Below are 57,671 nucleotides of genomic sequence, written 5' to 3' on the forward strand. Positions count from 1 at the left end.
AGGGAGGGAAGTTGAGAGGGATTGACATAGGGGGTCATGGACATCACGCTCCTGAATGAAGTTTGGGATCTTATTATATCAGCTTTCAGCCCGCTTCGCAAGCGCTTTTCGCGGGACGGAACTGTGTGGGAATCATCTCCAGTGAAATGGGATTTGGCACGATATTCGGTCTCTCTTTCGTTCTCTTTACCGGCGGGCATTTTCCTTGAGCCGGCCCTCTCCTCTGGCCCCTTTTCTCCCCTTTTCCACGCCGGCTCCCTCTCGCGACTTTCTCTACCGGCGGGCATTTTCCTTGGGCTGGCCCTCTTCTCTGACCCCTTTTCTCCCCCCTTCTCCACGCCGGATCCTCTTGTGACTCCCTCTACCGGCGGGCATTTTTCTTGGGCCGGCCCTCTCCTCTGACCCCTTTTCTCCCCTTCTCCACGCCGGGCCCTCTCGTGGCTCCCTCACCGGCGGGCATTTTCTTTGGCCTGGCCCTCTCCTCTGGCCCTCTTTTCTTCCCTTCTCCACGCCGGCTCCTCTCGTGACTCCCTCTACCGGCGGGCATTTTCCTTGGGCCAGCCCTCTTCTCTGACCCCTTTTCTCCTCTTTCTCCACGCCGGCTCCTCTTGTGACTACCCTCACCGGCGGGCATTTTCTTTGGCCTGGCCCTCTCCTCTGGCCCTCTTTCTCCCCTTTCTCCACGCCGCCCCCTCTCGTGACTCCCCTCACCGGCGGGCATTTTCCTTGGACTGGCCCTCTCCTTTGGCCTCTTTTCTTCCTTTCTCCACGCCGGCTCCTCTCGTGACTTTCTCTACCGGCGGGCATTTTCTTTGGCCGCCCCTAACCCCTTTTCTCCCCTTTCTCCACGCCGGCTCCTCTCGTGACTCCCTCACCGGCGGGCATTTTCTTTGGCCGCCCCTCTTCTCTGCCCCCTTTTCTCCCCTTTCTCCACGCCGGCTCCTCTTGTGGCTCCCTCACCGGCGGGCATTTTTCTTGGGCCAGCCCTCTCCTCTGACCCCTTTTCTCCCCTTTCTCCACGCCGGATCCTCTTGTGGCTCCCTCTACCGGCGGGCATTTTCTTTGGCCGCCCCTCTCCTCTGACCCCTTTTCTCCCCTTTCTCCACGCCGGATCCTCTCGTGACTCCCCTCACCGGCGGGCATTTTCTTTGGCCCAGCCCTCTCCTCTGACCCCTTTTCTCCCCTTTCTCCACGCCGGCTCCTCTTGTGGCTCCCTCACCGGCGGGCATTTTCTTTGGCCCAGCCCTCTCCTCTGACCCCTTTTCTCCCCTTTCTCCACGCCGGCTCCTCTCGTGACTTTCTCTACCGGCGGGCATTTTCTTTGGCCGCCCCTCTCCTCTGACCCCTTTTCTCCCCTTTCTCCACGCCGCCCCCTCTCGTGACTCCCTCACCGGCGGGCATTTTCCTTGGGCCAGCCCTCTTCTCTGACCCATTTTCTCCCCTTTCTCCACGCCGGGCCCTTCATCATAATGAAATCAAAAAAAGGATTGAGCCTTGCCCAATCCGTAATTCCCCTACATATAGAGTCAGTAAATCATCGTGGTTGCCAAACGCCCCCCGAACCTCAACTCAAAAGCCTGCATATTCATTGAGAGCCTCCCCTGCTATTCATATCGCAGCGCTTCGATAGGATTCAGATTCGCCGCCTTGACCGACGGTAGCAGACCAAACAAAATTCCAATCAACATGGAAAATACAACGGAAAAAACCATGGCGGGTACGCTGATGGAGACTGGTGATTCTGAAACTCTCGACACAATCTGCGCCAAGCCGATGCCGCCCGCAGCACCCAAAAGACCGCCTAGGCTCGTTAACACGGCCGCTTCCGTCAGAAACTGGGCCAGAATTTTTCTCTTTCGCGCTCCAATCGCTTTCTTCAATCCAATTTCTCTTGTCCTCTCTGTGACAGACACCAACATGATGTTCATAACTCCGATACCACCCACTAATAGAGATATACTGGCAATCCAAATTAGCTGCTGATTGGTGGAGGCACTGAGCTCTTGCAGTTCTTTAGCCCTTTGCAGCAAATCCTGCCCTTTATAGCGGATGGTATCCTCCTCATTATTGGTATCAATGCCGGCATTGGCATTGAGAAGATCCGCCGTCTTCTTGCCCGCCGCCGTCATATCATCTGTGCTGGCAGCTCTTGCCACAACCATCTGAGGCTCATCATAGCGGTACAAAATCGGCCAAACAGACGAAGGCAGGAATACCTTGCCCGATTGATTCTGCACATACATGTAATAGTCTTCCTGACTGTTAATGACAGGCTGAAACTCCTGCAACTGCTCCACAAGACCGACGACGACGAAAGGCTCTCCTTTAATCTCTACCGTTTTGCCAAGAGGATTTCCCTCTGGGAACAGAGTCTCTGACGCTGTCGTATCTAAGATTGCAACCTTGCGGAACGAATCATAGTCTCGATCAACGAAAAGCCGGCCCTTTGCAACCTTATATCCATAGACAGAAAGATAATGCGTATCGATTCCCAGAACCTCTCCCCCTGCCAGACTGGTTCCCACATTGTACACCGTGTCATATTCCTGCCGGCGGTAAACCAAAGACGCTTCCTCCACCTCGGGAAATGCCTCGATCTGCTGCCGAACCTCTTCTGTAATGACCGGAATCTTGCTCGGGATCTCCGTATAGGCTGGCTCAATCTCGTAGTCTCCCTGATAAAGCTGGATCTGAACTGCGTTATTCCCTGCCCCGATGACGTTCTGCTTGATCTGCTCATTGGTGCCTTTGATAGTGGACACGATGGCGATGATGGAGGCGATTCCAATGATGATTCCCAGCATCGTCAGGAAAGAACGCATTTTGTGAGCCCATATTCCTTGGAATGAAAGTCGAATATTTTCTAACACTGATATCCCCCTTATCTGAACCCATAGTTCATATCACAGTCCTTCACACGAACGTTCTCTTTAGCCGTGGAGCCATATGGAAATGCAAAGCGATCGGACTCGGAGATCCCCTCCAACACTTCAATCTGGGATCCGTACAAGACTCTTCCCGTCTTAATGTAACGTTTTTCCAGGCGATCATCGTCGCCAGCGACTAGAACATACTTCTGCCCATTTTCCTCTCGCACATAGGATTTGTCTAAAAACATGATGTCAGAGGCGCCCGGTGCTTGACCCGTCATGGAGACCTCGACAGTCTCCCATTCCGTCAACCCTTCTGATTCCTCAATATACGCCTGAAAGGGATAATACGAAACATTGGGATTTCCTCCATAGTACTCATTTCCGGAGGTGGGATAGTCCTGTATCTCGGTGATTGTCCCTATATAGACCATACCGGATGTCCAAGATTGGATGCTGATCTCCTGCCCCACACCTACAGATTCCAATTGGAGCTCGCTGATGGTTCCTGCCAGGTAGAAGCCTTCCTCTCCCGCTAGCACCACCAGCGGAGAACCGTCATGAATCTCAGGATCACCTACGGACTTGACCGTTCCTTTGACTTTGCTGACCACCGTGCAGTCCGATTGTCTCTTCTCCATCTTGGCAAGCTCTAACTCCTGCAACTTTTTCTCTAAGGCTAGATCCCGAATCTCATCTTCTTTCTCCCGAATCAGCGTCGCCAATTCATCTTTGGTAGGTCCGATGGGCCCTGGTTCCGGCTCGGGAAGCGGCTCTGGCTCTGGCATCGCTGAATCCTGCAATCGATACACACCCCCCGCCTTTGCCTGAAAGGTGATGTAAGTATCGCCTGTCGCCACGATCTGTTGACTCTCGCCACCCCCTACCATTGTCAGAGCGCCGCTCCCGAAATACGGGCCGATATTCAGCTGCACTGTTCCCGCACATGGAAGCACTTCCTGTGCAATCGCAATCTCGACAACTCCATTCTCCAAAGCTCTGACCGAGATGGACAGATTTACGTTTGATGCCGGATCCACGGCGGATTCCAGATCCTTTCCCGAAAATGTCCAGGCATAGAGAAGCGTGCCCTCTGGATCGTCCGCCTCATAATGCTCATAGCGGCAAAAACCTAGAGCCTCCGTCAACTCTCCATCCTGCCCGTAACCCCAGAAGTCGAGGATATGACGGCCCGTAATCTGAGCAGTATCGGGTATCAAAAACCGGTAGGGTGACTCTTCTGAGCCATCCCCATCCAGAGGCTGGGCATTTTCGTCAAGCACCGTTGCCGGATCCATAGCGCCGCTATCCTGGGGTTCCTCTGAACCGACCGGCACACTCTGCGAAGGTGTCCCGCCGGTCAATGATAGTGCCTTATCTCCATTCTCCACATAGGCCGCCGCCGCGGCCACAGGTTTTGTATTGTTCAGCTCTTGTAACTCTTTTTCCAGCTTTTGCAGCTGAAGCTCCATGGTAGAGATCTGCAATCTCTTACTCTCCAATTCCAATTCCACCAGCGTTGCATCATAGGACAGGATCGGCGTGCCCACATCCACCGCATCGCCTGGCTGAACCAGAATCTCATTCAAAAGTTTCTGCGAGTCCAGATATATATCCTGGGTCATGCTGCTTTGTACCACACCATAGGTTGTTTCACCTGACTCATACCAGCTTCCGATGTACCCGATATACGAAAATGGCATGACTTCCGCTACAAGATGACTGTCCTTATTGTACCGGTACGCCCAGATTCCGCCTCCCACGGCGCCGACGACCAGTACCGCGACAACAATCGAGACAATGATTTTTTTCATGCTGCGCCGCCTCCTGCTCTCTCCTGCACGATCTCGCCATCTCGAATCGACAGAATTCTCCGCGCATGATCCGCAATCGCGGATTCATGGGTGATCATCACGATGGTGACACCTTCTTCATTCAGTTTGTGGAAAAGCTCCATAACCTGCTCCCCCGACTTGGTATCCAGGGCGCCTGTGGGCTCATCCGCCAGTAGCACTTTAGGATGATTGGCGATAGCCCTCGCAATCGCCACGCGCTGCTGCTGTCCCCCTGACAATTGTGTCGGCTGAAAGTTGATTCTCTCCTCCAGGCCAACGCGGACCAGCGCCTCCCTCGCAATCCGCCGCCTTTCCCTCTTCGAAACCCCCGCATACACTAATGGGAGCTCCACATTCTCTAGAGCGGTTTGCCTCGGAAGCAAATTAAAATTCTGAAAGACAAATCCAATCAGCTGATTCCTCGTCCGTGCCATCTCTCGATCATTCTGGCGCAGAATATCTTTCTCCGCCAGAGTATAGGTCCCGGAAGTGGGCTTATCCAGGCAGCCAATAATATTCATCAGCGTCGTCTTCCCAGAGCCGGAAGGCCCCATGATCGCCACATATTCCCCCTCCTGGACCTGTAAGGATACATCCTTTAAGACCGAGACTTCCAGCTTGCCCTGGGAATAATTCTTATAAATGTTTTGTAAGTTTAAAATCATTCGGGTACGCCCCCTATCTCAGCGCCGGGTTCCCCCGCCTCCTCCATGGTTTTGGTTATGGACATCCCCTCTTCAATCCAATCCTCGGGGAACGCAATCCAATCGTCCAGACTCAGCCCGTCCACAATCTGGTGCAGACCCAACATTTCGTCATAGTCTCCAAAGGTGACAGCTCGCTTCTCAATCCTGTCCTTCTTTCCGGCCACCCATACATAAAACTGCTCCCCTTCGGTAAATGCGTACCAATCCCCGATCCAGACGCCTTCCTTCGTCTCTAGCTGTCCCTGATCCAATTCGATGGTGACATGCTGCCCTAGCATTAAGCCGTCAAAGGAATCCAGCGCAATGTAAAAGGGATAACTGGAGGATTGTTGCATTCCTCCGTCCATACCGACAGCGACTCCCATAGAGTTGGAGCCACTGTTCTGAGGATTGCCCATATCAATCTCCGTGATGGTTCCTGTCCAGGTCACACCCGCCTGCACGCGCGACCGAATGAGTACCGGCTGCCCAACGGCGATGTCATACATGTTTTGTTCATTGATTGTCCCTTTAATGCGATACTCTCCAGTCGCAAGAATGGTGATATAGGCCTGGGAAGATTCATCGGTATAATATCCCCCATTCTGTCCAGGATTCTCGTTAATCTTCTGGATCACGCCCGCCATTTCCGCCGTAACTTGCGCATTGTCAATGTCCTTTTGAATATTTACCAGCTCAAGCTCTTTAACCTTTTTGTTGTATTCTTCCTGCTTAATACTCATCTGCCGGTTTTGGATCTCCGTGGTGTAGAAGAGCTGTGCATCCTTATCCGCGTTTTTCTTCTCCTTTTCCAGGTCTTCGACTTCCTTTTGAAGAGACGCGATGCTGTTGACAATCCTCTCCAGTTCAAGATTTCCCTGTTCTAGAGACATCCTCTGATCCTCCACGTCATAGATAAACAGTGGGGTTCCGACTTCTACCTCCTGCCCCTCCTGGACCAGAAGTTCCTTCACCGTCTTAGAGGAATCCAACTGAACCGCCAGTGTCTTCTGCGGTTCCACCACCCCAGCATACCGATTCTGCATTCCCGCGCTCGTATTGAGTCCCATGACTGAGGAAATCGACTCGACATAGACTTTGGAACTGCTACTCGCCGGCGCCGCACCCGGACCTAAGGCAAACCAGATTCCGGTACCCGCTCCCCCCACTAGCAGAACCACTAGAATGACAATCATGATACACTTTTTTTTCATACTTCCCCTCCTACCTTTTAAGATCGATTAGCTCTCTTCCTCTTATAACACATACGCTCTTCCTTTCGTAACGTCCTTAGGAATTTTCTTTTACTCCATACAAAAAGGACCGCCCCCGCGATCCTTTCTTCTTTAATAGCAGCATTCCTTCAGGCACTTATTTGTATCAATATCCACTAGAATGATATCCGCTCCGATTTTACAAATCTGGCACCAGGCAATGACATATTCCATCTCCCGCCCTAGAATTCCAAATAGCTTTCCTTGCCCGGGAACGATAATATTTTTTATCATCCCATCCGTCAAATCGACCTCGATATCGCAAATAAAGCCAAGCCGGCATCCGTCCCGGATATTGACGACTTCCTTCTGCTTCATATCATAAATCCGGACCATCCGAAACACCTCCCCTAGTATGGTATGCAGGAAATGTTTTCAAAATGTTAAAATTCTCAGCTTGCCAAGTTCATTCTCTCATGCTAAAATTAAAACTTAAAATGAACGGCGGCGTCGCGTGCTCAGAATGCGGCGCGCTATGAAAGAGGGGGGCTCCCATGCTTACAATCTTAGGACTGCTTGCCATCTACCTGGATCCTATTGTGGGGACGGTGGACATCGTTCCCGACGCGGTGGGATATGGTTTAATCAGTATCAGTCTTTTGGTTTACAACCGCAAATGTTCAGGTGGGATTCGAACGGTTTGCCTATCCGCGGTTGGACTTTTTTTGAGCTGTCTCTCCTACTTTCCCGCGTCCAGTCCTGGGATCGCTCTCCTGCTCTATATTCTGCTTCCAGTAGCCGAATTGCTGGTCGTCTTTTCTCTGCTGGCCGTCCTTATGAAGCAGCTTCCGGATGAAATCCGCAGTGGTTGGTTAATCCGCGCGAAGCTCGTTCAGCTCTGTCAAGCGCTTCTATTTCTATTCTCCATTTTTTCCGTTTTATTTTCAGCGATACTCGTTTTTCAGATTGGAACGATTCTCCTGCAAGTCGCCTGTTCCATTTATATCCTTCTGACCATGTATGCCCTTATGCATGTGGAGGCTACATAATAGAAGAGCGCTCCCCAAATCTGGCTTTGATGGAGCGCTCCTCTATTATAAATATTTTCGCATTTGCTTAAGAGCTGTTTTCTCGATTCGGGAGACTTGAGCTTGGCTGATTCCAACCTCCGCCGATACCTCCATCTGAGTCTTGCCCTGAAAGAATCGAAGGTTCAGAATCTTTTTCTCCCTAGTTCCAAGCTTCTTCATGGCCTCCCCCAGGGCGATATTCTCCAGCCACGTGTCGTTGCCGCTTTTCTCATCCTTAATCTGGTCCATTACGTAGAGGGCATCCCCATCTTCATGGAACACGGGCTCATACAGAGAAATCGGGTCCTGGATGGCATCCATGGCAAAGACCACATCCTCCTTTGCCATATCCATCTCCTTTGCAATTTCTTGAATCGTCGGCTCTTTTCCGTTCTCCCTCGTCATACGCTCTCGAACCTGCAAAGCTCTATAGGCCGTATCTCGAAGCGAACGGCTGACTCGGATTGCATTATTGTCCCGCAGATACCTCCGGATCTCTCCGATGATCATGGGAACCGCATACGTGGAAAAGCGGACATTCTGGGTTACATCAAAATTGTCAATGGCCTTGATCAGCCCTACACATCCGACTTGGAAAAGGTCATCCGCGTACTCGCCCCTATTGTGAAAGCGCTGAATGATGCTCAACACCAGCCGTAAATTACCATTGATATATTCATCGCGCGCGGCCTTGTCACCCTGCTGAATTCTTTCAAACAGTTTTTCCTTTTCTTCATGGGTCAACACTGGCAATTTCGCCGTATTGACGCCGCAAATCTCAACCTTGTTCATGGCCATTTTCATTCCTCCCGCGTTACATCCTTCACTAAAGAGGATTGCCCGCCAAAAGGATTTTATACACAGGCTACCGCTTTCTAGCCAGCGGTAACTTATGGAAAATCAAAGCATTCGGATGATTTCTTTCTGTAGCCGCTTCATAATCTTTTTTTCCAATCGCGAGATATAGGACTGGGAAATCCCCAACAGATCTGCGACTTCTTTTTGTGTCTTTTCGCGGCCACCCGATTTGAGGCCAAACCGAAGCTCCACAATGGCGCGCTCTCGCTGATTCAAGATTTCCAGAGATTTCAATAAAAGTTCTTTATCGATTTCATCTTCCATTCTTCTGGAAATCACATCCTGGTCGCTGCCCAGAATGTCGGAGAGCAAAAGTTCATTGCCATCCCAGTCCACATTCAGCGGCTCATCGATGGAGACCTCCGTCTTAATCCGATTGTTGCGCCGCAAGTACATCAGAATTTCATTTTCAATACAACGGGATGCATATGTCGCCAGCTTTATTTTTTTGTCAGGATTGAAAGTATTGATTGCCTTGATCAACCCGATGGTTCCAATGGAAATCAGGTCCTCCACGTTGATGCCCGTATTCTCAAATTTTTTTGCAATGTACACGACGAGACGAAGGTTCCGCTCAATCAGAACCTGCTTCGCTTCTTCCTTTTCCTCTCCCTCTCCGGCCAGCTTGCCAAGCCATTCCCGCTCTTCCTCCGGTTCCAGCGGTGTCGGGAGAATGTCACTCCCTCCGATATAAAAAATTCCCCGCGGCTGAGCATTGCTGCCCCACATATGTTTGATCCATTCCACAAACCATGACATCATCGCTGCAACTCTCCTATCATTCCAAAATTATCCCTCACGTTTTATCCTCAAACGTCGTTGGTCAGATCTGGATGCAGCAGGACCTGATAGTCTTCCTCTGTATCGAATACCTGATCTGTCAGCGCCACAACCGTATTGACGTTTCGCCTGTTTCCAACCATTACATAATCTGGCCGGAACCCCAACAGCACACCGCTTTTTTTCCCGACTGCCTGATACGGAATTACACATAAACCGGCCGCCACCTCGCCGCCGGATGCCATCAAGAAGCTGTCAAGCCCCTCCGACTCCAGGATATCTTTCTGGACGACGATGACCGGTTCCCCGCTGCCCGGATTTCGCAGTGTGTTGCCGGTATCCACGATCCCTGTCAACTCCCAGCGCCTATCCCCCCATACGATGGTGACCTTCAGTTTCTGTGGACGAATCCGATATTCCCCATACAGCTTCATAAATAGGCGAAGCACACCATAACACCCAAATACCGCAGCCAGCCACACGGCCAAGGGTAAATACCCCGTATGGCGCTGGGCCGCCTCCTTCACAATCCCGTACGGCCACCGCGTCGCGATGGCGCCCAGAGCTCCGCCCAGCAACAGCCCAAATCCATATAAAACTAGCAGTTCTCGGAGAAAGGTTTTTCCATTCTTCCAGCCGAAGCTTACCCAGCACATCAGCATCGCCAGCAGCAGACAGCCAGCCATCTCCCAAAATTGATGGCCTCGGCAGAGCAACAGACAGCAAGCGCCTCCCCCTCCAACCGCAGCGCCGAGCAAAATCCAGCGATTTTTTCGCATCTGTCCCATACTTTTTTGGACCAATTTTAACAAGAGCGCATCCGCCAGGAAGTTGATAAAAAAATAGACATCCAAATAAATGACCATGGCCATCTCCTTTCCCAACGCTTTACCCTGATTCTAGGTTACAGTATACCATATTCCATTTTTATTTTTTGTCATTCCCTGTCCGAGGCAACAAAAAAAGATGTGACAAATTATCACATCTTTCTTTTTCATTAGCAATTCCTCTATCGCCGCTTTCGCCTCTGCAGAAATACCGGAATATCGATGGGGATATCGATGGCTTCCTTGGAATCCGCCTGGTTATTATGAGCGCGGTACTCCTCCTGCCGTGTATCCTCCCGCTGCGAATGAGTCGTCCCATAGGAGGCTCCACTGCTTGTCCCTCTGGATTCATGGGATTCCGTCACCGGTTCCTCCTCATCATAAGAGGTGTAACTCTGCTTCGCCTGCGGTTTAGGAGCCGCCTTCTCCGGCTGGCTCGACTTGGCAGCCGATTTCTCGACAGATTTTGCCTGATCCCGCAGCATCGCCGTCTCACTTTCAAAATCTGTCGCGATCACGGTTACGATCACTTCATCCTCAAGGGTATCGTCGATGGAGGTACCGAAAATAATCTCCGCGTCTGGATCGACGAACTCGCTGATCAGATCCGGGACTGTGGTTACCTCCAAAAGCCCCAGGTCCGGGCCGCCACACACATTGATCAGGACGCCGCGAGCGCCGTTGATTGTCGTGTCCAGCAGGGGAGAAGAAATCGCCATCTTCGCAGCCGTTTCCGCTTTGTCGTCGCCCTGAGCACGGCCGATTCCCATGTGGGCGATTCCTTTATTCTCCATAATGGTCTTGACATCGGCAAAGTCCAGGTTGATAACGCCGGGACGGTAGATCAGGTCGGAGATCCCTTGCACGCCTTGGCGAAGTACATTGTCCGCCATGCGGAAAGCGTCCTGCATCGTGGTGCGCTTGTCCGCCACATCCAACAGACGATCATTCGATATGGCGATCAGGGTGTCAACGTTCTGCCCCAGCTGCTCAATCCCAGCTTCAGCCGCCCGCATCTTCTTTGCGCCCTCAAACCGAAAGGGCTTTGTGACGACGCCCACTGTCAGAATCCCCAATTCCTTTGCGATTCTGGCGACCACCGGCGCGGCGCCCGTTCCGGTGCCACCGCCCATACCCGCGGTGATAAACACCATGTCGGCTCCGGCCACAGCCTTCTTAATCTCCTCCGCACTCTCCTCTGCGGCCTTTTGTCCAATTTCTGGGCGGGCTCCAGCTCCCAGCCCACGAGTCAATTTTTCTCCGATTAACAGTTTATTCGGCGCTTTGCTCCGAAACAGGACTTGTTTATCTGTATTAATAATCAGGAATTCTGCTCCCTGTAAGTTATCTTGGATCATTCGGTCGACCGCATTGTTGCCGCCGCCCCCGACACCGATGACTTTTATCTGTGCGTTGCCATCCCCCGTATCCATCGTGTCGTTCACATCAAACTCCAACATACAGTTCCTCCTTTTACGCTCCCTCGCGTTGTTTCTTATATAATAATATCTTTTGAGGAATAAATCAAGACGAATATAAAAATTTTCTGCTTTTTTAACAAAAATTTATAATTTATTCTCGATATAGACCTGTTTGGTAAGATCTTCAACATGCAGGATTCCCGCTATATTCTCATCATTTTCCAGCATCTTCCCCACCGCTACCATCTTTTGGTCAAAATTGTCAAAACTCCCACAGCTGATATCCAGGTTGGTGGTGTACAGCATGATCGCGTCCAAATTGCTGACATTGATCTCCACGATCTGTTTTGTAAGGGAGTATTTCTGGAGAATCGCGCAGATCTCCAACACCAACTCATACCGGTCCGAATCCTTTGTATTCAACACTTCCCCCAATCTGTAGCTCTCGATTCGCACGCCCTGCACGATGGGAAGCTCCTCCTCCAGATAATATGTGCTGTCAAGCACATACCCATTTTTATCCACGCAGAGATACGTGCCCATATGGGGAACATATCCAACCGTCGTTCTCTCCGTCACCTGGACAGTGATGGCGTTGGGCCAGTTCAAGTATACATCTGCCGTATCGATCTTTGGATCCATGGTATGGTCCGCCTTCCAGTTGTTGAGCAGATAGCGGAACATATTTGTCCCCTCGACGATGTTTAAATTATCCATAATTGTCTCTTTGGTGACCTGCTGGTTGCCCTCTACTGTCACCTGCGATATGGCAAAAAAGCTGCTGTTCAAAAAAAGTAATGCCAGCAGGAGCACCAGCAGTATACACAATAGTATTTTACCTGCCCGATGTCTACGTTTAGGTCCCTCGTATCCGATTCGCAATACTTTTGCCATTGGTTTTTACGCTCCTCTATCCTTCATCAATTTGTGCGCCCAGTGACCTCAAGTCTTCTACAATGTGTTCATAGCCCCGCTCGATATGCTCCGGCTGAAAAATCTGTGTCTCGCCCTCTGCGCAAAGGCCAGCCAAAACTAATGCCGCTCCCCCTCGCAAATCCATAGCGCTGACATTGGCGCCTTTCAGCGGCGTCTTGCCCCGAACCACGGCGATCTGTCCCTCCACCGCGATGTCGGCACCCATGCGAATCAACTCCGGCACATGCTTATATCGAGCCTCAAAAATCGTTTCCCGAACGATACTCGTTCCCGCCGCCTGAGTCATCATCGTCATCAAGGGCGCTTGCAAATCCGTTGGAAATCCCGGGTGGGGTAGCGTTTGGATATCTGTGGGCATCAGCGAGGCAGGCGCTATAAGGCTCACCTCTGTTCCGCAATCAAGAACCGTACAGTTCATCTCTTTAAGCTTTTCCAACAGCGCAACCAAATCCGCTGTCCGTACATTGGTAAGCTCGACGGAGCCGCCTGTGGCCGCTGCGGCGATTAAGTAGGTGCCCGCCACGATCCGATCCGGTATGATGGGATAGCGAACTCCGTGCAGCCGGCTGACCCCCTGGATCGTGATAATATCCGTTCCTGCCCCGCTCACCCGCGCTCCCATGGCGCCAAGCATATTGGCCAGGTCCACGATCTCCGGCTCTTTTGCCGCATTGCAGATATAGACAGTCCCCTCGGCGAATACCCCCGCTAACATAATATTCTCAGTGGCGCCTACGCTGGGAAAGTCTAGATTGATCACACCACCCTTTGCTTTTCCGCTACAGCGTATCTCTCCGTGCTCTTCTTCCACGGAATAGCCAAGACGGCGGAGTGCTTTCAGGTGGTAGTTGATGGGCCGGTTCCCTATGGAGCAGCCTCCCGGGTAGGAAATGAGCACCTCTCCCATACGGGCCAAAACCGCTCCCATCAGGATGATGGAGGATCGCATTTTGTGCACGAGGTCTGCTGGAATCCGGACGGTATCCATCGTGTTGGCCCTGACGCGGATCTGGGATCCGTCAATCATAACGTGACATCCCTGTGCTCTCAAGATCTCTACCATTGTCTCTACGTCTAAAATATGGGGACAGTTTTCCAGCATTACCTCATCGGCTGTCAGCACGGACGCCGCCAAAATCGGCAGCACCGAATTTTTGGATCCTTGCACTTTAACCTGCCCATGCAGACTATAGCCGCCCCGTACGCTTATCTTCTTCATAGTGCGCCTCCAAATACGTCTTCTACTATAGACTATTCGGAGGACGGGGGGTGGGTTACGGAGGACAAAATAAAAGAATGAAAATCTTTAAACAGACATCCAGCGAAAGACACAATCCAAATTTCTTATCCTGTGCCCTAACCTGCGCTGTTTCTGCGCGTGTACTGGGATATATTTAACAAAATCCCCATACTCGCCATGAGAAACAATAGAGAAGAGCCGCCGTAGCTGATAAAGGGAAGTGAGATTCCTGTCGCAGGTATGGTGTTGGTATTGACGGCCACATTCAGCACAACCTGAATCGCCACCTGCCCCACAAGGCCAGCTGCCACAAGAGAGGTAAACCGGTTCGGAGCATAGATGCAGATCTTGATGCCATGCCAGATCAAGAGAAAGAACAGCAACAACACGACGCCCGCGCCAAACAACCCCAATTCTTCACAGATGATGGAAAAGATAATATCATTGTGCGCTTCTGGTATAAAGCCGAGCTTCTGTATACTTTGCCCCAATCCTACGCCAAAAATACCTCCAGAGCCTACGGCGTACAGAGATTGAATAATCTGATAGCCTTCGTTCTGAGCGTAAGCCCATGGGTCCATCCACGCCCACACGCGGCCTGCGCGGTAGGCGTATGCCTCCGAGAATTTTTGCAGGATCTCCGGCAGATAATCCGATGGAATCTTTGGCAGAACCACTAGGAAAACACCGACAGCGATGATGGGGATGCCGATGCAGAACAGGTGCTTCAGCCGCACGCCGCCGACAAACATAATGATGACACCCATGGCAGCGATTATAATAGCGCTGGACAGATTCTCGATAAAGACCAGGATCGTTGGAATCATCAGGACGATCAGCAATTTACAAAATGTTTTCAGACTGGTGATATCCTCCCCGTGTTTTTCAACGAGATAGGCCATGTACAGGGCAACCGCAATTTTAGCCAGCTCCGCCGGCTGAAAGCTGAGACTGCCCACCCCCAGCCACCGCTGGGAGCCATTCTTTTCTGAGCCGACAAGCAAAACCAGAACCAAACAGATATTGGCCAAAATATAGGCAGGAAATGCCAATTTTTTGAAGGCGGCCAGAGGAAATTTGGACGCCACTACCATCGCGACGACGCCAATTCCTAGCCACATAATCTGACGGCGGAAGAAATGGAAGCTGTCGCCAAACTTGTTGTATGCGGAATAGTAGCTGGAGCTGGTGACCATGACGATTCCTATAAAGGACAGAAGGATAATGCTGGCGATCAGGGTAAAATCGCTCTCCTGCCGCTGCGGCAGCGTAAAGGCTACGGCACCCGCCTTCTCCTTTGGAACTCGCTTGTATCGCTTTCGCTTTTTCGGCGGGCGCTTTGCAGCGGTCGCGGCTGAGCGCTCGGCCTTCTGGGATGGTCTGGAGGGATCTGGCCCCGCTGGACGCCGGGTGGGCGTGCTGCGAGGTGCGCTCTCCTCCTCTCTTCGAAGGCGGCTTTGCTGCTCATAGCGCGGTCTATACCGCGAATCATATGCGCGCCCGGTTCCCTCATTTCTGCTTCTCTGTGTGGTGCCCCCCATATTTCCAGAGGAAGGCCGGCTCTGAAAATCTTCTGGGCGCAAAGGGCGCACATTGTCCCCCGCGGCGGCCTGGTTTCTCACTTCCTGCTCACGCATAGCCCGCCGCCGTTCCAGCTCTTTTGTTCTGACATACCGCTTTTTGCGCTTGACGGGCTGCCCTGCATTTCGGCTGTCCATAAGACCTTCCTCCTTTCCCTCAATGGTTGGCTTTGTCCAAACAAGTTACCATCTCCCGAAAGAGATCTCCCCGCTGTTCGTAACTCTCAAACATATCCCAGCTGGCACAGGCGGGCGACAACAGAACACTGTCCCCTGCCTCTGCAAGATCCGCAGCGCTGCGAACCGCTTCCTCCAGGGTGTTCACTCTCAGGATGTCCTCCGCCGGATACCCTGCGCTGACTGCACTTTGAAAAATCTGCTCCCTCGTTTCGCCCAGCAGAATCAGCTTCTTGACCCGGCCAGAAAATAGAGCCGTCCAGGGATCAAAGGAGATCGCTTTATCCATACCGCCTCCGATCAGCACCGTCGGCGTCTTCATGGCGCACAACCCTTTTATTGCCGCATCGGGGTTCGTCGCTTTTGAATCATTATAGTAGGACACGCCGTCTATACACCCAACGAACTCAATCCGGTGCTCGACGCCGGGAAACCGCATCAGCTCTTCGCGGATGATGGAGGCTGGCACTCCAGCGCACAGGGCACAGGCGATGGCCGCTAATGCGTTTTCCTCATTGTGCGCTCCAAAAATTTTCATCTCATCAATTCGGCATATGGGAATCACGTCCCCCTCAAGGGCCGAGACGAACTCCTCCCCCCTCACATATACGCCTCCGGGAATGGCGGCCTTTCGGCTGAAATAGATAACCCTCGGCCCCTTAATCCCGTCACCCATGTGCTGAAGGCATGGATCATCCCAGTTCAGAATGCAAAAATCCCCTACCCCCTGATTGCGGATAATATTTTGCTTGGCCGCAATATAGGCCTCCAAAGTTTTGTGCCGGTTCAGATGGTCCGGTGTAATATTGAGGATCGCGCTAATATGGGGATGGAACTGATCGATGGTCTCCAATTGAAAGCTGGAAAGCTCCATGACGACAATATCGTCAGGCCCCGTTTTTTCCACAATCTCAGTAAATGCGATGCCGATATTGCCCGCTACCAGGCTTCCAGGCTTCCAAGCTTTCACGATCTGGCCTGTCAAGGCTGTCGTCGTCGTCTTGCCGTTGGTGCCCGTTATGCCCAGGATGGGACTTGAGCACAGGCGGTACCCCAGCTCGACCTCACTCCACACCGGCACGCCCAATTCTCTTGCGCGCTGTATATAGGGCAGGTCCGTGGGAATGCCTGGACTCAGAACCATACAGTCCAGCCGCCGCAGAATCTCTTCCCCCGGCGCTTCCCCCAGAAGATACTGAATCTCCAAACCTTCCAGTGGAGAAAGGGTATCCTCCTTTAACTCCTCCTGCTTTTTCATATCATGAACCAGCACAGCGGCGCCTTTTTGTGCGCACAACCTTGCGGCTGCCACTCCGCTTCTAGCCAATCCGGCAACTAAGACGGTTTTATTCTGAAAATCCATCTCTGCCTTCAACCTTCCTCCTGTTTCCTTGCTCACGCTCTTCCCTCCCACATTACTAAACCAGCAGCAAACCCACTAGGCACAACATAGCCGTGATAATACTAAAGACGGCGACGACCTTGGTCTCGCTCCACCCGCACAGCTCAAAATGGTGGTGAAGCGGCGCCATTTTAAAAATACGCTTTCCCTTGGTCAGCTTGAAATAGCCCACTTGTAGTATCACGGAAAGTGCCTCTGCCACATAGATAAATCCCACGATCACAAGGAACAGCGGTATCTCCAACATAAACGCCAGCGCCGTGACAAAACCGCCCAGGGCCAGAGACCCGGTATCGCCCATAAAGACCTTGGCAGGGTAGGTATTAAATAGCAAAAATCCCAATAAGCTTCCCGCTGCTGCGGACGCGATTGGCAGGAGTCCGCTGCCCTTACCCCAGCTGACCACCGCGAAAAAGGTGGCGACCAGCACCGTCACCCCCGACGCAAGGCCATCCAGGCCATCGGTCATATTGACACCGTTGACGAATCCAACCATCATAAAGATAACGAAGGGGTAAAACCATACCTTTAGGTCCACGGCCTTTCCGCCTGTAAACGGGATCTCAACTCTCGTTGAAAAACCGCTCCGGTACAAATATAAAGCAAACAGGCCTGCCACGATGAGCTGCAGGGAAAACTTCTGCCAGGCTTTGAGGCCGAGATTGTGCTTCATGACGACCTTGATAAAGTCATCCAACAAACCGATCAGGCCAAACCCCCACGTAATCAGCAGAACTGGCCAAAACTCTTGATTTCCCTTCATAAAAAACAGGGAGGCTATGGTTAGACTCAAGAGAATGACGATTCCGCCCATGGTTGGGGTGCCTGCCTTCTTCAAATGTTCTTTCGGGCCTTCTGCCCTGATGTATTGCCCAAATTTCAATTTGGACAGCAATGGAATAAATAATGGACACAGTATCAATTCCAAAATGAATGCAATAATTGCAGGGTAAACAGCCTGTTCTATCATCCTAAGTCCACCTCTTTACTTTATCATCTGGCAAATTTCGTCAAAGGCCATGCCCCGAGATGCTTTAACCAATATTATATCACCTTTTTGTAAAATATCAAAAAGATTTTTCTTTAAATCTTCCAGGGTCTCAAAATGGTAACAGCATAGCCTGGGACTTTCTGCGGCTTCCTGGTAAATATAGGAAGCATTGCTCCCAGCGCAGAGCACAACATCCAGGTTTTTTATGGAAGCCGCGTGGTTTCCCACCTCTCGATGCCCTAATACAGCGTAATCCCCTAATTCAAACATGTCGCCCAAGATCGCGACCCTCCGCCCTGTGCCCGGCAAAGTGGCAAGGGTGTCCAGAGCCGCCTTCATGGAAACTGGGCTCGCGTTGTACGAGTCGTCTATAAGGGTATACTGGGGAGTCTTTACGACATTGAGCCGCATCTGGGTTGGCGCAAACCGCTCTAACCCGCACAGAATTTCGTCTCGGGTCAACCCTAAAGCTGTGGCTGCCATGATCGCGGGCATAACATTATACGCCATATGCCGTCCCGGTGTATTTAATATAAAATCATAGCGGTCCCCCTCCCACACAGCCTCGATGTGAAGTTTTCCGTCGGACGTCATATCGGCATTCAAAATTCGCGCGTCATTGTGGGCCTCAAAGCCGTAGAATCGAGTTTTCAAGGGATACCTGTCCCTTCGCCCGTATAGCATAGGATCGTCGCCGTTGAGCAGCAGGAGACCCGCAGGGTCCATATAATCCAGGATTTCCAGCTTCGCTTTTAAAATACCCTCACGGCTACCTAAATTTTCAATATGGGAAACGCCGATGTTGGTTATGACGCCGATGTAGGGGCGCGTAATCCTGGACAGCCGGTGGATCTCGCCAAAATGATCCATCCCCATCTCCAGGACCGCCGCCTGAGTCGTATCCTCGATTCCAAATACCGTTAACGGAAGTCCCACATTGTTGTTGTGGTTGCCTTGAGTCTTGAGTACCTGCATTCGGCCAGACAGCGCCGCGGCAATCAAATCTTTGCAAGAAGTTTTGCCAACGCTCCCCGTGACGCCGATGATGGGCAGTTCAAATTGACCGCGGTAGACCCGAGCCAGCTCTTCCAATGCGGCACCCGTATGCTCGACCTCCAGGATTGCTTTTTCAGCTGGACAGCACAGGGGGTGAGCTCCCAGATAGTCCGCCTGCGCCATGACAGCTGCCGCTCCCTGGGACAACGCCTGCTCAAGATATTCATGCCCATCGGTCCGTTCCCCTTTTAGGGCGATAAACAGACTTCCTGGCTCCACTTTTCTGGAGTCGGTTACCACAGAGTGGATCCTCTCCTTACCCTCGCCATCCCACAGCCTTGCCCCGGCTTTCTGACAAATCTCCTGTATCTCCATGGGTTTCATAGCTCGTTCACCTTTGCTCCCCTCTGCAACAATTAGGTATTTTTTCGCTGTTTAAAGGCATTTTGTACCTCCTCCACATCATCAAAATGAGTTTTATGCCGCCCTACGATCTGATAGTCCTCATGCCCTTTTCCAGCGACTAAGACCACATCCTCCGGGCATGCCATCCTAACGCCGCGTTCAATAGCGGCCCTTCGATCTTCCACGATCTCGTAGGGACAGGGCGTTTTCCGAATCCCGCCCTCGATCTCATCCAAGATTCGAAGGGGATCCTCGGTTCTCGGATTATCCGACGTAAGGATGCAATAGTCGCTATTTCGGCCGGCAATCTCTCCCATAACAGGCCGCTTACTCTTGTCTCGATCCCCTCCACAGCCGAATATGGTAATCACCCGCCCCTTAACAAATTCGTGGATGGCCGACAGTACGTTTTCCAATCCATCAGGGGCGTGGGCATAATCGACAATGACCGTCAAACCATCGTCAGCCGTCAGACGCTGAAATCGGCCCTTGACCATAACCTCCTCCATGCGGAGGGCCTCCATAATCTGTTCCTCTGGCACTCCCGCTAAATAGCAAGCGCTGGCAGCCGCCAAAACATTATATACATTAAAGCGGCCCGGCGCCGGATACGCCACGGTCCCCAACCGCGTATCTCCCTGGTACCAGGAAAATTGGAATCCCTGTGCCGACATCCGAATGTCTCTGGCCTGAAAATCTCCCCTGCCCTTCAACCCATAGGTGTACAGAAGGCAATCTGCCTTTTGCTCGATGACACAGCTGGCAGGATCATCCACATTTAACAGCCCGATGCGCGCTTTCTGAAAGAGCAGGCTTTTGGCCTCCAAATAGGCTTCCATCGTTTTGTGGAAGTCCAGATGGTCCAGGGTCAAATTGGTAAAAACTCCGATATCAAACTGTAGCGCGTCCACTCTGTGAAGAGCCAGGGCATGGGAGGATACTTCCATCACAGCCCATTTGACTCCCTCGTCCTGCATTCGGCGAAATAACCTCTGTAGGTCCAATGCCTGCGGCGTCGTATTGTACGCCGGCAATCGCAAGGCTCCAATTCGATTTTCAATGGTCCCAACAAGAGCCGTCTTCTCGCCCGCGTGACGAAATATATGGTACATGAGCGTCGTCGTCGTGGTCTTTCCGTTGGTTCCCGTCACGCCGGCCAGGTATAAAGCCTGGGACGGATTGTGATAGTATGTCGAGGCCATCACCGGCATAACCCGCATCACATCCTCCACCAGCAGGACACGAAGCCCTTCGGGTATCTCCGTGGGTTCCTCCTGTGTGACGGCCATAACCGCCCCATCGCTGGCCGCCTGCTTTAAAAAGTGAACGCCGGACTCAACCGTCCCTCTCAGGCAAACAAACACATATCCCCTGCGAATCCGCCTGGAATCGTATTCGATTCCCATAACGGTCCGGTGTGGATTTCCCTCCTGTAAAACCTCATAGTCAATCCCCTCCATCAGCTCTAAACAATCCATCGCGCCATACCCCCATCACTCCAGATAAATCACAACCTTGGCATCCTTGTTGATCTCTTCGCCTTCTCCCGGGTACTGCTCCATGACAATCTCCCCTTCTCCGAGTACATCCAGTTCAAACCCCATCTCGCTGGCTAATGTTTTAGCCTCGCTGTATGATTTGCCGAGGAGTCCTGGAACAGTAAACGTTCCGACGTCGTCCCCGCTGAGTTCCTCCTCTGTGTAGTTCGGCTCGATTCCAAGGTATGGCAGAATATTCTCAAAATACTCGCGCACGATGGGCGCGCAGACGGTTCCACCGTAATAGATGCCTTCCGGCTCATCCACAAGCAATAGTGCCATGACCTGCGGATCGCTGACGGGCGCAAAGCCTAAAAAAGAAGAAATATACTTTTTTGAGCTTCTGGGCAATTTCTGACTCGTTGCCGTTTTTCCTCCGATCTGATAACCGGGGATATATGCTTTTCTTCCTCCTCCCTCAGAGACGACGGTTCCTAGGACTTCCCGCATGGTCGCTGAGACATCCTCCGAGATAACCCCCTCTTCTGTTTCGAACTCCAATTTCTTCAGCACGGTTCCTTCGCTGTCTAAAATATTGACGCCAAAATGGGGTGTGATCAGATTCCCACCATTGACAGCCGCGGACGCTGCCCGCATAAGCTGCATGGGCGTGATGGCGATGGATTGGCCGAATCCCATGGTTGCCAGCTCCACAGGTCCTACATTCTCAAGCTTGTGCATGATTCCGATGGCCTCGCCGGGGACATCGATCCCCGTCTTTTGGTCGAATTGAAACAGCTTTAGGTATTGATAAAACCGGTCTGCTCCCAGCCGTGCCGCCAACGTCATAAAGACCGGATTGCAGGAGTTCTGTACGCCCTGTACAAAGGTTTGGGTTCCGTGGCCTGTGGTTTTGGCGCAGCGGATTCTTCGGTCCGCCACCGTCAGGCTCCCTGTGCAGGTAAAGGTATCATCTAAGCTGACGACCTTTTCCTGTAAAGCCGCGGATGCGGTTATAATCTTGAAGGTGGAACCGGGTTCATAGGTGTCATTGATACAAAAATTTCTCCACATCTGGTTCAGATAGTCCATCTGTGTTTCCTGGCTGAAGGTATCCCACTGTTCAGCCAGAGCTTCGTCGTTGATGGTAAAAGGATCATTCAGATCAAAATTGGGGTAGTTGGCCATGGCGTAGATCTCGCCGTTTTGCGGGTTCATGACAATGAATGCGCCCTTTTTGGCGTTTTTTTGCTTCAACACCCGCTCCAACAATTGCTCTGCATATTCCTGCATCGTCACATCCAGGGATAGCTGGAGTGTGTTGCCTTCCACCGGCGCAACTTTTTGCTCTCCAACGCCCTCCACCTCACGCCCCTTGGCGTCGGTCAGCGTTTGAATCTGCCCGTCGATCCCCTGCAAATACTGATCGTATTTGACTTCCAGCCCAATGATTCCCTGGCTGTCAGAGCCGACGAACCCTATGGTCTGCGCCGCTAAGCTGCCATACGGATAGTAGCGCTGAAAATTTTCATCAATCATGACGCCAGGCAGTTCATATGCGCGAATCCGGTTGGCTGTCTCCGTATCAACTTTATCTTGAATGACTTGCAGTGCCACCCGCTTCTGAATTTTTTCCAACACCTCATCATAATTCAGACCTAGCTCCTGGGCCAGAATCCTGGCCGTCCCCTCGGCATCGTCGATCTGATTGTGAATGACGCTGATCCGATTGATGGAAGCGCTGGTGGCCAATACCACGCCGTTTGCATCCACGATATCGCCTCGCTTAGCCTCCAGCGTGCGCTCCCTGTTATGAAGTTTATCCGCTTTATCCTGTAGATAATCGCCTCGCTTGATTTGTATGTATCCGATTCTGAAAAATAGCCCAACGATGATGGCGAGCAAAACCCCCATCATAACTAAAAGCCGGACCTTAGAACTCTTCGGCACGCGGTCCAATTCCAATGTAAACACCCGCCTATCCTATTTCGGTCTTTACTATTGTATTGTTCAATCGCGTTGGATATTCCATGCCCGGCTTTTCTTTACTCTTCTGTATTCGGATAGATATTCATATAAGGAAGGATTTTCTTCAGCATCTTACCGGCGCACTCTGCCGCCTGTTTGCTGGCGGTGTTGTCTGACTCGTCCAGGATGACCAGGAGCACGATCTCCGGGTCGTCGATGGGTGCGAACCCAATAAAGGACGCAATGTATTTCTTCTCCTCATACACGCCCTTCTGGGCCGTTCCTGTCTTACCGCCGATTTCGTAGCCAGCGATGGCGGCGGCTTCTCCGCTGCCATCCTCGACTACATCCTTCAAATACTCTTTCATTTTGCTGGATGTTTCCTTCGAGATCGGATAGCGAACGACCGTCTTGTCGTTCTGCAAGATGAGGTTGCCCGATGGATCTGTCACCTGCTTCACCACGTAGGGCTGTAGCAGCTCTCCCCCATTGATAACCGCTGAGAAAGCGGTTATCAGCTGGATCGGCGTCACGTTAAACCCCTGTCCGTAGGAGGTGGTGGCCAATTCCACCGGCCCCATGGTCTCCTCTGTATAAATGATACCCGCAGCTTCTCCAACCAGATCGATGCCGGTGTACTGTCCGATGCCAAAGGCATCCTGATATTTTAAATATGCCGTTTTTCCAAGCTTTTCGCTGATCTGTGTCATGCCGACGTTGCAGGAATTCTTGATAATTTCGCGGATCGTCTCGGTTCCATGAACCTTTGAGTAGGCGCAATGGATGGTCCGGTCATAGAAATTCATCCATCCGTTGCAGACAAAGCTGGTGCCCGTTCCGATAGACGCCTCCTCAAGCGCGATCGACGCAAAGATTGGCTTATAGGTTGATCCCGGCTGATACCCGTCATTGACAGCAAAATTCTTCCAGATCTCCTGATAGTACTCGTCTGCATTCGGGTCCGGATAATACGAAGTGTATTTGTCCGTGATGCCGATAACTTCCTGGCTGTTGTTTAGATTAAAACTTGGATAGTTCACTAACCCTAGAACCTCACCGGTTTTCGGATTCATGGCGATGGCGCTGGCGTGCAGGCAATTCAACTCCACCATCGTCTCCAACAGCGTTTCTTCCATATAATACTGGATGGTCTCATCCAAAGTCAGCGTCAGATTCGCCCCATCCTGGGCGGCAATGTATTCCTCCACATAGCTTCCGTCTTCGCTGGAAACAATCATCTGACGGCCGGGCGTTCCCACCATGTATTCGTTGTAGACCTGCTCCACACCATAATTCCCATTGAAGCCCAGCACGTGGGCAGCTAGCGAATCATTGGGATAGCTCCGCTGCTCCTCGTCTTCAAACCAATAGCCGATTGCCTTGCCATCGCTGATCGCCTTCTCCAATTTTTCTTTGACAGACGCAGAGATCTTTCTTCCCTCCGGAAGGCGCTTATACCGGCTATTGGCATACTCTTCTGTCAAATACTGGGTGACCGCTTCCTCCTCGATCTCCAGGTTGGTACAAAGCGCTTCCACCGTGGCGTTCATCTTTTCCTCGCCCGCCTCCCGAATGACCTTGCTGTCGAGAATGACGTTATATACCCGTGTACTTTCCGCTAAAATGTTTCCATTTCGATCCAGAATGCTTCCCCGCATGGCGGAGATAACGGAATCGCTCTGTGCTACCCGGTGCTGCTTCACTTTCTGGCTGTATTCTTCGCCGTGCACGGTCTTAATGTAGCCGATTCGAAAAAAAAGGCCGCCGAAGATTCCGGCAAATACAAACAGAATCAACAAAAGGCGGCCAAGCTTATTCGCTTTTTTCACAGACTTGCGGTTTGTACTTGTCTGTCGTTCTTTCATTCTAGTCCTCCTGACCTACCCGCAACAAAGCTTACCCAAACCAATGGAACGTGACTCTGGAGGCGGATTCTTTCTCCACCTCTCCCACCTGGTTCGTATAGCTCTTGCCATCCAATGGCAGGTAGACTGTACTCTGCTTGTCCGCTGGCACCATCCCCAGCTCATTGACAGCATACTGGTACAGTTCTTCCAACGTCATACCGGTCTGGTTCTCTTCGCGCATGATGACGGTATCTTGCTGTGTCTGCGCCAGATCCGATTGCAGCGCTTGGATCTGAGCTTTCCGGTTGAATACCTGGGTATACATCACGGCAATGCTCAGAGTTCCCAACATGACCAGACCTGCCATAATGAAAAAATTAATCTTGCTTCGAACGCGAACGGGATCCTGTTTCTGCCTCGGCCGTCTTTTCGGTTGTGGTTTTCTGGCCGGCTTTGTCTCGGGCACGCGCGGCGCAATCTGCGGCTCTTCCTCCGGCACCTGCGCCAGATTCCCTTGACTGTAGGGCGCCTGGCTCTTTATCGCTTCTTCAAAATAATCATAGACCTCTTCCTCGTACAATTCCCTCGGCATGGCGATCCCTCCTCGTTCCTTTACCAGCATACAATGTAAATATAACTCTATCTCTTCTCCCCAATGCGCAGCTTTGCGCTTCGCGCTCTTGGGTTTTCCTCCACCTCCTCATCCGATGGGATGATAGGCTTCGTCGTAATCAGTTTCAGCTTTGGTTTCTTTCCGCAGACGCAGATAGGAAATTCTTTTGGACATGTGCACGGATCCGCCAGCGCTTTATATGTCTGCTTTACGATCCGGTCCTCCAGAGAATGAAACGTGATGATGCAGATTCTTCCTCCTGGGGCTAAGAAATCCACCATATCCCGGATGGACTGCTCTAAAATCTCCAACTCCCCATTCACCTCAATGCGCAAGGCCTGAAATGTTCTCTTGGCCGGATGCGGCCCATCCGCCCTGGCGCTCCTGGGGACAGCTCTCTTGATGATTGCAACCAGCTGACCCGTTGAGCGGATCGGTTCCTGGAGTCTACTCTGTACAATGAACTGGCTAATCCGCCGGGCCCATCGCTCTTCCCCATAGTCCCAGATCACTTTGGCCAACTCATCCTCCGAGTAGGTGTTCACAATCTGCTCCGCCGTCTTCTCGCCCCGCTGGTCCATCCGCATGTCCAGCGGCGCATCCTGCATGTAAGAAAATCCTCTGCTCCTCTCATCCAATTGGCGGGAGGATACTCCCAGATCCAAAAGGATTCCGTTTACCTGTGTGACTTGAAGATCACTCATGATATGGCGGAAATTTGAAAAATTATCCCGCACTAGCGTCACCAGATTTCCAAAGGGCGCAAGGCGCGTCCTGGCATTCTGGATTGCCTCCTCATCCTGGTCGATCCCAATGAGGCGACCTTCCCCGTTTAAAAGGCCGCAGATCACACTGGCGTGTCCGGCGCCACCTAGTGTCCCGTCCACATAGACGCCGGCACTGTTAATGTTAAGCCCTTGAATGCTCGCCTCCCGCAAGACGGATATATGCTTGTATTCCACGATTCTCACCCTCGTTTTTTCTCTAAAGCCATTTCCGGCGAACAGAGACGTCGAGCGAATACTCTCAATCCGCTTCATGCTCTATGGTCGCAGGGGGGACTTCCCTGATTTGATTAGATCCCCAATTCTCCTAAACTCTCGGCCAGCTTATCCATCTCAAGGGTATCCGATGCATTGTAGGCTTCCCATTTATCCAAGTCCCATATCTCAATATGGGTGTCAACTCCCACGAGAACAACCTCGCGATTGATGCAGGCATGTTCCCGCAGCTCCGTTGTCAAAAGAACCCGTCCCTGTTTGTCTACGGCGGTATCCTGGACGCTGGAGAAAAAATAGCGGTTCAAAAAGCGTGCTTCCTTGCTGCTGTTGGACAGCTTATGGAGCTTTTGGCTCAGTTCGTTAAATTCACTCTGTGGATAGACGAAAAGACACCTTTCTTCTTCCTTGTTCCAAAGGTCTTTGGTTATGAAGAAAGATGCGCCCAGCTGTTCTCGATATTTGGCCGGCATGATCAGTCGGCCCTTTTCATCGATGGTATGATGAAACTCACCATAAAACACTCGTCTATCACCACCTTGTCTCCCTGATCCTCCACTTTGTCCCACTTGCCTCCATTATAATATATCTATCCTCCAAATTCAAGGTTTTTTTTACAGAAATAAAAAAAAAGAATCCCATCCATGGGATTCATCGTCAACTCGCCACGTCTATACTGTTTTGTAGCTCATACCATTTGGCGATCAGTGCGTCAAGCTTTTGGCTCTTTCGCACGATTTCCTCTGTGTTTCCCCGTGACATGTACATCTGCGTCAATTCTTCTCTCTCTCTCATGATCTCCTGCTGCAGTGCTTTTTGTTCATTCATCATCTGGCTCACCTCTTACCTGTGTCATACTCGATACAAGCAGTTAAAACAGTCATGATCTATTTTATACCAAATCGCGGGGAAATTCAACTCTTTTTACCAGTTTTCTTTCAAATAAGTCAATCTTTTACATTTTCAGATGAATTCTCAGGTTTCTCAGGCGCTGTGACCTCAGAATTGTCCGTTGATTCGACGCCTTCCCCTGTGTCCTGCTGTCTACTTTGCTCGAATCCCGGTGCGAAATGGAGATCTTTCATGGCATTCTCCTGCTTTTGCAATCTGTATGGCCGGTACTTGACATACATCAGAGCGATACCGCCAATCACGAGAAGCAGAGAAAGTAGCTGTGAGACGGGAATCTGTGTGTTCCAGAGAAGCAGCTGATCCGTCCTGAGCCCCTCGATCCAAACTCGACCCAGCCCATATCCGATGAGGTAAATGCTGAATATCTGTCCTCCAAATTTTCGTTTCTTCCATACAAGCAGCATGATGGCGAATACAATCAGGCACCAGACAGATTCATATAAAAAGGTGGGATGAACCTGGATATATGTCGTTCCCCCCGTCTCGATTGCCTTTTGCAGCAGTTCCGGGGTTGTATAGGCCGCTGTCTCCACATTCAAGCGCATGGCAAACAGCCCATCGCTGAACCCGCCAAATGCCTCCTGGTTGAAAAAATTCCCCCATCGCCCAATGGCCTGTCCTAATATAAGTCCTGGCACTGCCGTATCCGCCAGCAGCCAAAAGTCATATTTCTTTTTCTTACAGAACACCACCGCCGTGGCCACAGCTCCGATAACGCCGCCAAAAATTGCAAGGCCACCGTTTCGGAGATTGAAAATTTGTAGAAGATTGTCTTTATATTGATCCCACGAAAAAATGACATAGTAGAGACGAGCCCCTATGATCGCAAAAATGAGGGCGAAAATCAGGAAATCTAAATACATCTCTGGATTCTGCTTCGTCCTCCTCGCAATGCCGGCGGCCACCAAGTATCCCGCGATAACCCCTATGGCAATGATGATCCCATACCAAGCAATCTCCAGTCCAAAAATGGAGAAGGCCGATTTACTGAGATGTGCAATTTTAATTCCTAGATTGGGGAACCAAATATCTGGCATACCAAATCCTTCCTCTCTGAGTCTGTATTGTTTTTTGTATGTAGCTTGAAATTTTCCCAAAATATGATACAATAAGATTCGTTCTTCTAAGTATACATCAATTATAGGGATTTGCAAATACTTTTTTCAAATTCAGGGCACGGAGGATTATATGAAATTAGGCATCGTAGGACTCCCCAACGTGGGAAAAAGCACTTTATTCAACTGTCTGACCAAAGCGGGTTCCGCTGCGGCTGCGAATTATCCCTTTTGTACCATCGACCCCAACGTCGGTATCGCATCGGTTCCCGACCCACGGCTTGACGCGCTGACGTCGATGTATGCGTCCGCCAAAACGACGCCCGCCATCATTGAGTTTGTGGATATTGCCGGCCTGGTGCGGGGAGCCAGCAAGGGAGAGGGACTTGGAAATCAGTTTCTCTCTCATATCCGGGAGGTAGATGCCATCGTTCACGTCGTCCGCTGTTTTGAGGACGATGACATTATCCATGTGGACGGAAGCGTCAATCCGCTTCGCGATATCGAGACCATCAATCTGGAGCTGATCTTCTCCGATCTGGAAATGCTGGGACGGCGCTATGCCAAAGTCCAAAAATCGGCGAAGGCTGATAAAGCGTTTCTGCCCGAGCTCCAGCTGATTGAGCGCCTACAAAAGGCCCTGGAGGAGGGGCAGCGCGTCAAGAATTTGAGCTTCACCGAAGAGGAGCAGGAGCTTCTGGGCGGCTTTGGCCTTTTGACCTCTAAGCCCGTCATCTACGCCGCCAACGTTCTCGAGGAGGATTTGGCAGACGACGGTGCTTCCAATGAATATGTAGCTAAAGTTCGGGCCTTTGCGGCAGGCGAAGGGGAAGAGGTCTTTGTCGTCTGCGCAAAAATTGAGGAGGAGATCTCCTCTCTGGACGATGAGGAAAAGAAACTTTTTCTGGAAGAACTGGGGTTGCATGACTCTGGATTGGACCGCCTCATCGCCGCCAGCTATAAACTGCTGGGCTTAATCAGCTATTTAACGGCAGGCCCGACGGAAAGCCGAGCCTGGACCATCGAGCGCGGCACTCTGGCCCCCCAGGCTGCGGGCAAGATCCATTCTGATTTTGAGCGAGGCTTCATTCGCGCCGAGGTCGTCTCCTACGAGGACCTGATGGCCTGCGGCTCCTATACCGCTGCAAAGGAAAAGGGTCTCGTGCGCTCGGAGGGGAAAGAGTATGAGGTCAAGGACGGAGATGTGATCTTGTTCCGATTTAATGTGTAAAATACAGCATCCTACAGACAGCACCGAAAGTTGCTTTAGACCGCCGGTGCTGTTTTTATCACAAAAGTTGGAGGTGCAATATGGCATGTACCTTATGATATGTGATGACCAAAAGAGCGAACTTGAAACTATGAAACAAATCGTATCCGAGTATGCAGCGGTTCATTCGGAGCTTTCCCTTGAAATAGAATGTTTCTCCAATCCCTTTGCGATGTTGGAGGAAATCGGCAAAAGCGGCGTTCCCGATATTGCACTGCTTGATATCTGTATGCCCGGCGTTTTGGGAACCGAAATCGCACGGGAAATTTTGAGCAAAAGCGAAAACAGCACAGATATTGTCTTTTTGACTACGAGCCCCGATTTTGCGGTGGAGGCTTTTTCCCTGCATGTCAGCGACTATCTGACAAAGCCGTACACCAGAGAAAGACTGACTGACACGCTCGACAGGGTGATTGAAAAAAGACGGAACCGCTTGTATGTCCCCATTCCATGCGGAAAGGAGATTCACCGCATCGATTTGTATCAGGTTTTGTACGCTGAGGCGAAAAATCACAGCGTGGAAATACACTTAAAATCGGGAAATTGCCTGAAAACGCGCACAAGTCTTACAGAGTTTGGAAAGCTGGTTCAGAATGCCAGTGGCTTTGTGATGGTCGGCGCCTCGTACATAGTCAACCTCCGCTGTGTACAAAATCTGCTTGAGACCACGCTGGAAATGGCAAACGGCGAAACCGTACCCGTCCCCCGGCGGCTGCGGGGCGCGCTGAAAAAGCAGTATTTCGATTTTTATACAAGGGAGGCAACGGGGAAATGATACACGTGACTGTGGTTATGGCTTTGCTGGGCATGACGCATCTCACTTGCCTTGCGGCAATGAGCGAGCGAAAATATTCCGCCAAGAAAACCGCCTTCGTTTATTCACTGTTTTGTATCGTCTTTGTGTGTCTGACGTCGGTAGCCTTTCTTTTGTTTGATCACAGCTCGGCATACATGATTGCCGTCGCGTTTTTAGTCACCATCACGGTGGGATTTTTTGTTTTTATATTTACCTCGGCAGATCCCATCTGCAAAAAGATATTCCTGTTTGTCAGCTATGCCAATATGTTTTGCATTTTCCAATGTATTTCCATCATCCTATGCGGCATATGTTTTCCTAATCTGTCCGAAATTGGCGCCACGTATGCCAAAAACATACTCCGTACGCTGCTTTACATCCCGACGGTATGGGCCTATGTCCGGTATCTGCGTCCCACTGTGAGGGAGATATCGGGAGCAAAGAAGAAAACCTGGTATTCCATCTCTTTGGTTTCCATACTGTTTACATTTGTTTTTTTACTCTTTCTGACCGTCTGTCATGCAGGCTATGATCATGTTGCACAATACCTTCCTCTCTTCGCAATCGTCGTCATACTCTATTGCTCGGTGCTGTGGGTTATCTTCGGAACCATCCGATATATGCTCACTGAAAACAGAATGGAGCTGGTAAGCCAAAATATGGAGTATCTGCAAGGGCAGCTCAAAATTGCAAGGGAGAACGAATTGTTTGCCAAAACCATCCGGCACGACTTTCGGCACCACAACCAAAACATCGCCGCCATGCTCAAAAAGGGCGATATCCAGGATGCTCTGCACTATATAGAACAGTACAATGACAGCTTAGACGCGGCAAAGCCGAAAGATTTCTGCCCGCATGTTACGGTAAACGCCATCTTAAATGCCTTTTATACAAAAACGCAAAACGACGGGATTTCGGTTTCCATTTCTGCGGATACGCAGGAGGAGACAGCCATAGCCGACATGGATTTTGTCGCAATCCTCTCCAACCTTTTGGAAAATGCCACCAACGGCTGTAAGGAATGTGATTCCCCCGGCGAGATAACCGTCAATATCCGAACTGTTGCGGACAAAACCGTCATCGTGTGCAGCAACCCCTGTCAGTCGGGCCTTGCCATAGAAAACAATATGATCAAGCATAAGGGGATCGGGATCGACAGCATGATGACAGCGGCAAGGAAATACGACGGCGATATCAACTACAGCCGGGAAAACGGGATTTTGACCGTATGCGTCATATTAAAATCCTGAGTTTAAATGATGCAAAAAGAAGATAGCAAATCGTCTATGGGAGCTCATTGCCCGCCGCGCGGTAAATCTCATACCATTCTTCCCTTGTCAGCCATAGATCGGCAGCTTGACAGATCTCTTTCAGCCGCTCCGTCTTCGTCGTTCCTACAATTGGCTGCATGTGAGCTGGATGGCGCAAGATCCAAGCGATGGCGGCTGTCGCGGGGGATACTTCGTATCGGTCTCCGATAGCGAGCAATGTTTGATTCAGCTCCGAAAATTTCTCGTTGGTCAAAAAGACCCCCTCAAAATATCCGTGCTGAAAGGGCGACCAGGGCTGAATGGTAATATCGTGAAGCCTACAGAAATCTAAAACTCCACCATCCCGATTGATGCCGGCATCATTGATCATATTCACATTAATCCCGCTGGAGATCATCGTCGCGTGAGCGGCGCCAAACTGTAGCTGGTTGGCTACAATCGGCTGGCGCAGCCACTTCTGAAGCAACTGCATCTGTCCGGGATTCTCATTGGATACCCCAAAATACCGAACCTTTCCCGACGTGTACAACCGCTCAAACGCCTCCGCCACTTCCTCCGGCTCCATCAGCGCATCAGGGCGATGGAGCAGTAAAACATCCAGATAGTCCGTTTGAAGCCTGCGGAGAATCCCGTCGACAGAGGACAGGATATACTCCATTGAAAAGTCAAACCTCGGCGGATTGGAGCGAATTCCGCATTTCGACTGTAGGATAATCGATTCCCGCACGGACGGCTTCATGTGGACAGCTTTCGCGAAGATCTCCTCACAGGCGCCTCCTCCATAGATATCGGCATGGTCGAAAAAATTCACTCCCTGTTCCAATGCCGTTTGTACGAATTGTTCCGCCGACGCCAAATCCAGTTCCGTCAACCGCATACAGCCCACGCCCACGACAGGGACGTCCAGCCCGGTACCCCCTAATTTCATTGTTCTCATCGCCATCTCTCCTCTACATTCATATCCTAATCTAAATCAAATACCATCGCCTTTGGCTGTCCCACGGCTCTCCTTTTTCAGGATCCTCTCGCCCACACCATTTCGATTCACCTTGTCTCATGAAACGGGAGGACGACCGCGCACTCAAAGACTCTTGTCCCCTTGGGGAATGCTTTATAGTAGGCAGCAGAATGGATGTGTTTTTTTAATCTGCCAGCCTCCTCCTGATAGCATTCGGGTCTTCGCCTCGAGATTCGAAGAGCCGCAACGACAGTCCTGTGGGTATCAGAGTACGGCCTGGCCACCATGTGATATTCATTTTCCCGCTTCTGATACAGTAGCATAAAATGATACCGCTCGAGGCTGCATCCAGCATATCCAAGCATAAAAGTCTTGCAGAGCAATGTCAGATCATAGCCTTGCCGTATGTATAATTCCCGCCAAAATCGCCGGAATTGTGCCTCAAATCCCTGAATATTACCTGCGTGAATCGCCTGGCTCATCCCCGGAAACATCATGTTGGGAAGGCGGAAATATCCAGCGATCGCCGCAAGGGTAAGCCGCTGCAACAGGTCCCGGCATGCCTTGCCATCCACCTCCGTTGTCCCGCCCTCCTCTATACGTTTTCCCTTTTGCCCTGCCAGGATGACGCGAAGAAAATCCTGTTTTTCTTTCAGACCGCGCTCATCCATGCCGATATAGTCTCCTAGCTTAAAAGAAATGGGATCGCCGCTCAGCAGCGGCATAAGAAGATCGACCATGTCTGGCAATTTCCGTTGTATAAAGTCCCCCAAAAGGTACTGTATCTCTTGTTCCCACACTGTAGCCGGCCTCCGCAGCGGCCTCAAATATCGTACAGCCGCCCTAGTAAAGAAGATCCCCCTTCCCTGAAATGGATAGGTACATGCGACACAGCCCCCCTCAATATAGTGAGAATATTCATACCAGGCATTTAAGATGGAGGAGACGAATCCAATCGCCTCCCGGTGATACCCATATCGAATTCCTTCTAAAATAGGCAGGTCATAATCATCCACGAGTATCATCACTTTATGGCCACAGCAGGCGTACATCGCCTTAAGCAAAAAAGACGCTGCCCAGTACACCCAAAGCACGATATCGGAATCGGAGGTCAGCATCTTTTTGACAACTCTCAAATCTGCGGCGGAAATATACGGCTCGTCCATTACCGCTTGATAATCCACGTATAATTGGCGTATTATGCCCTTCCAGCATTCCTGCATTGCTTCCAGTGTAGTTCCACGCAATTCTCCCATGGATAGTAAAATTGTCGGCTTCTGGCCACGCTTTTCTCTGACACGCAATAGACATGTACTCTTTCCGCTCCCCCGCGGCCCAGTTATGAGAAAAATTGTAGATTCCTCATTCAGCGAACCCAACGGATACTCATTATCGTCATAGTCCCAGTCAGCGTTTTCTTTTTCTATTCTTCGCCCAGACGTATACATGACCTCTTATCCCCTCCACAATACATGCTATTTTCAAGTATTATATCACACTCAGGGAAGAATGAGAAGATGGTATTGTGAATTTTTGTCAAATATTTTTGAATATACGAAATTATTTTAGCTATACTACACATTCCGTTGTCCAGGAAACGAAATACCGGTTGCCCAGCTGCTCCTCCCCTTCTCACGGGCCGCCGCAGCCTGCCGCTATGGTGACACTGGCTCTTGGGACGCGCATGCGATTCCCCTCCACATATGAAATTGGAGTGAGCCCTGCGCTCTTTTCATCCGCTATGATCATCCACCGCTCCGGAAGTGTTTTCCCCTGCCAAGTCTCCAGCATGACCTCGCGTTCGCCGAGACTCGCGTTCAATATTACAGCAATCCACGGCCACGCATCCTGCGGCTTTCCCTCCAACGTATAAGCGACGACTTGATCCTGAGGTGCGGAAAAATATATCTGCTGAATACTCTCACCCGTTGGGTCTCGAAAAGCAGAAAACTGCTTTCGAATTTGAATTAAGCCTCGATAGTATTCCACTATTTCCCGGAAAATATTGGTACGGTTCCAATCTAGCGCGTTGACCCTACTTTCCGAGCAATAGCTATTGTGATCCCCCCATTTTGTTCGGGCAAATTCTTCTCCCGCCAGAAAAAATGGGATTCCCTGTGATGTCAAGATAAGGGCGGCCGCTAATTTGTTCGCAGCAATGCGGCTTAAATTGTAGTGGTCATAATCTAAAATTCCATCGTTGATCGTCGCTGTCAGCTTATCCCAAAGGGTATAATTATCATGGGCCGATGTATAGGAGATCGTCTGTGTCGGCAGGGACACCGTATCCGTTGTCCCTGCCCATGCCCGAATCGACCTGCGAATCTGCTCTTCCATTCCCCAGCCGCCATTGATAAACCCTACGGTATCGCTTGAAAAAGCATTTCCCTTAATGGCATCCCGGGTATCGTCATTAAAGATAGCGATTCGCTCGTTAAGCAACCGCGCATTGCCTTTCACCGCTGGCAGCAAACCTGGCCTTAGGGCAATCTGTCCCGCTGTCCAAGGCTCCCCATACATGAGAATGGACTTGCCGAGGGGGAGACGGTCTAGCTCCCCCCGTATCTGATTCATGAAATCCACATCGTGGATACCCATCAGATCGAAGCGAAACCCATCAATGTGGTATTCCGTTGTCCAATACAGGATCGAATCCAAAATAAAACGACGGCACATGGTGCGCTCACATGCAGTCTCATTTCCACACATAGAACCATTGGAAAAGCTTCCGTCTAAATTGGTCCGATGATAGTAATATGGCATCGTCTTGTGGAAGGCCGATTCCTCTGTGAAAAAGGTGTGATTAAAGACAACATCCAAGACAACGCCGATTCCCGCTCGGTGAAGGGCTTGAACCATCGCCTTAAATTCTTGAATCCGCACGGCCCCGTCAAAAGGATCCGACGCGTAGGACCCTTCTGGTACATTATATTGGAGAGGATCGTATCCCCAATTATATTGTTGCCCGTCGCGCTCATCCACAGTCGCATAATCAAAAACCGGCAGCAAATGAACATGGGTAATCCCAAGATAGTTAAGATATGAAATGCCGGTGGGCGCCATCCCCTCTCCATTGACTGTCGTATCCGTCTCCGTAAACGCTAAATATTGTCCTCGATGCACCATGCCCGATGAGGGGGACTCTGAAAAATCCCGTACATGTGTCTCCCAAATAATGGCGTCTGTGCTGTGCTCACAGGAGATACGGTGATCCTGCTCCCACCCTGGGGGGTTCGTTGCCTTAAGGTCAACCACCATGCTCCGCCACCCGTTTACGCCGGAGGCCTTTCCATAGAGATCCGCCGTTTCTGTTTTGTTTCCATTGATCACAATCCCATAGGTATAGTAAATCCCATGGTAATCGCCCTCCAAGCTCAGAGACCACACTCCCCGGCCCGCCGAGTCACAGGCATAAGCCCCGCGGAAAGAAGCCCCTTCCTCTGAATCGCTGCCTCTTGTGTACAGCCGCACCTCAACCGCATCCGCTAAAGGCGACCAAATTTTCCAGGTGGTTTTTTCGGGAGTATACGTGCTTCCCAGGTCGCTGCCATCATACGTATAGCGGCGTTCAAAGTCCATCGAATCATAGTATCTGGCCAGCTCTATGTTAGACAGGCGATTCATGTGCCATTGTTCCATCCATCTCTCTCCTTCGATTCCATCAATAGTCTGTACAGCGCAGGGCTCACTTGATACTCGTCTATAGCGGCCTCTGCCTGACGCAAAGCCTCCCTGCGTTTTCCATCACTGACAGTTCCCCGTATTCCCCGAATCAACACATTTTTCGGAGAATGCGCCATATCAATAAATTCCAAGAGTTGAACGTGGTATCCCTGCGACTCTAGCAGGCAACCGCGAATGGAATCCGTCATAAGAGCGGCGAAGCGCTCTTTTAACAACCCATATCGAGTAATCGCAGAGCTCCCTCCCCGCAGTTGTTGATTCACCTCGTGTTGACAGCAAGGAACAGAAAAGATCATGTCTGCCTTCCAGGCAATGGCGTTCCATATGGCATAATCCGTCGCCGTATCACACGCATGAAGGCTGATCACCATATTCACATGTTCTTCTGTCTTGTACCCTGCAATATCTCCAATCTCAAAGTGTAGACCATGGTATCCGTATTTTTCTGCTATCCTTTGGCAGTGCTCAATTACATCCCGCCTTCGATCAAGGCCTGTTATCCGAGCTTCTATTCCTCTCACCTCTGTGAGAAAATAATATAATATAAAGGTCAGGTAGGATTTCCCACAGCCAAAATCAACGACCGTCAGCGTTTTGCGATTCTCCGGTATGCTGTCATTTACCATTTCAACAAAACGATTAATCTGTTTAAACTTATCATATTTGGACTGGACAATCTTACCTTCCGGCGTAAAGATTCCGAGATCCACCAAAGGTGGAATCACATTGCCTTCGCGAAGAAGATACTGTTTCTCTCGATTGTGAGCCAAATTTGTCTCTTGATATGGCTGCTCCCTTGTTTTCTCATGATACAACTGCTTTCCTTTTTTTGATCGTTTCCACAGATGCGTCTGCACATCAGTCAGCGCCTCCATCTGCCGAAATTGCGTCTGCAAACAGTGCAATAGTGATTTCTTTGCCTCTTCAGCCGTCAGATTTTCATGGAATACCTGCGTTCTCGTGTACTTTTCGAATTGATATTGTAGTTCTCCTTTTATCTGAATCCGGCGGACTGCAATCTTCTGGTACCCCTGGTTGTTCTCTGGGTTGCTGAGGATAATGCGACTGACGGTTTGTGAAAATATGTGATCCAGTACCTCCTGTAACTCTCTCATAACCTAGTTTCCCCCATTTCCTGTATTTTTCTGCGAAATACCCCAGCGCTGCTTCACCGCACACCGCTGAGGCAACGTCATTCTTCCGCTATCGTCCTTCCTACGTCATCGGTCTCCCCCAATATCTCTGGAAATGCCCGATCTGCGATAGCCTGCACCAATTGATTGCTGCTCATATTTCGAAGGCAGTAGGTCACCAAATATGGGTTATCCGTCACAATTCCATCGACTCCCATAGCAATCAGTTTCCGCATGTTTTCTTCCGTATTGACTGTCCAGACAAATAATTCCTTTTTATGCCGGTGTAGGAGAGTCAGCAGATCCCGCGATACAAACGTTCTCTCCACACTATAGCAGTCCGCCTCCTGGATACTCATAATGTTCCCGTACACCGCGGATACAATGTACTGAGTTTTGATAAACGGATTGGTCCGCCTCACCGTCTCCAGTATGGATGGATTCATGGATGCGATCATACACTCCTGTTCCATCTCACACTCTTCCACAATTCGAACCGTCTCCTCCGCCAGGTTGGTCTCATGGCCCGTGGCCTTGAGCTCGATAATGAGCTTTAGCTTTCCCTTCGCGTATTCGAGCGCCTCCCGCAGCGTGGGAATTTGCTCTCCCTCAAATGCGCTGGAATAGTAGCTACCGGCATCGTACTCCCTTGTCTCCTGGAAATCCACCTCCCAGACATTCTTGTGAACGCCTGTTGTCCTTGCAAAATTGCTGTCATGCAGCAAGATCAGCTCCCCATCCCGGGTTTGCTGGACATCAATCTCCGCGTAGTCGGCGCCCCCCAGCACCGCTTCCCGAAGAGAGGCAATGGTATTCTCCGGCGCGAAGGCGGATCCGCCTCGATGGGCTGCGATGGAAACCCTGTCCTCATCACTGTCAAAAATCACCACGTGAACTGTAGTCGCATTGATATAGAGGAGGGCCAAGGTTACAATGAGGCCCCCTTTTGCCAAGCGGCGCCAGAGATGGCGATGCGTCTCCCGCTTCGTCTTTTTGAAGGTAAAGGCTTGATAAAACCGGGCATTATAATACAGCGCTGCGATGAAACTGAAGCTGGCGGCAAACCCAAATAAAGTAATCAACAGGGAGCTGAAGTCGTCCAGCTTTGCACAGTCTCGCTGAAACACAATGCGCGCGCTTGCCATGGGAACCCCCAAGCGCACCCGCAGATATACAATGCCGAGGGCCATCAGGTAGATCACAAGGGCAATTCCCCAAATAAACGCAAACCACAATATAAACATCCAAACGGTATGAAAAAATTGCCCTCTGACTAAGTCCACACTCTTCTTACAAGCCTTCCGAAAGCTGTCGCCTGCCAGCGTTACCTGATGGATGCTAAAAACCCATCGCACAATGAAGATGAGAACAAGTACAGACGCGATCTTATAGACGGCATTCAATACCGGGGTTTTTAATATATTGTCCAATATATACCCTGGAATGCTGATAGAGCCGAAGGGGCCAGTCGTCAGTGCCAACCCTGACATAGGGATCATCAGCAGAACGAAGACTACCATTAACAGATTTTGTGGTTTCAAAATGCGGAATGCGCGGCGCACCGCCGAGAAAAACAGCTGCCCCGCCCCTGTCCACTTTCCCTGAACGCCATTGTCAAAATACAGCACGATGGCCGTCATCTCAATAAAGATATAGACCGCGTACACGCAGATTGTCCCAACTGCCAGCAGAACTGCTATGGGATTCCGCATGAGAACCGGCAGGGTATCCATGGTTAGATACCGCAACCCCGCCTGCTGTATGGCATAATCCAGCAGCGCCTTTAGCGCAGGGATTGCGACTGCCAGGGCCGCTGATTTATAGATTAACTCAAAGAGAAGCAGGGTACTCCAGTCCCAGAATATTAATTTAAGTGCATTTTTGAATGTCCGAACCATATCTGGATCTCCCTCCGCCGCAGTGCGCGGTTGTTTGAAGCGGTGAACGCATACGGCCGCGCAGCAGATTGTTCGCTTTGCGATTAGTATACCACAAAACAATAAAGAAATCGACTGGTTTTCACACAGTCGATGATTAAATCTGACACGCTGTTCCATGTCCTGCTTGCCGCCTGACTCATTTTTTTGAATATGGCAGATGGGAAAGCCGCAAATCGGCCTACAGTCTTTTTCCGCTCTGTCCGGTCATAAATTCCCAGCGCATCCCAAATCGGTCGATTAACGAAACAAGAACCGACGATTGGTCTGTTCTTTGTAAAGGAATATGATATCACGGACAACAAAAGAAGTCAATCGCTCCGCAATTACGCGAAATTGATAGTGGTAGTCCACTACATATCAAAATCTGCTACCGTCTCCAGCGCAGCAGATACCGCTGTAACTTATTAAACAGAAACGAGATCCCGACGACAACGACTCCGATAACCAGCAGTCCCACAATGGTGCGCGTATAATCTCCGAAATCTGAATACTGTTTAACGTAGTAGCCCATCCCATCCCGCGCGCCGATCATCTCTGCCGAGGTCAGCAGAATGAAGGACACGCTCAATCCCTGATTACAGCCGATAAAAATTTGCGGGATAGCGGCCGGGAGGATCACAGAAAATAACATGGTAAACTTCTTGACATTCAGCACTTTCGCGGAATCGATTATCCTCTGTTCCACATTCAATACACCGCTCATGGTGCTGGCTAGAATGGGCCAGAAGGCAGCTAGAAAGATGACGAAGACCGAGACGGAACGAAAGGTGGGCAGCAAGGCGATTCCGTAGGGGATGTACACAATCGGCGGTATTGATCCGAGAAACTTCGATATATAGGTGGCCGCATTGCCGAGCCTCGCGCTCCACCCTAGAAATAGTCCAAGGGGGATGGCGATAATAGTCGCCAATACGTAACCTTGAAGGATGATCCCCACTGAGCTTTTGATGTTCACCACAATCTTATGGAAATCACGGACAAACTGCTCAAACACTCTTCCCGGTGGAGGAAACAGTACTTCACTGAGCAGATTAAACTTGGCAGTGGCCAAGATCCACAGAATCAAAAGGCCGTAAAGGAAACCTACAATATCAAGAAACAGGTTCAACCCCTCCTGCTTTTTGACCAGAGCGGAGACAAACAATACGAGGACTTCCACCCCCACCCCAAACCAGATGGCATATGCTGCGTAGGTCTCGTTCGCTACCTGATCCGGCAAAAGTTGGATTAGCAAAAACAGCAGAAATAGCAGATGGATCCACCGTAAGAATCTTTTCCTGGCCGTCATTACAAGACCACCTCACTCCCGCCAATTTTATCCATGATGTCGCCATAGAACAGGGACAGCAATTCATTTCGAAATTTGCTGTAGTCCCTTGTCTGCACGAGATCCGAGCGGTTTCGAGGGCGTTCAAAGGGAACGGAAATCTCTTTATAGACCCTGCCGGGGCTGGCCGACATCATGATGATGCGGTCGGACAGTAGGATGGCCTCGTCAATATCATGTGTGACAAAGACCACCGTTTTCTTTTCCTGTACGCCATCCCCCTCCCACAGTTTCAAAAGTAGCTCCTGAAGAATTGTGCGGTTTTTCGCGTCGATTGCGCCGAAGGGCTCATCCATCAACAGGATATCCGTATCCATCGCCAACGCCCGCGCAATCGCCACACGCTGCTGCATACCGCCGGATAGCTGGGAGGGGTATTGATTCTTAAATTCCCCAAGTCCGACCTTCTCAAGATACTCGTCCGCCAGTTTTAGCCGGTGGGCTTTGGAAATCTCTTTCTTAACCTGCTTGATTCCGAAGGCAATATTTTTGCGGGCTGTCATCCAAGGGAAAAGGGAATAATGCTGGAATACGACGCCACGGTCCGTGCCGGTGCCGGAGATCGGCTTACCATCGATTAAAATAGTACCCTCCGCCGGGGAATTGATTCCCTCAAGAATGCTCAACAGCGTACTTTTCCCACAACCGCTGGAGCCGATCACACTGACGAATTCACCAGATTCCACAGAAAACGATACATCCTTCAGCGCCGTAAAGCGGCGATTCTTGTCCGTGTACTCAACCGTTAAATTCTGTATCTCGATTTTACTCAAAGGATTCACCTCACATGTTTTCGTGCTCCAATAAAACCAGCAACCCTCCAATTTTATTCATACTGGTCGAAGTGCTCTTGCAAAGCCTTGTACACGGGATCATCAGGACTTTCTGTGATGAGACTTTCAAGGGCTTTCTGGTAGATCTGGGTGTTGTAATACTTCTCAATGTCATACTCGTCGGTGTATCCCAGGTCAACGATTGTCTCCTTAAGTGTAATGGTTCCCTGTTTATCTGGGTCAGGGCTGGAGAAGCTGTATCCTCCATACACCTCAGTCCTAATGTACTCCTCGTCAATGTCGATGTATGTCTTCACGTCCTGGATGGTCCCGTCCTGGTTTTCCTGAGAAAACTTATAGGCCTTGATCAAGGCCCTCTCAAATGCATGATAGGCATTGGGATTCTCACTGAGGGCCGACGTTAACGCAACCTGCCGGCAGCACGGCTGATTTTGTAGAGCCTCTTCGTCGGCGCAGTAATACACCACCTCGTATCCCTGTCCCTTCGCAAGGGATGCATAGGGCGAATAGACGGAGGCTGCATCAATCGAGTCATTCTGCAGGGCGGCATACGCATCCTTCTGGCTGTCAAAATAGACGATGTTGACCTGACCGGCGCCTTCCCCAATCTCAATATTAGCATTTCGCAAAAGAATTTGCAGCTCGGCATCCTGCACACTGTTTTTTACCGAGGCAACATTTCTATCCTTCAGGATGGATACGTCCCAGCTCGATAAGCCTTCTGTATATTCTGGTTTTATAACATAGCCGTGCCCGTTGGTCATGGCGCCGCCAAAAATCGTCAAATCATGGCCTTGGCTCTGGAAGGTAAGGGCCGGAACCGATCCAATAAATGCCACATCCAATTTGCCGGACTCAAGACCTGAGGCAAGCTCTGAGGCGCTGGAGAACTGGGTCAGAGTTACATTTAACCCCTCCTCCTTGAAGTACCCCTCCTCCTGGGCAACAAACGCGAGAAGATGCGCTGTGGAGTTCAAGTATCCGAGATTGAACTCTGTCTTTTCAAGACTCGCTGTCTGCAATGTTTCGCTGTTTGAATGATCCGAAGATCTGTCATTGTTGGAGCATGCTGTAACGGATAGCAGTAAGATTAACGCGAGTGCGCTCGCAATCACTATTTTTTTCATTTTTCTTTTCCTTTCGTATTTATGTCCGCCTCACGGTGGACTTTCCTATAGGATAAAATAAAAGCCCCTGTTGCTGGGCTTCCGAAGACTACCGATCATTTGAATCTGTCCAGTGAGACCGTAAGCATCACATTCGAGACATGCAACATCGCATGATACAGCAACCTTTGAACTGCCTCCTACACATACAGATAGTTTTTCCGTTATACGCGATTGTTGCCATGGTCTGATTCCTCCTTCTTTTCTTACCCTTATTATAGTGTATCTCCTTTCTTTTGTCCAATATCCTATAGGTATTATAGGCAATAGGACCGATCTATACCAACCTCCATGAATCCCTGGATAATCCCTTCGATGATATCCTTTCCTGTTTTTCCGGCAATGCCACGGGGATCAAATCGCAGGTTATACAGTACCCCTACCTGGCACGCCGCCTGATTCAAGTGGGAGACGGAATTCGCTGCCGCTGGAATCGCGGGTATGGTTGCGATTTGAGTGACCGCCAGGCCGGCACGAAATTATTCATACAGATGTTTGCTGAAATAGCGGTCTCCCCGGTCTGGCAGAAGGATCACAATGGTGCCGCGCGCTCCAGAAGCCACCAGCTTTTCCGCTGCAGCAAGGGCTGCTCCCGAAGAGGAGCCGGCAAATATGCCTTCCTTTCTGGCGAGCTTCCGCGCTCCGGCAAAAGCCTCGCCATCGCTGATCTTGACGACCTGGTCAACCAGCGACATATCCATGGTATCGGCAATAAAATCATTCCCGATCCCTTCGATATTGTAATCTCCGTGGGCGCCGCCTCCCATGGTGGACCCCACCGGGTCTGCAAGAACGCCCTTGATTTCCGGATTTTGTTCTTTTAAGTACCGCACAACACCGGTGAAGGTTCCACCGCTGCCGGCGCCAGCTACGAGATAATCAAGGTTTCCGTGGAGATCCTCATAAATCTCCGGGCCAGTTGTTTCATAATGGACTGATGGGTTCGCCTGATTCTTAAACTGTTCAAGGGAGATCGCTCCGGGGATGGCAGCGCGCAGCCCCTCTGCCTTCTCAGCCGCTCCTTTCATCCCGCCTTCCCGCGGCGTATTGATAATCTCGGCTCCCAGCGCCCGCATCAAAGTCTGCTTTTCCTCTGAAAACTTGGTTGGAACCACAAAGATAATGCGGTACCCGCGATTCAAGGCGGCAAAAGCAATGCCGAGGCCTGTGTTTCCTGCCGTTGCCTCCACAATGGTTCCTCCCGCCTTGAGCAGTCCTTTTCTCTCCGCATCGACAATCATCGACTGCCCGATGCGATCTTTCACACTCCCTGAAGGATTGTACAATTCCAGTTTTGCAAGCAACTGTACCCCCTCCGGCAGCGCCAAATGACTGAGCTTTACAGTAGGAGTCCGTCCAATCAGGTCCTGCATCGATGCATAATATGCCATTATCTCGCCTCGCTTTCTGCTATAGCCTGATCAAGATCCATCAGGAGATCGCTGATATTTTCAATCCCTATGGACAGGCGGATGAGGCCATCTGTAATGCCTACCTTCTGCCTGACTTCATAGGGAATCGAAGCGTGGGTCATGCTGGCAGGATGGCAGACAAGACTTTCCACGCCGCCGAGGCTCTCCGCAAGCGCAATCAGCTTCAATGACGAGAAAAACCTTTTGATATTGTACTTCTCATATAATTCAAAGGAAACCATTGCACCGCCGTTCTTAGCCTGTCTTTTATTGATTTCAAACCCCTGCGCGCCAGGCAGACCCGGATAATACACCTTCTTGACGGCCCTGTGATTCTGCAAATGCTCGGCTGCTTTTTCTGCGTTCTCCACATGACGGTCAAGGCGAACTCCCAGGGTCTTGATCCCGCGGATAAGCAGAAAGGAATCAAAGGGGCCCAGCACGCCGCCAGTGGCATTCTGGATAAAAGCAAGGCGCTGCGCCAATTCCTCATCGTTGACTACTGCCAGACCTGCCACAAGGTCACTGTGTCCGCCTAGGTATTTCGTTGCGCTGTGGAGGACGATATCCACGCCAAGCTCTATGGGGCGCTGAAGATAGGGTGTCATAAAGGTATTGTCCACAATGGAAAGAATGCCATATTTTTTCGCAATCCCTGCAATCGCCTTAAGATCAGTGACCGTCAGCAATGGGTTTGCTGGACTCTCCACAAGGATTGCCTTAACTTCTGGGGTGAGTTTTTGTTCCAGCGCTGCAAGATCGGTGGTATCCTCAATGGAATAGCTGATTCCAAAATTCTTAAAAATCTTATCCAGCACGCGAAAGGTTCCGCCGTAAACGTTGCTGGAGATGATCACTCGGTCCCCTGAATGGAATAGGCTGAGAACCGCAGCGATAGCCGCCATACCAGAGCTGAAGGCAAAGCCTGCCTTGCCGTGTTCCAGCTCTGCAATCAGCGCCTCCAAGGCCGCCCTTGTGGGATTGCCTGTGCGGGAATACTCCCAGCCAGTGTTCTGCCCCAGCCCACGCTGTTCAAAGGTTGAAGTCTGATAGATTGGCACATTCACCGCGCCGGTCTGTTGATCGCCATAAATTCCGCCATGGATCAAGGCTGATTCAATTTTATACTTGTTTAACATGAACTTTTCCTCCTGTTTTCTAGATAGAATGAACGGTCTCACTTAAGACGGATACTTTAGCTCCTCCTCTGACCAGTTCTCAAGCACCTGAAGCATTTCCTCTGCTGCTTTCTTTGCTCCCTTCAGGTCAAGCTTGTCATGGTTTACCGCAAAGCTTGCAATTCGCTTCATTTTCTTTTCTCCTCCACATAGGTCTTCAGCACTCTGGCTAGATCCGTTTTTTCCCACGGCAAATTCAGCTCCTCCCGGCCAAAGTGGCCATAAGCCGCAGTTTGCGCATAGATCGGGCGGCGCAGATTCAAATTATGAATAATCGCTCCAGGGCGGAGATCCACCACAGCCGATACCGCCTCCTGCAAAACTTCATCGGGAACTGTTCCGGTATTGAACGTATTGACTGAAATCGAAACAGGGGATGCTACGCCGATGGCATAGGCAATCTGAATTTCTACTTTCTTGGCAAGGCCTGCCGCCACTATATTTTTCGCAACATACCTTGCGGCGTAAGCGCCGCTTCGATCGACTTTGGTAGGATCTTTCCCTGAAAAGGCTCCTCCCCCATGCCGCGATGCCCCGCCATAGGTATCCACTATGATTTTACGGCCGGTTAGCCCGCTGTCACCGGCGGGCCCGCCGATGACAAACCGGCCAGTGGGATTGATCAGAATTTTCGTATTGCCATCAAGCCACTGCCCTGGGATCACCGGCGTGATGACCTCACGGACTATATCGTCTCGGATCCGTTCCTGCGTTACGTCCGGATCATGCTGCGTGGATACTACAATGGTATCCACGCCGGCAGGCCGTTCCCCCTCATATCTCACGGACACCTGTGTTTTGCCGTCAGGACGGAGATAGGGAAACACGCCATCTTCCCGCACCTGCGTCAATCTTTTTGCCAAGCGGTGGGCAAGGGAGACGGGAAGGGGCATCCGTTCCGGCGTCTCATCCACCGCATAGCCGAACACCATTCCCTGATCGCCAGCGCCGAGCTCCGCCTCCTTTTCCGTATTGCGGATTTCCATGGCCCGATCCACCCCCTGGGCAATATCCGGCGACTGACGGTCAAGGCGGAGAATTAGCTCCGCCGTATCGGCGTTGAATCCCAACTCTTCCCTGGTATACCCGATGTCCCTTATGGCCTGGCGGACGACTCTTTCACTGTCAATGGAGATGGCAGATGAAATTTCGCCCACTAGAATAATGGTATTGTTCTTCACCACCGTTTCCACCGCCACACGGGAGGTTGGGTCCTTCTCAAGGTATGCGTCCAGTATCGAATCCGAAATGATATCACTGACCTTATCGGGATGTCCCTTTGTAACGGACTCCGATGTAAAAATAAATGACTTCATTGCACTCTCTCCTTTTTCACTGCCAAAATAAAATGGATATTTTCAAAAGCCCTCTGCTCGTCGGCCCTGCCGGCAAAAAAATGTTGCTGTATCGTTTCTGGTGTCTCATGGCGATCCAAGATAAAGCCGTGCCGCAAAAGTGCCTGCCGGATTTCCTCAATGGAAAAGCCGTGCTGCATCGGTTCCCCCAACCGCGCCGTGATTTCTGTCAGCTGCCTTACGCGGTGGACGCCTCCGCCTCCTGCAGCGAATGTGGTTTCATCTGGGAAGTCAAAAACCATCTGATTTCCTTGACAGGATAGCTGGCTAATCTTTTCAATTGTCTGCTCAAAGATCGGGAGCGTCAGGTAATAGGTCACCCCCAGAATGGCAAAGTAGGCCGGACACTCTGGCGCAAACCCCGCATTCTTCAAAATATCAACCATATTGTCCTTTGCAAAATCGTTGGCCACATAGTGAACATTATGGGGTATAGTCCACTCAAGCTGCCGGATTCTCTCCAATTTATATCGCTGGGTATCTGGGTGATCTAGCTCGAAAATCTGGATATCCGGATTTTCATTGCGAAACGCGAAGGTATCCATACCGGCTCCGCAGATCACGTACTGGCAGCATCCTTTTGTCTCTGCAAAACGAGCGAGTTCTTCTTCCGCAAATGCAATTCGCGATAGTGGAATTGGTGATATATATCGGTTTAGCTCTGGATAGACCCGAGTCCCGTTAAACCCACGGTTGGGATCAACTCCTGCAGGATCAAAGTCATGCTCAATCAGCTGCCCGATCTCCTCATATTCCTCTTTGCCCATGAGATCGTAGGCAAGAAAATCGTCAAATATTTTTTGCTTTCCAAAGTTGGAATGATAAGCCCTGGCAAAGGAGCAAAGCTTTGCCGTCATGCTCTCCTGTGTATCGATCATCTCTTCACCCCTCTAGGTCAATTTAACATAAAAAGACCCCGCCTGTTTATCATACCGCTCTCTCCCGCGGACGATACAATGAAAACAGGCGGAGTCTTAACGCTGAGAATACCCTGTTATTTTACAAACAGTTGAAAGCCTTGCCGCCTGTACCGCAACAACAGCACAGACAACAAGACCGATTCCATACAAAAAAGTCATTGGATAGAGGGGAGATCCCCTCAATTTTCGCGACGTCGCTGTTCAAATCATTCTGCATTCGATGTTCCATCTTGTATCCCTCGTTTCATGTTTGCACCTAATACTTATAAAACCTATCATATTTATAAGTATTAGTATATCACGCATCTTTTCTCCTGTCAATACTTTTAAATAAATAAACATATATCGGATTGCTCTCCAGATCCGAGGAAAGTTGACAAGCATGGTTAATCAAAAGCTTTGCAGCGAAATTGTCTGTGCCATCGATGATAAAATCGTACTCCGCAATGAGATCCATAATATTGGAGGCAGAAACAAAAGTGGGATAGGTCCGTATGTCCACATGGGGATTTAACCGGTTCAAGGTTTCTCTCGCGGACTCGACCTTTGCTTTGCCCACATCCTCCGTGGAATGGATAATCTGTCGCTGCAAATTGGAGAGACCCACTTCACCCCCAACAACATGCAAAAACAAAATTCTCCTTGACAGATGAAAGAGAGATCGTTTATACTATAAACCTACTAAATGCATAGAATTTATGTCTTTTTGAATACAGGGAGCTGTGGAAACTTCTATGAATCTTTCGAAAGAGCATATAACGGCACTTGCGGCGGAGCGCGATCTCTCCACCTCGGAGCTTATGTCCTTACTGCAGGCTGAGGGGTTGGATTCCCTTCTGTTCTCTGCCGCCGATAAAGTCCGGCGTCAGATTTATGGGGATGCGGTGTATGTCCGCGGTCTGATCGAGTTCACAAATTGTTGCAAGAATAACTGCTATTACTGTGGGATTCGCAGGGACAATCAGAGTGCGACCCGATATCGCCTGGAGCAAGACGACATCCTTGCCTGCTGCGCCGAAGGATATGAACTCGGCTTTCGCACCTTTGTACTACAAGGAGGGGAGGACTCTTATTACACAGATGCGAAAATCTGTGGGATCGTCTCCGCCATTCGGAACCGGTTTCCGGACTGCGCGATCACACTCTCCATTGGGGAAAGGCCAAAGGACAGCTACCAGGCCTACTTTGATGCGGGAGCGAATCGCTATCTGCTGCGGCACGAGACTGCCGACCCGGCGCATTACCGTAAACTTCACCCGGAGGCTATGAGTCTGCAAAACAGGAAAGAGTGTCTATTTCATCTGAAAGAAATCGGTTATCAGGTAGGGTCTGGATTTATGGTGGGTTCCCCGTATCAGACATTGGACAATCTGGTTGCGGACCTGCGCTTTTTACAACAGCTCCAGCCGGATATGATCGGCATTGGGCCGTATATTCCCCACAATGAGACTCCGTTTTCCAAATTTGAACGGGGAAGTCTCTCTCTGACCCTCCGGCTTATCGCTGTGCTGCGCCTAATGTTTCCCTATGCGCTCATTCCAGCGACGACAGCTCTGGGAACGATTCATCCCCAGGGACGGGAGCTGGGACTGCAAGCGGGCGCCAATGTGGTGATGCCCAATCTCTCTCCTGTAAAGGTGCGCAAGTTATATGAACTCTATGAAAATAAAATCTGTACCGGAGAAGAAGCGGCGCAGTGCCGTGGCTGTCTGGAGCGCCGTGTGGAATCTGCGGGATACCAGATCGTCACTTCCATAGGAAATGTAAAGAAACCAAATTCGTAATATTCAATGATTCCCTTCAAAGAATACCCAATAACACAACTGTATACGCAAAGAACTCTGCCTCTGCAAAAGCGGAGTGCCAAAAAAAGTGGAATAAGGTGGGTCTATGCTTTTCTTTTATCTGAATCCAATCCTGATCGCGGCGGCAATCATTCCAGCAATTTTTTTACTGATCCAAGTCTATCGAGCTGACAGGCTTGAACGGGAACCTCCCGCGCTGCTCTTATCGCTTATCCTCTATGGCATACTTGCAACCGGGTTTGCCATGGTTACAGAACGGGCGGGCAGTGCCTTACTCAGCCGAATATTCGATACAGATTCCCTAATGTATAAGGCGATCCTGTATTTTGTGGTGGTTGCCTTCTCGGAAGAGGGCTTCAAATACTTGTTGCTCAAAAAGCGAACATGGTATTCCCCAGCGTTCAATTGTCAATTTGACGGTGTCGTCTATGCCGTCTTTGTCTCCCTTGGCTTTGCGCTGTGGGAAAATATTGGATATGTGATTCAATATGGCTTAAAAACAGCCATGCTTCGTGCCGTGACAGCGGTTCCCGGACACGCCTGTTTTGGTGTTTTTATGGGAACATGGTATGGACTTGCCAAACGCTATGATGGCATGGGCAAAAATGGAGTGTCCCGATTCTGCCGTATTATGGCATTTCTGATTCCTTCGTTCATGCACGGCTGCTATGACTTTATTGCGACAATGGAATCCCTTCATTTCAGCTGGATATTTGCTGCGTTTATTGCCGTGATGTTTGTAATCGCATTCTTACTGGTACGAAATATGTCAAAGCACGACCGCTATATTGCGCGTCATGATACCTATCTCGGCCTTTGACAAGCAAGGGGGCTAGCGCACTAGCGATTGAAGATCGCAGTGCGCTAGCCCCCTTTTCGTCGATTTGAATGTTGTCTCAGCATTGCGTATCGGAGGAATGGGAGGCGCTCTCACAAATACTTCTCTGTGTGGCGATGGTTGTAAGAGTATCGCCAAGCTGTGAGAAAACAGCGCCCAAAACATTTAGCTCATCATTTGTGAGGTCACTAGCCAATGCATTTGCCATTGCTGTAATTGATACCGTTAGCTCACATGGGTTCATCGTTTATCACCTCAGTACAGTATATGCTCGTTTCCCCTTGAGGTCTCCGTTAAAAAAAGACAAGGCGGCCGCCGTTGGACTCTACGCATCCTAGATATAATGCTTTACAAAATGGAGCTCGTCCACTTTTATGCATCAACCTTTATGCGCAAGGCATTCGCCAACTGATAACGATTTTGTGCCTGAACTTCACTATATACATCTAAAGTACCGCTAACATCTTCCATAGTGGCAACCAATGCTATGGAACATCTAAATTTTCCTCGTCCCAACGAGAGAAAAGTTCCAGCCATATTTGCCAGTCGCCAGAATTAAACGATGTGAATGTTTTAGTGAATTGACAACAGACATCCCACTTTCTTCGACCTTCAGAATAGTCTTGTGCTACTGGTAGCAAACGTCCATCTAGATGAGACTTTTTTAGTGAGGCTCGAATAAACGCTCCTAAATATTCGCTACCCTTTGTACGATCAACCGGTGGCAGCGTCAGGCAAGTAACGGTAACTCGAGCGACATTTCTACCTACCTGAGCGGCTAAAACTTCCGGCATATAGATTTTTACACGTTCCTTAGTTAGCCTATTAAGGCTTCCAGTTCTTAAGAAAGTTACCCGAGAAGGAGATGAGAATTTGCTATCTTCCACAGAAGCAACTCCTCTTCCATAAAGGTTATGCGCAAATGCCAATTCCTCATTTTCCATCTCATCGCTTTCCCATAGAGGTTTTGCATTATGATACAGTAAAGCTTTTGCGAGCAAAATATCATTATTAGGAGTATTATTTAATATTTCCGCTAAATCGCCAGCAACAGTGGGAGCTGTAAAACTAGTTCCTGCATCCGGCTTTACAGTTGCATTTTGAGTGAGAACTAACGAGGTTATGTCAGCGGGCACATGAGCGCCGGTTCCATCCAAAGATATAGTACCGCCATAAGCGCACATATCAGGCTTTGAAAAGCCAGCAAAACCGGGCCCTCGTCTACTATATGGAGCGATGATATTTTTCCCAGAAAGACTACCGACGTGATCCTCGCTTATAACTGCTCCCACTACGATACTGAGCATAGAATCAGCGGGGGGAGCAATTCGTGAATCAGAATCATCTAATATATCGTCAATGGAAGTTTCTGTCTTCCAAAGCTCGTGGTTTCCAGCCGAAACAACAAACTGGACTCCGTATTTCAACTGCAATGCGTCAAGCTCAAATCCTATAATACTCATTTCATCACCTTCAATGGGAAGGCTCGCATTTACAGATAGGTTGTAGTTCTCCAATCCGTGCAAATGATACCCTGCTTGCCACTCGTGTTCCGTGGTCGCTATCGCCCCCGTGGGAAAAGGGGGCCGTCCAATGTCCAATTACGAGTTGATCAAATGGAAAAGAAAAGTTTATCCCGGAGTCAAGAACAACGACAACAGGCAGATCTTCTAAATCAACTTCATCGGTCATTTGTGCAGAAGCTGGAATATTTACAAGAAAATCATCCACACCTACGCTAAAAAAACGAGTTTCCTCAATTCTATATATCGCAGAGTCATTCTCAAAGCGGCTTAAAGTGCTAGATGGAACAACCGCACGAATTACTGGCGTTCTATCTGAGAGGTAATAGAGGTCCTGCTGAATTTGTCCCTGTACAATATGAATTTTTTCTTTTACCTTTTCAATTGCTATTGAATAGTCCTTAGGTTGCAAATTAGGGATAAACATAAGTTGAATATCTACTGTTTCGGGAGGCCGATCAATATACACTTTTTTTCTTAACTCTCCGGAATTCTTCTCTGTTCCTATATACGGGGCAATACTTTCTATATAGTCAAACTGTGTTTTATTTGTACCGTTGGCCGTATATGCTTCCACTCGATTTCTTAATATCTGGAACTGATGTCCCGTTGTAGAAACTACTGCATGCCGCTCATCTTTAACTGCGTTTACGTGCATTCCGTTCTTGGAAAATATATCAGACTGATGCTGAATTTTTTCGCCCTCTGGCAGTTCAACTTTAAATACATATAATCCAGCATCGTACAGGGAGTCATCTTCTTTAAGCTCTTCGACGGCTTGCTTAACTAATTGAAGCCCATGGCTTAATTTAGCACCGTGCTCAGAATAAACAATATCACGAGGTGTGGTTCTACCAGTAGGCTTTTTTGATATACGTTCTACTTCCTCGTCAGGAATCCAAAAATGAGGCTTTCTGTCATTCATCTAATTTTCCCTCCTTGTTAAAACGATAGCTTAATGTTGAACGGGGAATGCCGGTGATCGCTTCTAATGTACGAATTGATACACCATTCTTTTGAATCTTCGATAATGCCTTCATAAAGTCGCCATCATCTTCACTAACGTATAGAGCCGTATGCTTCATCCAAATTTTACCAATTTCTTCTATGGAGATAGTTTCCCCCCTTTTTTTATTCATGACACAAAACTTACCTAATGACTGTAAGAATGTTTGCATCTGAGCACCACTCATACCATCTGAAAGAACAACCAATATTTGGGAATCCACTTTGTAATCCTTCAAAAAATCTTGTAATGAGTTTTCAATTATTTTCTGGCGCTGCATTTCATTAGGCTCTTCTAACAAAATAGAAATATCAAATCTTCTCCAAATCGCCGGATCAAGTAAATGGTGGTGATTAGTTGCAGCGACCAAAAAAATATTTGCAGGCATTTCATCCATGTTTTGTAGCAAGGTTGTTACAACTCGCTTCAATTCTCCAAGTTCATGTGAGTCATCTCTTTTTTTTGCTATAGCATCGAATTCATCGAGAAATAGCATAATTCGTTTTCCTTTTACAAATTCAAATATCTTCCGGATATTTGTTCCTGTTTGGCCTAGATACGATGATACTAGACCATCCAAACGAACATACGCTATGAGCAGTCCTAATTCTTTTGCTAAGGCATTTGCAGTCATTGTTTTTCCACAACCAGGAGGGCCACAGAATAATATTCTATTTGTAGGTGTGACTCCTATTCTCATAAGCTCTTGAACGTTATTTTGTTCTTCGACAATTTCCTGAATTGTATCCTGAGCCTTTTCCGATAGTGCTACATCTTTTAGCCGAACGGTAGGTTGTAATATTTCCACCAGATCCAAAGTGCTATCTTTGTCTTTAGGTAAATTTGTAACCGATTGTACTGAAAAAGACATTGTAGACATTGGGCTGATCACGGAACTCTTGGAATGTTTATCTGGCGAATAAGCATTTTTAAGCGATAACGCTAATTGAGCATTACCTTTTTTTTCTTCATCATGAATCAAATCAGAAAGTGCACTTTCAAATTGAGATTCATTTCCGCTACTGTGTGCGGTTACTAAATTGATTATTAAATTTGCTTTCATCTTGGCGCTCTCCTTGGACACAACTGTTCATCATGAAATTATAATAGCATATTCAAGCAATTTTGTCAATTAATTTTTGGACATCATTGGACAATTGAATTCTGATGCTCAGATGAAATCTGGCTGATCCTTGACGTGGAGATCCCCATCTCTGGTCAGGCTAGAAACCATTTGCAGAAACCATAAGCGATTCTTCCACAGACGAAGAGCCCGCTCAGCACATTCTGCGAATGATACCGGGCGGGCTTTCTCACGTGGCCTTCTTCTGTTTGCATTTGGCTGCGGCGGCGCTGCTTTTCCAGTTGCACTTGCGTGAACTGTTCAGCTATAATGATGCCTTTGGTGTAAGCTCATGAATACAAAACCCCAATAGGCCGACAGCATATGCAGCCGCCTCCTTTCGCAGGTTAGCAGGTAATCTCTATCTGCATCGATCATTTTTATTTGAGCTTCATCCCGTCCTTGAACGCATTGCCCACGCGGTTTCCCAGCTCGTAATACCCGTGATGCACGGTGTCGTAAGTAATGGGGTGGAATTTGCCAAGGTCTATTTCTCCGTCCTCACCGAGAATACTTTCATCTGCGCTGACATTCTTTATTTCACCGATAAACTTGCTGCCATCAATGACCTGCTTCAAAACACATTCCAGTACAAGCGGAAGTTCATTGATTACCGGTGCGTTTACAAATTCACTTTTTATGGTTGTAAAACCCGCTTTTGTCATTTTATCCGGCTCACTGTTTGCGGAAACAACGCCTACATAATCGCAGGAAACCATATGCGCTGTATCCGCCACGCTTACGGTAAAAGCTTTGGTTTTCATCATATTATCTGTGGTCTTATGGCTGCCAAGATCAATCATGATCTCATTCATTCCTACAATGCCGCCCCATGCGGCGTTCATGGCGTTTGCTTTTCCGTTTTCATCGTAAGTACCGATAATCATAACAGGCTGGGGATACAAAAACGGTTTGGCTCCGAAATTCTTTCTCATAGCTGTAAATCCTCCTAAGCAAAATAATGAAAGCCGTGGATGCGGTTTCAAGCACTGCCAATATCCTGCAGTATTTTCACGGCATTTCTACTCTTATTCATGTATCTTCATGCTGTGCAGCATCTTGACAAAGCTCGGATCAAAGTGGTTGACGATCTCGCTGTGTCCAATGTCCAGCTTAGCGATTTCTGCCATATCTGCATCCCTGAGCGCAAAGTCCCAAATATCCATGTTCTGCTCCATTCGGTTTTTGTGAACCGATTTCGGAATCACGACTACGCCGCGCTGCACATTCCAGCGCAGTGCAACCTGCGCGGCTGTTTTACCGTATTTCTCACCGATGGCCGTTAAGACGGGATGGGTGAAAATACCGTGATTGCCCTCAGCAAACGGGCCCCACGCCTCCGGTACGATTTCATATTCCTTCATCAGTTTCAGTGCATCTGCCTGCTGAAAGAAAGGATGCAATTCGATCTGATTGACAGCGGGTACAACTTCGACTGTTTCACAGATATCAGCCAGTACATGGGGATAGCAGTTGCAAACGCCGATAGCACGGATGACGCCTTCTTTATAGAGTTCCTCCATTGCACGCCATGCACTCATATAATCGCCCATCGGCTGATGAATCAGATACAGGTCGAGGTATTCAAGACCCAACTTTTTCATGGAAACTTCAAACGCTTTCTTTGCGCCCTCATAGCTTGCATCCTGAACCCACAGCTTGGTAGTGATGAATAAGTCACTTCTCTTTATACCGCTTTTTCGAATGGCATCTCCTACTGCTTCTTCGTTCATATAGGCCGCTGCGGTATCAAGCAAGCGATATCCGCTTTGAATTGCATCCAGAACAGCCTGTTCGCACTGTTTGGCATCGGGAACCTGAAAGACCCCGAAGCCTTCCAATGGCATTTTGATTCCGTTATTTAATGTAATATACTCCATGACAGTTCCTCCATTTTAAAGTTCTTGGCAATTATTTTAACCGATTTTTTCTTCAGGCAGAAGTCTCTGTTTGTTTATCAGTTTCAACCTCAAAGTGTGCACCGGATTGTTCCAATTTTATCAGCTTGTCCTCTGCGTCCGATAACGCCGTTTCCGCATTCCTGCCATAAGCAGTCATCGTTATGTAGGTATCCATAGCAAGATGACGATTTCTACATTTTCTCATAGCGTTTCTTTACTATTATCAAAATATGAGGCAATCGTCTCCATTCTGGAAACCTGATCCACATGGAATGGACAGCGGTGATTGCAATGACCGCATTTCAGGCAGTCAGAAGCTTTCTTTTCCAGCTTCTCATAATGATTGTAAGCCAGGCGGTCACCGGCTTTGGCGAGATCGTAATACTTATTGATCAGACCAATGTCCAGGCCCGCAGGACAGGGCTTGCAGTGATTGCAGTAAACACACTTGCCGCTCGCATCCTGGGGCGTAAAGCTGCCAATGACGGAATAATCCGTTTCTCCCGGTTCTGCCTCCAGAAAACCGAGAATCCGGTCTAAATCTGCCTTTCCACGAATCCCCGGCAAAACCGTCAACACACCCGGCTTATCCAGCGCATATTGCAGGCACTGATACTCCGTAAGTGCCTGACCGAAGGGGGAGGTTTTCGCATCCAGAAGCTGCCCTCCGCTGAATGCCTTCATTACAGAGATTCCGACCCCCTCTTTTTCACAGCGCCGGTACAGACTCATCCGTTCCTCCATATCTCCGATTCCATAATCGCCCTTACGGTAATCATAACCGGGATTGATGCTGAACATCAGCATATCCAGAATGTCCATATCCAGCACTTGATTTGCCAGAGACGGCGTATGGGAGGAGAGGCCGATATGCCGGACAACTCCCTGGTCTTTTAAATCTTCAATATATCGAATCACGCCTGCTTTTTCTACTTTGCGCAGATCTGCGGCATCGTCAATACAGTGGATAAAACCAAAGTCAATATAGTCCGTCTGCAAGGCATGAAGCTGCCAGTCAACAGACCGCTTGATGGTATCCAGATTTGTTGTCCAGCCGTAGGTACCGGTTTCATAATTTGCACCAAAATGAATCTGGAAATACGCCTTATCCCGGTTGCCTTTGAGCGCCCGTCCATAGGCCGCAAAGGGCTTTGCCTCAGCGGAGGCCATGTCAAAATAATTGATTCCCCGCTCCAGCGCATAACGAACGGTTTCTTCAATTTCCTGTTCACTGGCCGCCTGAATGGAACTTGTGCCAAGTCCTATGATACTGATCGGTTCCCCTCCGTGGGGCAATATTCGATATTCCATCGCTTTCATCCTGCTATGTCCTCCCTGCCATTTATCTTTATAAGTTCAGATCCTTCACCCATTTTTTCAGGGACTCTTCCGACAAGTTTCCATTTAGCAGCCTGCCCTGCAGAAGTGTTGCCCCCGGACAGCTCGGTTTCAATTTCGCATTTGTCTTTCCCATACCGCTGCCGCCGGAGGTTGCAAAAGGGATGATCGTCTTACCGGAAAAATCATAGCTTTCCAGAAACGTATTGATGATCGTCGGGGCCACATACCACCAGATCGGGAACTAAACTGTAGCCCGCCTTCATTTTCCCTTGAAAATACTGGCTTTAACGGCATACACAAATGTGTTTCCTGTACCTCAATATAAATAATAGCACATTACCTACTATAGCAGAAGCCTCAATAAGTTCGTGCAGTATAAACCTTCAGTTTATAACTGCAAACGCCAACGGCATTGTTTACCGTTGGCTTTATGTATTTTGGATGTATTACAGGCTGCTGATAATATTTCTGCTTTTCTTGGCGAGCGCCTTTTTCAGTTTCTCGTTTTCTTGTTTCAGCGTATCATTTTCCCGCTTCAGCATAGCGAGTTCCTGCATGAGTAAACCGATTCTGTCATCCATCGCCTTATCCAGTATATGTTTTCGAGGATTGGCCATTCCGACCCGACTGGCGGCTTGGTCGATTTCGGCTCGTATAATCGGGTTCTTGTAAAAAAATCCTCTTGACAGGCCTGTCATTTTCATAAGCTGCGGTACGGAAATCTGTTCACCGTTTTCCATCAGCTTTCGGATTGCCAGCCTTGCCGCAGTT

53 protein-coding genes and 2 pseudogenes (1 of these 55 running past the window's edge) are annotated in these 57,671 nt (G+C 49.6%); 6 read left to right on the forward strand and 49 right to left on the reverse strand.

All coding sequences use genetic code 11. The features are described 5' to 3' along the window. From H8730_RS09620 to H8730_RS09655, 8 genes are all read right to left on the reverse strand, one after another. The coding region (locus tag H8730_RS09620; RefSeq protein WP_249289754.1) for a hypothetical protein at positions 1–338 on the reverse strand (338 nt) is incomplete at its 3' end. A 484-nt stretch (positions 339–822) separates the two neighbouring features. Beyond that, entirely contained in the window at positions 823–1,020 is a 198-nt protein-coding gene (locus tag H8730_RS09625; protein ID WP_249289755.1) for a hypothetical protein, read from the reverse strand. A 23-nt stretch (positions 1,021–1,043) separates the two neighbouring features. After that, positions 1,044–1,316, reverse strand: coding sequence for a hypothetical protein (locus tag H8730_RS09630; protein ID WP_249289756.1), 273 nt, complete (start codon positions 1,314–1,316; stop codon positions 1,044–1,046). A gap of 288 nt (positions 1,317–1,604) precedes the next feature. Continuing rightward, positions 1,605–2,870 (reverse strand): ABC transporter permease, encoded by a 1,266-nt coding sequence (locus H8730_RS09635; protein WP_249289757.1) that lies wholly within the window; start codon positions 2,868–2,870, stop codon positions 1,605–1,607. 11 nt (positions 2,871–2,881) lie between these two features. Next, entirely contained in the window at positions 2,882–4,684 is a 1,803-nt protein-coding gene (locus H8730_RS09640) for an efflux RND transporter periplasmic adaptor subunit (RefSeq protein ID WP_249289758.1), read from the reverse strand. After that, entirely contained in the window at positions 4,681–5,370 is a 690-nt protein-coding gene (locus H8730_RS09645; RefSeq protein WP_283243933.1) for an ABC transporter ATP-binding protein, read from the reverse strand. The genes H8730_RS09640 and H8730_RS09645 overlap by 4 nt, the downstream gene beginning before the upstream one ends. Then, the gene (locus H8730_RS09650) at positions 5,367–6,605 is read right to left on the reverse strand and encodes an efflux RND transporter periplasmic adaptor subunit (RefSeq protein WP_249289759.1); all 1,239 of its coding nucleotides are present in this window, start codon (positions 6,603–6,605) and stop codon (positions 5,367–5,369) included. The genes H8730_RS09645 and H8730_RS09650 overlap by 4 nt, the downstream gene beginning before the upstream one ends. A gap of 132 nt (positions 6,606–6,737) precedes the next feature. Further along, positions 6,738–7,001, reverse strand: coding sequence for a YlmC/YmxH family sporulation protein (locus tag H8730_RS09655; RefSeq protein WP_177715241.1), 264 nt, complete (start codon positions 6,999–7,001; stop codon positions 6,738–6,740). Between the two features lie 158 nt (positions 7,002–7,159). Between H8730_RS09655 and H8730_RS09660 the strand changes: the two genes are divergently transcribed. Next, entirely contained in the window at positions 7,160–7,654 is a 495-nt protein-coding gene (locus tag H8730_RS09660; protein ID WP_177715242.1) for a hypothetical protein, read from the forward strand. Between the two features lie 45 nt (positions 7,655–7,699). Here H8730_RS09660 and sigG read toward each other — a convergent pair whose 3' ends face one another. The 18 genes from sigG to lgt form a co-directional block, all read right to left on the reverse strand. Then, positions 7,700–8,473 carry an RNA polymerase sporulation sigma factor SigG gene (gene sigG / locus H8730_RS09665; RefSeq protein ID WP_177715244.1) on the reverse strand — a complete coding sequence of 258 codons (774 nt, stop codon included), beginning with the start codon at positions 8,471–8,473 and terminating at the stop codon, positions 7,700–7,702. A gap of 102 nt (positions 8,474–8,575) precedes the next feature. Further along, complete coding sequence (sigE, locus tag H8730_RS09670) at positions 8,576–9,292, reverse strand: RNA polymerase sporulation sigma factor SigE (RefSeq protein ID WP_249289788.1); 717 nt, start codon at positions 9,290–9,292, stop codon at positions 8,576–8,578. A 50-nt stretch (positions 9,293–9,342) separates the two neighbouring features. Beyond that, the gene (locus tag H8730_RS09675) at positions 9,343–10,179 is read right to left on the reverse strand and encodes a sigma-E processing peptidase SpoIIGA (RefSeq protein WP_249289760.1); all 837 of its coding nucleotides are present in this window, start codon (positions 10,177–10,179) and stop codon (positions 9,343–9,345) included. A 143-nt stretch (positions 10,180–10,322) separates the two neighbouring features. Then, positions 10,323–11,600 carry a cell division protein FtsZ gene (gene ftsZ, locus H8730_RS09680; RefSeq protein WP_249289761.1) on the reverse strand — a complete coding sequence of 426 codons (1,278 nt, stop codon included), beginning with the start codon at positions 11,598–11,600 and terminating at the stop codon, positions 10,323–10,325. Positions 11,601–11,705: 105 nt separating this feature from the next. Beyond that, complete coding sequence (locus H8730_RS09685) at positions 11,706–12,455, reverse strand: cell division protein FtsQ/DivIB (protein ID WP_177715252.1); 750 nt, start codon at positions 12,453–12,455, stop codon at positions 11,706–11,708. Positions 12,456–12,471: 16 nt separating this feature from the next. Beyond that, the gene (gene murA, locus H8730_RS09690) at positions 12,472–13,716 is read right to left on the reverse strand and encodes a UDP-N-acetylglucosamine 1-carboxyvinyltransferase (RefSeq protein WP_177715254.1); all 1,245 of its coding nucleotides are present in this window, start codon (positions 13,714–13,716) and stop codon (positions 12,472–12,474) included. Positions 13,717–13,853: 137 nt separating this feature from the next. Beyond that, positions 13,854–15,455, reverse strand: a complete 1,602-nt coding sequence (locus H8730_RS09695) for an FtsW/RodA/SpoVE family cell cycle protein (protein ID WP_249289762.1) — start codon at positions 15,453–15,455, stop codon at positions 13,854–13,856. A gap of 19 nt (positions 15,456–15,474) precedes the next feature. Next, a complete protein-coding gene (gene murD / locus H8730_RS09700; protein WP_346726569.1) occupies positions 15,475–16,893 on the reverse strand; it encodes a UDP-N-acetylmuramoyl-L-alanine--D-glutamate ligase in 1,419 nt (472 codons plus the stop codon). Positions 16,894–16,912: 19 nt separating this feature from the next. Continuing rightward, positions 16,913–17,866 carry a phospho-N-acetylmuramoyl-pentapeptide-transferase gene (gene mraY / locus H8730_RS09705; protein ID WP_177715258.1) on the reverse strand — a complete coding sequence of 318 codons (954 nt, stop codon included), beginning with the start codon at positions 17,864–17,866 and terminating at the stop codon, positions 16,913–16,915. A 15-nt stretch (positions 17,867–17,881) separates the two neighbouring features. After that, the gene (locus H8730_RS09710; RefSeq protein ID WP_177715260.1) at positions 17,882–19,267 is read right to left on the reverse strand and encodes a UDP-N-acetylmuramoyl-tripeptide--D-alanyl-D-alanine ligase; all 1,386 of its coding nucleotides are present in this window, start codon (positions 19,265–19,267) and stop codon (positions 17,882–17,884) included. A 32-nt stretch (positions 19,268–19,299) separates the two neighbouring features. After that, the gene (locus tag H8730_RS09715; RefSeq protein WP_249289763.1) at positions 19,300–20,766 is read right to left on the reverse strand and encodes a UDP-N-acetylmuramoyl-L-alanyl-D-glutamate--2,6-diaminopimelate ligase; all 1,467 of its coding nucleotides are present in this window, start codon (positions 20,764–20,766) and stop codon (positions 19,300–19,302) included. A gap of 15 nt (positions 20,767–20,781) precedes the next feature. After that, positions 20,782–22,740 carry a penicillin-binding transpeptidase domain-containing protein gene (locus H8730_RS09720; protein ID WP_346726570.1) on the reverse strand — a complete coding sequence of 653 codons (1,959 nt, stop codon included), beginning with the start codon at positions 22,738–22,740 and terminating at the stop codon, positions 20,782–20,784. 71 nt (positions 22,741–22,811) lie between these two features. Continuing rightward, positions 22,812–24,599, reverse strand: coding sequence for a peptidoglycan D,D-transpeptidase FtsI family protein (locus H8730_RS09725; protein WP_249289764.1), 1,788 nt, complete (start codon positions 24,597–24,599; stop codon positions 22,812–22,814). A 31-nt stretch (positions 24,600–24,630) separates the two neighbouring features. Beyond that, the gene (locus H8730_RS09730) at positions 24,631–25,173 is read right to left on the reverse strand and encodes a hypothetical protein (protein ID WP_249289765.1); all 543 of its coding nucleotides are present in this window, start codon (positions 25,171–25,173) and stop codon (positions 24,631–24,633) included. A 47-nt stretch (positions 25,174–25,220) separates the two neighbouring features. After that, positions 25,221–26,156: a 16S rRNA (cytosine(1402)-N(4))-methyltransferase RsmH gene (gene rsmH / locus H8730_RS09735; protein WP_177715268.1), complete on the reverse strand. Its 936-nt coding sequence runs from the start codon at positions 26,154–26,156 to the stop codon at positions 25,221–25,223. A gap of 113 nt (positions 26,157–26,269) precedes the next feature. Beyond that, positions 26,270–26,716 carry a division/cell wall cluster transcriptional repressor MraZ gene (mraZ, locus tag H8730_RS09740; protein ID WP_177715270.1) on the reverse strand — a complete coding sequence of 149 codons (447 nt, stop codon included), beginning with the start codon at positions 26,714–26,716 and terminating at the stop codon, positions 26,270–26,272. 133 nt (positions 26,717–26,849) lie between these two features. Continuing rightward, a complete protein-coding gene (locus H8730_RS09745; RefSeq protein ID WP_249289766.1) occupies positions 26,850–27,023 on the reverse strand; it encodes a Spo0E family sporulation regulatory protein-aspartic acid phosphatase in 174 nt (57 codons plus the stop codon). 116 nt (positions 27,024–27,139) lie between these two features. Next, positions 27,140–28,141 (reverse strand): prolipoprotein diacylglyceryl transferase, encoded by a 1,002-nt coding sequence (gene lgt, locus H8730_RS09750; protein ID WP_177715273.1) that lies wholly within the window; start codon positions 28,139–28,141, stop codon positions 27,140–27,142. Positions 28,142–28,292: 151 nt separating this feature from the next. On the opposite strand from lgt, the gene ychF reads away from it, so the two are divergent. The 3 genes from ychF (at position 28,293) to H8730_RS09765 (ending at position 31,475) form a co-directional block, all read left to right on the forward strand. Beyond that, complete coding sequence (gene ychF, locus H8730_RS09755) at positions 28,293–29,390, forward strand: redox-regulated ATPase YchF (protein WP_177715275.1); 1,098 nt, start codon at positions 28,293–28,295, stop codon at positions 29,388–29,390. Positions 29,391–29,475: 85 nt separating this feature from the next. After that, positions 29,476–30,204 (forward strand): LytR/AlgR family response regulator transcription factor, encoded by a 729-nt coding sequence (locus tag H8730_RS09760; RefSeq protein WP_177715277.1) that lies wholly within the window; start codon positions 29,476–29,478, stop codon positions 30,202–30,204. Continuing rightward, positions 30,201–31,475 carry a sensor histidine kinase gene (locus tag H8730_RS09765; RefSeq protein ID WP_177715279.1) on the forward strand — a complete coding sequence of 425 codons (1,275 nt, stop codon included), beginning with the start codon at positions 30,201–30,203 and terminating at the stop codon, positions 31,473–31,475. Before H8730_RS09760 ends, H8730_RS09765 begins: the two co-directional genes overlap by 4 nt. Before the next feature lie 34 nt (positions 31,476–31,509). Here the strand turns inward: H8730_RS09765 and H8730_RS09770 are convergent, their stop codons facing one another. The 14 genes and pseudogenes from H8730_RS09770 to H8730_RS09830 form a co-directional block, all read right to left on the reverse strand. Further along, entirely contained in the window at positions 31,510–32,433 is a 924-nt protein-coding gene (locus H8730_RS09770) for an aldo/keto reductase (protein WP_177715281.1), read from the reverse strand. A 107-nt stretch (positions 32,434–32,540) separates the two neighbouring features. Next, the gene (locus H8730_RS09775) at positions 32,541–33,902 is read right to left on the reverse strand and encodes a hypothetical protein (protein WP_249289767.1); all 1,362 of its coding nucleotides are present in this window, start codon (positions 33,900–33,902) and stop codon (positions 32,541–32,543) included. 184 nt (positions 33,903–34,086) lie between these two features. Next, complete coding sequence (gene pulA, locus H8730_RS09780) at positions 34,087–36,093, reverse strand: type I pullulanase (protein WP_249289768.1); 2,007 nt, start codon at positions 36,091–36,093, stop codon at positions 34,087–34,089. After that, a complete protein-coding gene (locus H8730_RS09785; protein WP_249289769.1) occupies positions 36,075–37,253 on the reverse strand; it encodes a class I SAM-dependent methyltransferase in 1,179 nt (392 codons plus the stop codon). Before H8730_RS09785 ends, pulA begins: the two co-directional genes overlap by 19 nt. Before the next feature lie 77 nt (positions 37,254–37,330). After that, complete coding sequence (locus H8730_RS09790) at positions 37,331–39,169, reverse strand: glycerophosphoryl diester phosphodiesterase membrane domain-containing protein (protein ID WP_249289770.1); 1,839 nt, start codon at positions 39,167–39,169, stop codon at positions 37,331–37,333. Positions 39,170–39,578: 409 nt separating this feature from the next. Continuing rightward, positions 39,579–40,499 carry an ABC transporter permease gene (locus H8730_RS09795; RefSeq protein ID WP_249289771.1) on the reverse strand — a complete coding sequence of 307 codons (921 nt, stop codon included), beginning with the start codon at positions 40,497–40,499 and terminating at the stop codon, positions 39,579–39,581. Continuing rightward, positions 40,499–41,311 (reverse strand): ABC transporter ATP-binding protein, encoded by an 813-nt coding sequence (locus tag H8730_RS09800; protein ID WP_177715294.1) that lies wholly within the window; start codon positions 41,309–41,311, stop codon positions 40,499–40,501. The genes H8730_RS09795 and H8730_RS09800 overlap by 1 nt, the downstream gene beginning before the upstream one ends. 53 nt (positions 41,312–41,364) lie before the next feature. Further along, a complete protein-coding gene (locus H8730_RS09805) occupies positions 41,365–42,459 on the reverse strand; it encodes an ABC transporter substrate-binding protein (RefSeq protein WP_177715296.1) in 1,095 nt (364 codons plus the stop codon). Positions 42,460–42,977: 518 nt separating this feature from the next. Further along, a complete protein-coding gene (locus H8730_RS09810) occupies positions 42,978–43,889 on the reverse strand; it encodes a PLP-dependent cysteine synthase family protein (RefSeq protein ID WP_177715298.1) in 912 nt (303 codons plus the stop codon). After that, positions 43,889–45,049, reverse strand: a complete 1,161-nt coding sequence (locus H8730_RS09815) for a trans-sulfuration enzyme family protein (protein WP_249289772.1) — start codon at positions 45,047–45,049, stop codon at positions 43,889–43,891. Before H8730_RS09815 ends, H8730_RS09810 begins: the two co-directional genes overlap by 1 nt. Positions 45,050–45,091: 42 nt before the next feature. Then, on the reverse strand, positions 45,092–45,220 hold the full coding sequence (locus H8730_RS17645) for a hypothetical protein (protein WP_283243934.1): 129 nt from the start codon (positions 45,218–45,220) through the stop codon (positions 45,092–45,094). Beyond that, the gene (gene metK, locus H8730_RS09820; protein ID WP_249289773.1) at positions 45,217–46,404 is read right to left on the reverse strand and encodes a methionine adenosyltransferase; all 1,188 of its coding nucleotides are present in this window, start codon (positions 46,402–46,404) and stop codon (positions 45,217–45,219) included. Before metK ends, H8730_RS17645 begins: the two co-directional genes overlap by 4 nt. Beyond that, the gene (locus tag H8730_RS09825) at positions 46,401–47,321 is read right to left on the reverse strand and encodes a class I SAM-dependent methyltransferase (protein ID WP_177713541.1); all 921 of its coding nucleotides are present in this window, start codon (positions 47,319–47,321) and stop codon (positions 46,401–46,403) included. The genes metK and H8730_RS09825 overlap by 4 nt, the downstream gene beginning before the upstream one ends. Positions 47,322–47,730: 409 nt before the next feature. Further along, positions 47,731–47,973: pseudogene (locus H8730_RS09830) on the reverse strand (HesA/MoeB/ThiF family protein); the annotation flags it as partial. 124 nt (positions 47,974–48,097) lie between these two features. Here H8730_RS09830 and hydE point away from each other — a divergent pair. Next, positions 48,098–49,147, forward strand: coding sequence for a [FeFe] hydrogenase H-cluster radical SAM maturase HydE (gene hydE, locus H8730_RS09835; protein ID WP_177713540.1), 1,050 nt, complete (start codon positions 48,098–48,100; stop codon positions 49,145–49,147). Positions 49,148–49,253: 106 nt separating this feature from the next. Further along, positions 49,254–49,988, forward strand: a complete 735-nt coding sequence (locus tag H8730_RS09840; RefSeq protein WP_177713539.1) for a PrsW family intramembrane metalloprotease — start codon at positions 49,254–49,256, stop codon at positions 49,986–49,988. 76 nt (positions 49,989–50,064) lie between these two features. Here H8730_RS09840 and H8730_RS17890 read toward each other — a convergent pair whose 3' ends face one another. From H8730_RS17890 to H8730_RS09880, 9 genes and pseudogenes are all read right to left on the reverse strand, one after another. After that, on the reverse strand, positions 50,065–50,250 hold the full coding sequence (locus H8730_RS17890; RefSeq protein ID WP_177716506.1) for a DUF6774 domain-containing protein: 186 nt from the start codon (positions 50,248–50,250) through the stop codon (positions 50,065–50,067). 241 nt (positions 50,251–50,491) lie between these two features. Next, on the reverse strand, positions 50,492–51,532 hold the full coding sequence (locus H8730_RS09845; protein ID WP_249289774.1) for a S8 family peptidase: 1,041 nt from the start codon (positions 51,530–51,532) through the stop codon (positions 50,492–50,494). Continuing rightward, positions 51,480–52,454: a hypothetical protein gene (locus H8730_RS09850; protein WP_249289775.1), complete on the reverse strand. Its 975-nt coding sequence runs from the start codon at positions 52,452–52,454 to the stop codon at positions 51,480–51,482. The genes H8730_RS09845 and H8730_RS09850 overlap by 53 nt, the downstream gene beginning before the upstream one ends. After that, a complete protein-coding gene (locus H8730_RS09855) occupies positions 52,447–53,598 on the reverse strand; it encodes an AAA family ATPase (RefSeq protein WP_177716507.1) in 1,152 nt (383 codons plus the stop codon). The genes H8730_RS09850 and H8730_RS09855 overlap by 8 nt, the downstream gene beginning before the upstream one ends. A 440-nt stretch (positions 53,599–54,038) precedes the next feature. After that, positions 54,039–54,593, reverse strand: a complete 555-nt coding sequence (locus H8730_RS09860; RefSeq protein ID WP_177716509.1) for a flavin reductase family protein — start codon at positions 54,591–54,593, stop codon at positions 54,039–54,041. 93 nt (positions 54,594–54,686) lie between these two features. Beyond that, positions 54,687–55,538 carry an aldo/keto reductase gene (locus H8730_RS09865; protein ID WP_177716511.1) on the reverse strand — a complete coding sequence of 284 codons (852 nt, stop codon included), beginning with the start codon at positions 55,536–55,538 and terminating at the stop codon, positions 54,687–54,689. 222 nt (positions 55,539–55,760) lie between these two features. Further along, complete coding sequence (locus H8730_RS09870; RefSeq protein ID WP_177716525.1) at positions 55,761–56,870, reverse strand: aldo/keto reductase; 1,110 nt, start codon at positions 56,868–56,870, stop codon at positions 55,761–55,763. Between the two features lie 37 nt (positions 56,871–56,907). Next, positions 56,908–57,141 (reverse strand): annotated as a pseudogene (locus H8730_RS09875) (flavodoxin); the annotation flags it as partial. A 205-nt stretch (positions 57,142–57,346) separates the two neighbouring features. Beyond that, positions 57,347–57,671: the 3' portion of a DUF6262 family protein gene (locus tag H8730_RS09880; RefSeq protein ID WP_346726571.1), read on the reverse strand. It continues 62 nt past the right edge of the window; only the last 325 of its 387 coding nucleotides appear in the window; its start codon lies off the right edge, out of view — the gene reads right to left on this strand; it ends in the stop codon at positions 57,347–57,349.

It is taken from the genome of Bianquea renquensis (assembly GCF_014384895.1).
GTDB classification, from domain to species: Bacteria; Bacillota; Clostridia; order Lachnospirales; family Bianqueaceae; genus Bianquea; species Bianquea renquensis.

Bases quoted from the DNA above. Each gene is read 5' to 3' on its own strand.
- sigG (WP_177715244.1), bottom strand. From the start codon at position 8,473: ATGGCCATGAACAAGGTTGAGATTTGCGGCGTCAATACGGCGAAATTG.
- H8730_RS09825 (WP_177713541.1), bottom strand. From the start codon at position 47,321: ATGATCGATACACAGGAGAGCATGACGGCAAAGCTTTGCTCCTTTGCC.
- sigE (WP_249289788.1), bottom strand. From the start codon at position 9,292: ATGTCATGGTTTGTGGAATGGATCAAACATATGTGGGGCAGCAATGCT.
- H8730_RS09855 (WP_177716507.1), bottom strand. From the start codon at position 53,598: ATGAAAGCAAATTTAATAATCAATTTAGTAACCGCACACAGTAGCGGA.
- H8730_RS09770 (WP_177715281.1), bottom strand. From the start codon at position 32,433: ATGAGAACAATGAAATTAGGGGGTACCGGGCTGGACGTCCCTGTCGTG.
- H8730_RS09810 (WP_177715298.1), bottom strand. From the start codon at position 43,889: ATGGCATATTATGCATCGATGCAGGACCTGATTGGACGGACTCCTACT.
- H8730_RS17645 (WP_283243934.1), bottom strand. From the start codon at position 45,220: ATGAAGCGAATTGCAAGCTTTGCGGTAAACCATGACAAGCTTGACCTG.
- H8730_RS09815 (WP_249289772.1), bottom strand. From the start codon at position 45,049: ATGTTAAACAAGTATAAAATTGAATCAGCCTTGATCCATGGCGGAATT.
- H8730_RS09640 (WP_249289758.1), bottom strand. From the start codon at position 4,684: ATGAAAAAAATCATTGTCTCGATTGTTGTCGCGGTACTGGTCGTCGGC.
- H8730_RS09860 (WP_177716509.1), bottom strand. From the start codon at position 54,593: ATGAGAAAGAATTTCGGAGCCAAACCGTTTTTGTATCCCCAGCCTGTT.
- H8730_RS09710 (WP_177715260.1), bottom strand. From the start codon at position 19,267: ATGAAACCCATGGAGATACAGGAGATTTGTCAGAAAGCCGGGGCAAGG.
- murA (WP_177715254.1), bottom strand. From the start codon at position 13,716: ATGAAGAAGATAAGCGTACGGGGCGGCTATAGTCTGCATGGGCAGGTT.
- H8730_RS09685 (WP_177715252.1), bottom strand. From the start codon at position 12,455: ATGGCAAAAGTATTGCGAATCGGATACGAGGGACCTAAACGTAGACAT.
- ftsZ (WP_249289761.1), bottom strand. From the start codon at position 11,600: ATGTTGGAGTTTGATGTGAACGACACGATGGATACGGGGGATGGCAAC.
- hydE (WP_177713540.1), top strand. From the start codon at position 48,098: ATGAATCTTTCGAAAGAGCATATAACGGCACTTGCGGCGGAGCGCGAT.
- H8730_RS09715 (WP_249289763.1), bottom strand. From the start codon at position 20,766: ATGGATTGTTTAGAGCTGATGGAGGGGATTGACTATGAGGTTTTACAG.
- H8730_RS09630 (WP_249289756.1), bottom strand. From the start codon at position 1,316: ATGCCCGCCGGTAGAGAAAGTCACGAGAGGAGCCGGCGTGGAGAAAGG.
- H8730_RS09655 (WP_177715241.1), bottom strand. From the start codon at position 7,001: ATGGTCCGGATTTATGATATGAAGCAGAAGGAAGTCGTCAATATCCGG.
- H8730_RS09730 (WP_249289765.1), bottom strand. From the start codon at position 25,173: ATGCCGAGGGAATTGTACGAGGAAGAGGTCTATGATTATTTTGAAGAA.
- H8730_RS09850 (WP_249289775.1), bottom strand. From the start codon at position 52,454: ATGAATGACAGAAAGCCTCATTTTTGGATTCCTGACGAGGAAGTAGAA.
- pulA (WP_249289768.1), bottom strand. From the start codon at position 36,093: ATGGAACAATGGCACATGAATCGCCTGTCTAACATAGAGCTGGCCAGA.
- metK (WP_249289773.1), bottom strand. From the start codon at position 46,404: ATGAAGTCATTTATTTTTACATCGGAGTCCGTTACAAAGGGACATCCC.
- H8730_RS09870 (WP_177716525.1), bottom strand. From the start codon at position 56,870: ATGGAATATCGAATATTGCCCCACGGAGGGGAACCGATCAGTATCATA.
- mraY (WP_177715258.1), bottom strand. From the start codon at position 17,866: ATGATAGAACAGGCTGTTTACCCTGCAATTATTGCATTCATTTTGGAA.
- H8730_RS09790 (WP_249289770.1), bottom strand. From the start codon at position 39,169: ATGGTTCGGACATTCAAAAATGCACTTAAATTAATATTCTGGGACTGG.
- H8730_RS09765 (WP_177715279.1), top strand. From the start codon at position 30,201: ATGATACACGTGACTGTGGTTATGGCTTTGCTGGGCATGACGCATCTC.
- lgt (WP_177715273.1), bottom strand. From the start codon at position 28,141: ATGCCAGATATTTGGTTCCCCAATCTAGGAATTAAAATTGCACATCTC.
- H8730_RS09865 (WP_177716511.1), bottom strand. From the start codon at position 55,538: ATGGAGTATATTACATTAAATAACGGAATCAAAATGCCATTGGAAGGC.
- H8730_RS09645 (WP_283243933.1), bottom strand. From the start codon at position 5,370: ATGATTTTAAACTTACAAAACATTTATAAGAATTATTCCCAGGGCAAG.
- H8730_RS09725 (WP_249289764.1), bottom strand. From the start codon at position 24,599: ATGAAAGAACGACAGACAAGTACAAACCGCAAGTCTGTGAAAAAAGCG.
- H8730_RS09840 (WP_177713539.1), top strand. From the start codon at position 49,254: ATGCTTTTCTTTTATCTGAATCCAATCCTGATCGCGGCGGCAATCATT.
- H8730_RS09660 (WP_177715242.1), top strand. From the start codon at position 7,160: ATGCTTACAATCTTAGGACTGCTTGCCATCTACCTGGATCCTATTGTG.
- H8730_RS09745 (WP_249289766.1), bottom strand. From the start codon at position 27,023: ATGATGAATGAACAAAAAGCACTGCAGCAGGAGATCATGAGAGAGAGA.
- H8730_RS09785 (WP_249289769.1), bottom strand. From the start codon at position 37,253: ATGAGAGAGTTACAGGAGGTACTGGATCACATATTTTCACAAACCGTC.
- H8730_RS09650 (WP_249289759.1), bottom strand. From the start codon at position 6,605: ATGAAAAAAAAGTGTATCATGATTGTCATTCTAGTGGTTCTGCTAGTG.
- H8730_RS09795 (WP_249289771.1), bottom strand. From the start codon at position 40,499: ATGACGGCCAGGAAAAGATTCTTACGGTGGATCCATCTGCTATTTCTG.
- H8730_RS09675 (WP_249289760.1), bottom strand. From the start codon at position 10,179: ATGGTCATTTATTTGGATGTCTATTTTTTTATCAACTTCCTGGCGGAT.
- H8730_RS09695 (WP_249289762.1), bottom strand. From the start codon at position 15,455: ATGGACAGCCGAAATGCAGGGCAGCCCGTCAAGCGCAAAAAGCGGTAT.
- H8730_RS09775 (WP_249289767.1), bottom strand. From the start codon at position 33,902: ATGTATACGTCTGGGCGAAGAATAGAAAAAGAAAACGCTGACTGGGAC.
- ychF (WP_177715275.1), top strand. From the start codon at position 28,293: ATGAAATTAGGCATCGTAGGACTCCCCAACGTGGGAAAAAGCACTTTA.
- H8730_RS17890 (WP_177716506.1), bottom strand. From the start codon at position 50,250: ATGAACCCATGTGAGCTAACGGTATCAATTACAGCAATGGCAAATGCA.
- H8730_RS09760 (WP_177715277.1), top strand. From the start codon at position 29,476: ATGTACCTTATGATATGTGATGACCAAAAGAGCGAACTTGAAACTATG.
- H8730_RS09805 (WP_177715296.1), bottom strand. From the start codon at position 42,459: ATGAAAAAAATAGTGATTGCGAGCGCACTCGCGTTAATCTTACTGCTA.